The sequence below is a fragment of the Massilia sp. SYSU DXS3249 genome (assembly GCF_053668055.1).
The window spans coordinates 224,455-282,125 of the sequence record NZ_JBSIPX010000003.1 but is presented as its reverse complement, the minus strand read 5'-3'; the positions used below and the strand labels follow the sequence as shown (position 1 = coordinate 282,125).

Annotated in this window: 47 protein-coding genes and 1 tRNA gene (2 of these 48 only partly in view); 25 read left to right on the top strand and 23 right to left on the bottom strand. The window is 65.5% G+C overall.

The features are described from left to right. Positions 1-9: the 3' end of a glycosyltransferase gene (locus ACWCIA_RS05545; RefSeq protein ID WP_454161592.1), read on the top strand. The gene continues 1,230 nt to the left of window position 1, outside the view; the window shows 9 of its 1,239 coding nt (coding positions 1,231-1,239); its start codon lies beyond the left edge, outside the window; its stop codon occupies positions 7-9. After that, positions 6-1,511, top strand: coding sequence for a lipopolysaccharide biosynthesis protein (locus tag ACWCIA_RS05540; protein ID WP_454161591.1), 1,506 nt, complete (start codon positions 6-8; stop codon positions 1,509-1,511). The genes ACWCIA_RS05545 and ACWCIA_RS05540 overlap by 4 nt, the downstream gene beginning before the upstream one ends. 160 nt (positions 1,512-1,671) lie before the next feature. Here ACWCIA_RS05540 and ACWCIA_RS05535 read toward each other — a convergent pair whose 3' ends face one another. The 4 genes from ACWCIA_RS05535 to ACWCIA_RS05520 all read right to left on the bottom strand — a co-directional run bounded on the left by ACWCIA_RS05535 (position 1,672) and on the right by ACWCIA_RS05520 (position 6,946). Further along, positions 1,672-2,736, bottom strand: coding sequence for a polysaccharide deacetylase family protein (locus ACWCIA_RS05535; RefSeq protein ID WP_454161590.1), 1,065 nt, complete (start codon positions 2,734-2,736; stop codon positions 1,672-1,674). A 7-nt stretch (positions 2,737-2,743) separates the two neighbouring features. Next, positions 2,744-3,673 (bottom strand): hypothetical protein, encoded by a 930-nt coding sequence (locus ACWCIA_RS05530; protein ID WP_454161589.1) that lies wholly within the window; start codon positions 3,671-3,673, stop codon positions 2,744-2,746. A gap of 451 nt (positions 3,674-4,124) precedes the next feature. Then, the gene (locus ACWCIA_RS05525) at positions 4,125-5,360 is read right to left on the bottom strand and encodes a pyridoxal-dependent decarboxylase, exosortase A system-associated (RefSeq protein ID WP_454161588.1); all 1,236 of its coding nucleotides are present in this window, start codon (positions 5,358-5,360) and stop codon (positions 4,125-4,127) included. After that, a complete protein-coding gene (locus tag ACWCIA_RS05520) occupies positions 5,357-6,946 on the bottom strand; it encodes an acyl-CoA ligase (AMP-forming), exosortase A system-associated (protein WP_454161715.1) in 1,590 nt (529 codons plus the stop codon). The genes ACWCIA_RS05525 and ACWCIA_RS05520 overlap by 4 nt, the downstream gene beginning before the upstream one ends. 171 nt (positions 6,947-7,117) lie before the next feature. On the opposite strand from ACWCIA_RS05520, the gene ACWCIA_RS05515 reads away from it, so the two are divergent. The 7 genes from ACWCIA_RS05515 to ACWCIA_RS05485 all read left to right on the top strand — a co-directional run bounded on the left by ACWCIA_RS05515 (position 7,118) and on the right by ACWCIA_RS05485 (position 13,049). Then, on the top strand, positions 7,118-8,305 hold the full coding sequence (locus ACWCIA_RS05515) for a DegT/DnrJ/EryC1/StrS family aminotransferase (RefSeq protein WP_454161587.1): 1,188 nt from the start codon (positions 7,118-7,120) through the stop codon (positions 8,303-8,305). Continuing rightward, on the top strand, positions 8,302-9,369 hold the full coding sequence (locus tag ACWCIA_RS05510) for a GNAT family N-acetyltransferase (protein WP_454161586.1): 1,068 nt from the start codon (positions 8,302-8,304) through the stop codon (positions 9,367-9,369). The genes ACWCIA_RS05515 and ACWCIA_RS05510 overlap by 4 nt, the downstream gene beginning before the upstream one ends. Then, a complete protein-coding gene (locus ACWCIA_RS05505; RefSeq protein ID WP_454161585.1) occupies positions 9,366-9,614 on the top strand; it encodes an acyl carrier protein in 249 nt (82 codons plus the stop codon). Before ACWCIA_RS05510 ends, ACWCIA_RS05505 begins: the two co-directional genes overlap by 4 nt. Positions 9,615-9,636: 22 nt before the next feature. After that, positions 9,637-10,479 carry a hydrolase 2, exosortase A system-associated gene (locus ACWCIA_RS05500; protein WP_454161584.1) on the top strand — a complete coding sequence of 281 codons (843 nt, stop codon included), beginning with the start codon at positions 9,637-9,639 and terminating at the stop codon, positions 10,477-10,479. Beyond that, entirely contained in the window at positions 10,472-11,338 is an 867-nt protein-coding gene (locus tag ACWCIA_RS05495) for a hydrolase 1, exosortase A system-associated (RefSeq protein ID WP_454161583.1), read from the top strand. The genes ACWCIA_RS05500 and ACWCIA_RS05495 overlap by 8 nt, the downstream gene beginning before the upstream one ends. Positions 11,339-11,487: 149 nt before the next feature. Further along, entirely contained in the window at positions 11,488-11,766 is a 279-nt protein-coding gene (locus ACWCIA_RS05490; RefSeq protein ID WP_454161582.1) for a helix-turn-helix domain-containing protein, read from the top strand. Next, positions 11,763-13,049 carry a HipA domain-containing protein gene (locus ACWCIA_RS05485; protein ID WP_454161581.1) on the top strand — a complete coding sequence of 429 codons (1,287 nt, stop codon included), beginning with the start codon at positions 11,763-11,765 and terminating at the stop codon, positions 13,047-13,049. Before ACWCIA_RS05490 ends, ACWCIA_RS05485 begins: the two co-directional genes overlap by 4 nt. Before the next feature lie 48 nt (positions 13,050-13,097). On the opposite strand, the gene ACWCIA_RS05480 is transcribed toward ACWCIA_RS05485, so the two are convergent. The 8 genes from ACWCIA_RS05480 to ACWCIA_RS05445 form a co-directional block, all read right to left on the bottom strand. Beyond that, on the bottom strand, positions 13,098-14,513 hold the full coding sequence (locus tag ACWCIA_RS05480) for a right-handed parallel beta-helix repeat-containing protein (RefSeq protein ID WP_454161580.1): 1,416 nt from the start codon (positions 14,511-14,513) through the stop codon (positions 13,098-13,100). Next, positions 14,510-15,871 carry a PEP-CTERM-box response regulator transcription factor gene (prsR, locus tag ACWCIA_RS05475; protein ID WP_454161579.1) on the bottom strand — a complete coding sequence of 454 codons (1,362 nt, stop codon included), beginning with the start codon at positions 15,869-15,871 and terminating at the stop codon, positions 14,510-14,512. The genes ACWCIA_RS05480 and prsR overlap by 4 nt, the downstream gene beginning before the upstream one ends. 13 nt (positions 15,872-15,884) lie before the next feature. After that, positions 15,885-17,978, bottom strand: coding sequence for an XrtA/PEP-CTERM system histidine kinase PrsK (gene prsK / locus ACWCIA_RS05470; RefSeq protein ID WP_454161578.1), 2,094 nt, complete (start codon positions 17,976-17,978; stop codon positions 15,885-15,887). A gap of 73 nt (positions 17,979-18,051) precedes the next feature. After that, complete coding sequence (locus ACWCIA_RS05465) at positions 18,052-19,455, bottom strand: TIGR03013 family XrtA/PEP-CTERM system glycosyltransferase (protein ID WP_454161577.1); 1,404 nt, start codon at positions 19,453-19,455, stop codon at positions 18,052-18,054. A 26-nt stretch (positions 19,456-19,481) separates the two neighbouring features. Further along, complete coding sequence (locus ACWCIA_RS05460) at positions 19,482-20,549, bottom strand: SDR family oxidoreductase (protein WP_454161576.1); 1,068 nt, start codon at positions 20,547-20,549, stop codon at positions 19,482-19,484. Positions 20,550-20,694: 145 nt separating this feature from the next. After that, entirely contained in the window at positions 20,695-21,984 is a 1,290-nt protein-coding gene (locus ACWCIA_RS05455) for a nucleotide sugar dehydrogenase (RefSeq protein WP_454161575.1), read from the bottom strand. Positions 21,985-22,248: 264 nt separating this feature from the next. Then, positions 22,249-23,316, bottom strand: a complete 1,068-nt coding sequence (locus ACWCIA_RS05450) for an acyltransferase family protein (RefSeq protein WP_454161574.1) — start codon at positions 23,314-23,316, stop codon at positions 22,249-22,251. Positions 23,317-23,597: 281 nt separating this feature from the next. Then, a tRNA-Arg gene (locus ACWCIA_RS05445) sits at positions 23,598-23,673 on the bottom strand. Positions 23,674-23,890: 217 nt separating this feature from the next. On the opposite strand from ACWCIA_RS05445, the gene ACWCIA_RS05440 reads away from it, so the two are divergent. Then, positions 23,891-24,841: a c-type cytochrome gene (locus ACWCIA_RS05440; RefSeq protein ID WP_454161573.1), complete on the top strand. Its 951-nt coding sequence runs from the start codon at positions 23,891-23,893 to the stop codon at positions 24,839-24,841. Positions 24,842-24,901: 60 nt separating this feature from the next. On the opposite strand, the gene ACWCIA_RS05435 is transcribed toward ACWCIA_RS05440, so the two are convergent. Beyond that, entirely contained in the window at positions 24,902-25,366 is a 465-nt protein-coding gene (locus ACWCIA_RS05435) for a hypothetical protein (protein ID WP_454161572.1), read from the bottom strand. A 22-nt stretch (positions 25,367-25,388) separates the two neighbouring features. Here ACWCIA_RS05435 and ACWCIA_RS05430 point away from each other — a divergent pair, with 22 nt between their 5' ends. Further along, positions 25,389-27,419, top strand: a complete 2,031-nt coding sequence (locus ACWCIA_RS05430; protein WP_454161571.1) for an RIFT barrel domain-containing protein — start codon at positions 25,389-25,391, stop codon at positions 27,417-27,419. A gap of 332 nt (positions 27,420-27,751) precedes the next feature. After that, positions 27,752-29,872: a hypothetical protein gene (locus ACWCIA_RS05425; RefSeq protein WP_454161570.1), complete on the top strand. Its 2,121-nt coding sequence runs from the start codon at positions 27,752-27,754 to the stop codon at positions 29,870-29,872. Positions 29,873-30,024: 152 nt separating this feature from the next. Here ACWCIA_RS05425 and ACWCIA_RS05420 read toward each other — a convergent pair whose 3' ends face one another. Together ACWCIA_RS05420 and ACWCIA_RS05415 are read right to left on the bottom strand one after the other, a co-directional pair. Then, positions 30,025-32,115 (bottom strand): M13 family metallopeptidase, encoded by a 2,091-nt coding sequence (locus ACWCIA_RS05420; protein WP_454161569.1) that lies wholly within the window; start codon positions 32,113-32,115, stop codon positions 30,025-30,027. Positions 32,116-32,266: 151 nt separating this feature from the next. Next, on the bottom strand, positions 32,267-34,321 hold the full coding sequence (locus tag ACWCIA_RS05415; RefSeq protein WP_454161568.1) for a M13 family metallopeptidase: 2,055 nt from the start codon (positions 34,319-34,321) through the stop codon (positions 32,267-32,269). A gap of 583 nt (positions 34,322-34,904) precedes the next feature. Here ACWCIA_RS05415 and ACWCIA_RS05410 point away from each other — a divergent pair. From ACWCIA_RS05410 to ACWCIA_RS05400, 3 genes are all read left to right on the top strand, one after another. After that, a complete protein-coding gene (locus ACWCIA_RS05410) occupies positions 34,905-36,323 on the top strand; it encodes a S41 family peptidase (RefSeq protein ID WP_454161567.1) in 1,419 nt (472 codons plus the stop codon). Between the two features lie 125 nt (positions 36,324-36,448). After that, positions 36,449-37,570: a beta-ketoacyl-ACP synthase III gene (locus tag ACWCIA_RS05405; protein ID WP_454161566.1), complete on the top strand. Its 1,122-nt coding sequence runs from the start codon at positions 36,449-36,451 to the stop codon at positions 37,568-37,570. A 228-nt stretch (positions 37,571-37,798) separates the two neighbouring features. Beyond that, complete coding sequence (locus tag ACWCIA_RS05400) at positions 37,799-38,563, top strand: hypothetical protein (protein ID WP_454161565.1); 765 nt, start codon at positions 37,799-37,801, stop codon at positions 38,561-38,563. 7 nt (positions 38,564-38,570) lie between these two features. Here ACWCIA_RS05400 and ACWCIA_RS05395 read toward each other — a convergent pair whose 3' ends face one another. From ACWCIA_RS05395 to ACWCIA_RS05360, 8 genes are all read right to left on the bottom strand, one after another. Then, positions 38,571-40,610: an oxidoreductase gene (locus ACWCIA_RS05395; protein ID WP_454161564.1), complete on the bottom strand. Its 2,040-nt coding sequence runs from the start codon at positions 40,608-40,610 to the stop codon at positions 38,571-38,573. Between the two features lie 103 nt (positions 40,611-40,713). Then, complete coding sequence (locus ACWCIA_RS05390) at positions 40,714-41,169, bottom strand: hypothetical protein (protein ID WP_454161563.1); 456 nt, start codon at positions 41,167-41,169, stop codon at positions 40,714-40,716. Positions 41,170-41,189: 20 nt separating this feature from the next. Then, positions 41,190-41,645, bottom strand: a complete 456-nt coding sequence (locus ACWCIA_RS05385) for a DUF2721 domain-containing protein (protein ID WP_454161562.1) — start codon at positions 41,643-41,645, stop codon at positions 41,190-41,192. Positions 41,646-41,713: 68 nt separating this feature from the next. After that, positions 41,714-42,670 (bottom strand): prolyl aminopeptidase, encoded by a 957-nt coding sequence (pip, locus tag ACWCIA_RS05380; RefSeq protein ID WP_454161561.1) that lies wholly within the window; start codon positions 42,668-42,670, stop codon positions 41,714-41,716. Positions 42,671-42,767: 97 nt separating this feature from the next. Then, complete coding sequence (locus ACWCIA_RS05375; RefSeq protein ID WP_454161560.1) at positions 42,768-44,084, bottom strand: amino acid deaminase; 1,317 nt, start codon at positions 44,082-44,084, stop codon at positions 42,768-42,770. Between the two features lie 18 nt (positions 44,085-44,102). Beyond that, positions 44,103-44,504 carry a DUF2750 domain-containing protein gene (locus ACWCIA_RS05370; RefSeq protein ID WP_454161559.1) on the bottom strand — a complete coding sequence of 134 codons (402 nt, stop codon included), beginning with the start codon at positions 44,502-44,504 and terminating at the stop codon, positions 44,103-44,105. A 160-nt stretch (positions 44,505-44,664) separates the two neighbouring features. After that, on the bottom strand, positions 44,665-45,405 hold the full coding sequence (phbB, locus tag ACWCIA_RS05365) for an acetoacetyl-CoA reductase (RefSeq protein ID WP_454161558.1): 741 nt from the start codon (positions 45,403-45,405) through the stop codon (positions 44,665-44,667). Between the two features lie 200 nt (positions 45,406-45,605). Beyond that, positions 45,606-46,784 (bottom strand): acetyl-CoA C-acetyltransferase, encoded by a 1,179-nt coding sequence (locus ACWCIA_RS05360; RefSeq protein ID WP_454161557.1) that lies wholly within the window; start codon positions 46,782-46,784, stop codon positions 45,606-45,608. A 357-nt stretch (positions 46,785-47,141) separates the two neighbouring features. On the opposite strand from ACWCIA_RS05360, the gene minC reads away from it, so the two are divergent. The 10 genes from minC to gshA form a co-directional block, all read left to right on the top strand. Next, positions 47,142-47,951 (top strand): septum site-determining protein MinC, encoded by an 810-nt coding sequence (gene minC, locus ACWCIA_RS05355; RefSeq protein WP_454161556.1) that lies wholly within the window; start codon positions 47,142-47,144, stop codon positions 47,949-47,951. 47 nt (positions 47,952-47,998) lie between these two features. Next, on the top strand, positions 47,999-48,814 hold the full coding sequence (gene minD / locus ACWCIA_RS05350) for a septum site-determining protein MinD (protein ID WP_454161555.1): 816 nt from the start codon (positions 47,999-48,001) through the stop codon (positions 48,812-48,814). A 1-nt stretch (position 48,815) separates the two neighbouring features. Then, the gene (minE, locus tag ACWCIA_RS05345) at positions 48,816-49,067 is read left to right on the top strand and encodes a cell division topological specificity factor MinE (protein WP_056340553.1); all 252 of its coding nucleotides are present in this window, start codon (positions 48,816-48,818) and stop codon (positions 49,065-49,067) included. Between the two features lie 445 nt (positions 49,068-49,512). Next, positions 49,513-50,205 carry a response regulator transcription factor gene (locus ACWCIA_RS05340; RefSeq protein ID WP_454161554.1) on the top strand — a complete coding sequence of 231 codons (693 nt, stop codon included), beginning with the start codon at positions 49,513-49,515 and terminating at the stop codon, positions 50,203-50,205. A gap of 104 nt (positions 50,206-50,309) precedes the next feature. Continuing rightward, positions 50,310-51,593, top strand: a complete 1,284-nt coding sequence (gene hemA / locus ACWCIA_RS05335; protein WP_454161553.1) for a glutamyl-tRNA reductase — start codon at positions 50,310-50,312, stop codon at positions 51,591-51,593. A gap of 84 nt (positions 51,594-51,677) precedes the next feature. After that, on the top strand, positions 51,678-52,754 hold the full coding sequence (gene prfA, locus ACWCIA_RS05330; protein WP_454161552.1) for a peptide chain release factor 1: 1,077 nt from the start codon (positions 51,678-51,680) through the stop codon (positions 52,752-52,754). Between the two features lie 117 nt (positions 52,755-52,871). After that, positions 52,872-53,348, top strand: a complete 477-nt coding sequence (locus tag ACWCIA_RS05325) for a disulfide bond formation protein B (RefSeq protein ID WP_454161551.1) — start codon at positions 52,872-52,874, stop codon at positions 53,346-53,348. After that, the gene (gene prmC, locus ACWCIA_RS05320) at positions 53,345-54,166 is read left to right on the top strand and encodes a peptide chain release factor N(5)-glutamine methyltransferase (RefSeq protein WP_454161550.1); all 822 of its coding nucleotides are present in this window, start codon (positions 53,345-53,347) and stop codon (positions 54,164-54,166) included. The genes ACWCIA_RS05325 and prmC overlap by 4 nt, the downstream gene beginning before the upstream one ends. A 70-nt stretch (positions 54,167-54,236) precedes the next feature. Continuing rightward, on the top strand, positions 54,237-56,336 hold the full coding sequence (locus ACWCIA_RS05315; protein WP_454161549.1) for a DUF885 domain-containing protein: 2,100 nt from the start codon (positions 54,237-54,239) through the stop codon (positions 56,334-56,336). 126 nt (positions 56,337-56,462) lie between these two features. Then, positions 56,463-57,671 carry the 5' portion of a glutamate--cysteine ligase gene (gshA, locus tag ACWCIA_RS05310; RefSeq protein WP_454161548.1) on the top strand. Its footprint extends 393 nt past the window's final position, so 1,209 of the gene's 1,602 nt are visible here — the first part of the coding sequence; it begins with the start codon at positions 56,463-56,465; its stop codon lies off the right edge, out of view.

Here is a 57,671-nt window from a genome sequence, read left to right as displayed (position 1 = left end):
GCGCGGTGAGCACCGACAGCGTCAACAAGCAGATCGCCAAGGGGGCGGCCTGGATGGTCGCCTTCAAGATGCTCGACAACGCCCTGGGCCTGGTCAGTACCCTGGTGCTGGCGCGCATGCTGGCGCCGCAGGACTTCGGCCTGGTCGGCATGAGCATGGTGCTGCTGGCGGCGATGACGCTGCTGATGTCGTTCAGCTTCGACATCCAGCTGATCCAGAATCCGAACGCCGAGCGCAAGCATTACGACACCGCCTGGACCTTCAACGTCCTGTTCGCCACCAGCTGCGGCATCCTGATGGCCCTGCTGGCGCCGGCCACGGCCGCTTTCTACCGCGAGCCGCGGCTGGAAATGATCCTGTACGTGATGGCCGTCGGCTTCGTGCTGCAGGGTTTTTCGAACATCGGCACCGTGAAATTCCGGCGCGAGATGCGCTTCGACCGCGAATTCAAGTTCCTGCTCAGCAAACGCATGTCGAGCCTGTTAGTCACCATTCCGCTGGCCGTCACCATGCGCAACTACTGGGCGCTGGTGATCGGCCAACTGGCCGGCACCATCCTGTCGCTGGTGATGTCGTACGTGGTCAGCAGCTACCGGCCGCGCTTTTCGCTGGCGGCCAAGGGGGAGATGTTCCATGGCTCCGTCTGGCTCATGGTGAACAACTTCATCCAGTTCCTGCACAACCGCGCGCCGACCTTCGTCATCGCGCGCATGCTCGGTGCGGCGCCGGTCGGCACGTACTCGATCGCGGCCGAAATCTCGCTGCTGCCCTCGAACGAACTGGTGGCGCCGATCAACCGCGCGGCCTTCCCCGGCTACGCCAAGGCGGCGCACGACATGGACAAGCTGCGCGACAGCTTCCTGAAGGTGATCGCCTCGATCGCCCTGATCGCCCTGCCCGCCGGCATCGGCATCGTCGCGGTGGCCGAACTGCTGGTGCCGGCGGCGCTCGGCTGGAAGTGGATCGAGGCGATCCCGATCATCCAGCTGCTGGCCGTGTACGGCATCATCAAGGCGCTGCAGACGAACATCTCCTACATCTACCTGGTGCTGGGCATGACCAAGCGGATCACCTTGATTACCTCGATCCAGGTGCTGATCCAGACCGCGGCGCTGATCCCGGGCGTCTACTATTACGGCGTGCAGGGCGCAGCCTGGTCCTACCTCGGCACCTCGATCCTGCTGATCCCGCTGAACCAGTACCTGGTCGCGCAGTGCCTGCAGCTGTCGGCAACCCGCTTCTGCCGCGAGCTGATGCGTCCCCTGATCGCCTCGCTGGCGATGATGGCGGTCGTGGTGGCGATCAAGAGCCAGCTCGTCCTGCGCCACGAAACGCTCGACTACGTGCTGGCGCTGCTGCTGTGCGCGGCCAGCGGCGCCCTGGTGTACGTGACGGTAATGTATGCGCTGTGGCGGTTCGCCGGGCAACCGGCGGGCGCCGAGGAATTCGCCTTCCGCCGCATGCAGGGCGTCCTGGGCAAGGTGGGAATTCGGCTGAAACTGGTGGGATAAGGCAGAAGGGAATTCAGAAGACAAAAATGGCGTCCGCGATGGACGCCATTTTTTTGGGAGAAAACTCAGCGAGCCGCGGCTGCGCAGGGTAGCGAGATCGCTAAATCGTTCGCGAGCGACACATCAACGCCGCCCGCTGCCGGAAACGCCTTATTGCTCCTCAGGCCGTCGCCGGACGCAGCGTGCGGTGCGGCCGGTGCGCGCGGCGCGCGAACCTGCGTAGCAGTTCCAGCACGCCACTCATCTCCGCTTCAAACTCGATCATGGAGACATCCCCGCCATCGAGGAAGCGCGGCAGGTAGTAGCGGGCGTCGGGGTCGCGCGGGTCGACCAGGCCGGGCACGCAGGTGGTGGCGGTCTCGACGCCGGCGGCGCGCATCACCTCGGCCCCGTGCTCGTCGAAGCTGCCGCTCGGGTAGCAATAGTGTTTCGGATAAGGCAGGCCGCAGTCGAGGATGCGTTCCCGGTTGAGCTCGATGTTGTCGCGGTTACGCCCCGGATGGCCCGGCAGGTAGACATGCTCGTGTCCATGCAATTCGATGCGGCAGCCCGCTTCCGACGCACTCAGCAGCTCGTCTTGTGTCATGTAGCTGAAGCGGCGCGATTCCAGGTCCAGCTGGGCTGCGGGAATCCCGAGGGCTGCGGCAAAGCGCTTCAGGCTGCCGGTGATGGAATGCGGATCCTGGTCGGCCAGCCAGCGTTCGGCAGCCACGCACAGGCGCTCGCGCTCGCGTGCATGGGCGAGGTTCCAGCTGCCCTCGACGCCAAAGCCGAATCCATCGAGCACGACTTGCTGCGATCCCGCCTTCCACAGCAGATAGCGCACGGTGACCGGAATGATCGGCACGCCCACGTCATAGGCTTCCGAATGCAGGTAGAGCACCGGCTGGTAGCCGTATTCGGCGAGCGATGGCAGCAGGTCGCGGTAGCTCGAATACCAGCCGTCGTCGAGGGTGACGGCCACCGGAATGCCGGGTTTGCCCGTGCCGCCGGGCTGGGTCACCTCTTCCAGCTCCGCCGGGGTGAAGCCGTGGCTGCGCAGCCAGTCCAGGCGCTGGCGCAGCTGCTCGCGGGTGCAGAACAGCTTCGGGTTGTAATGGCGTTCGTCGCCGATGCTGCCCGCGTGGTAGCACAGGATGCGTGGGCGCTTGCGGGTCGCGGTGCGCACCAGCGCAAACAGCCCCGTGTACTTGGCGGCGTGCAGGATGACGTTCTTGAGCTTCATGGGTTCCTCAGTTCTTGCCGGGGTGGCGTCGTGCCCAGGCGATCTGGGCGCGGCGCGGCCATACCAGTGCGTAGGAGGCCGGACGGTAGCGGCCGGCCTCGACCAGGGCGCGCCGGGTCGCGGACGTGGCCGTTGCATTCGCCACGGCCTGGTCGTTATGGGAGTCGAGCATGCAGCGCGCGCCGCCGGCGACCGGCACCTCGCGCAGGTAGGCCAGGCGCGGGCTGACGCGGGCAATCGCCGGGTCGTAGAACCAGCTGCCGGCAAACATGCCGAGGTTGTCGGGATGCAGGGCGTACAGCTCGGCGCAGCAGCGGTAGCACTCGTTGCGTCCTTCCTCGTTGAATTCGTCGGTGTACAGCTTGTTGACGTGCACCTCGAAATAGGGCTTGAAGCCGCCGGCGCGCAGGAAAAACAGGGCGCGCGCGGGCAGGCGCGCCAGGCCCGCCTTCCACATCAGCGAGCGGCCGACGCCCGAATACGGGTCGATCACGCTGGAGGCGCCCGCATACAGGCGCAGAGTCGCCAGGCCGAACTCCTTCAGGAACACGTCGGCCTCGAGCCGGCAGTGGGGCAGGAAGCGCTCGTCGTGCAAGGCCAGGCGGGCGAACTGGCGCAGCTGGTGAGCGCGTACGCGCGCCGGCAGGCGCGCCAGCCGCTCGCTGGCCATGCTGGCGCGCACGGCGGCCAGCAGGCTGGCCAGCAGGAAGCGGCTCGCGCCTTCCGCGCCGGCGGCGCCCGCCACGGCCGCATGCAGCGCGCGCGCCTGCGAGGTCAGATGTTTAAAGGTCGCGCCGGCAGGCGGCGGGCCGAAGCAGGCGATGAAGGCGTCGATGCGCTGATCGATATCCGGCAGCGCCGCGCGCAGCGGAGCAATGGCCGCTTCGCACGCCGCATCGAGCTGCTCGTCGAAGGTAGTCAAGGTCTGGGCCAGCATCGCGGTCAGTCGTCCAGGCGGGCGGTTGGGGACAAACGGATGAGTACTGGCGCGAACGGCATCATGGCGGACTGTTGGACGGTCGAATTGGGCAGCGGCCGGCAAGGCCGGGCCAGGGATCGTGATCGGTTTATTAATTTACTTACAACACTTAGCTTACCGAAAAATTTACAAATGGCACGCACGATTGAACAGGCACATTTTGAACAGTGCCCGTATTGACGGGCTTTCCTTGAATTTCAGAAATGTTTATTTTGGGTAAAAAAGCAGTCGCGCCGGCATGCACTGGAGCTTTCAATTTAACAATTTAAATTTCCTAGAATGAAGCTATCGTTGAGGAAATAAAAGCTGAACGGAAGCAGCGTCGGGTCCGGTGGACGAGAAGAAACGGGAGGGAGAAAACGAAACGGGCCGCAAAAGCGGCCCGTTGGGGATCAGTGGAGGAAACGGCTTAGACCAGCACTTCGGGCGAGTCCGGATGGCTGAGGAAGCCCTGCGGGCTGGCCGAGCGGCCATAGGCGCCCGACTGGAACACGACGACCAGGTCGCCGATCTCGGCTTGCGGCAAGTCCATGCGTTCGGCCAGCAGATCCAGGGGCGTGCACAGCGGGCCGACCACCGAGGCGGTCTCCGTGGCGCCGCTGGCGCGCATGCGGTTGCCGATCGCGACCGGGTAGTTCTTGCGGATCACCTGGCCGAAGTTGCCCGAAGCGGCAAGGTGATGATGCAGGCCGCCGTCGGTCACCAGGAACACCTGGCCGCGCGAGACCTTGCGGTCGACCACGCGCGCCACGTACACGCCCGCCTCGCCCACCAGGTAGCGTCCCAGCTCGATCGAGACTTGCGCCTGCGGCAGGCGCTCCCTGACCCGCGGCAGGGCGGCACCGAGGGCGGCGCCGATCGGCGCCAGGTCGAGCGCGGCCTCGCCCGGGAAATACGGAATGCCGAAACCGCCGCCGATGTTCAAGATGCGCACCGGGTCGCGCGCCTCCCCCGCCAGCCGTTCGGCCAGCACCAGGGTCTGGGTCTGGGCCTCAATGATGGCCTCGGCCCTCAGGCTTTGCGAGCCGCTGAAGATGTGAAAACCCAGTACGGTCAAACCGAGGCTCGCCGCCAGCGCCAGCAGGCGCGGCGCATCCTCGGCATCGATGCCGAACTGTTTTGCGCCTCCCCCCATGCGCATGCCCGAGCCTTTCAGTTCGAAGTCGGGGTTGATGCGCAGGACCAGCAGGGGCGCGATGCCGAGCTGCTCTCCGATGCGCGCCAGCGCGCGGATTTCGCGCTCGGACTCGGCATGGACGACGGCGCCGGCCGCCACCGCGCGCGCCAGTTCGGCGTCCGACTTGCCGGGGCCGGCAAAGCTGATGCGTTCGGGCGCCATGCCGGTGTCGAGCGCCACTTTCAACTCTCCCGCGGAAGCAACGTCGATGCCGTCCACCAGCGCCGACAGGTGCTGCACCAGCGCCGGCATCGGATTGGCCTTCATCGAGAAGTGCAGTTCGACTTCCGGCGGCAGGTGGGCCCGTACATGCGCCACGCGCTCGCTCAGCAGGCGCCGGTCGTAGGCATAGAAGGGCGTGCTGCCGACGCGTTGCGCCAGGCGAGTGAGCGGAATGCCGCCCACCTGCAGGCAATCGTCGACGACCGGGAACAGGGTCTGCTCGGCGTGGACCGGTTTCGCATTCATGGCTTAGCTTCCTTGCTTTCGTCGAACATCGTCATAAAGGGCTGTTGCAGCAGCTTGCGGTCGATCTTCCCGTTCGGGTTGCGCGGGAAGGAGGCCGCGTGCAGCCCGATGTGGGCCGGCACCATCCAGGCCGGCAGGCGGCGCTGGCATTCCTTCAGCAGCGTGGCGCTCGCCAGGCCGGGCTCCTTCGGCAGCGCCAGCAGCACGATCGCCTGGCCCAGCTGCGGATGCGGCACCCCGAAGGCGACCGCTTCCGCCGCCAGGCCGCTCGCATGCACCACTTCCTCGATTTCGAGCGGGCTGACGCGGTAGCCGGAGACCTTGATCATGTCGTCGGAGCGGCCGATAAAATACAGGAAGCCCTCCTCGTCCATGCGCACCGTGTCGCCCGACCAGACCGCCATCTCGACCAGCGGCAGCGCCGGATCCTGCCCCGGCGCCGGCTTGAAACGCTCCGCGGTTTTCACCGGATCGTTCCAGTAGCCGAGCGAGACGAGCGCGCCGCGGTGCACCAGCTCTCCCGGCTCGTTCGGCGCGCAGGGCGTGCCGTCGGGACGCACCACCATCACCTGCGCGTTCGGGATCGCGCGCCCCATCGAATCCGGACGCCGATCCAGTTCTTCCGGAGGCAGGTAGGTCGAGCGGAAGGCTTCGGTCAGGCCGTACATCAGGAACAGCTCGGCGCCGGGCAGGGCCGCGCGCAGGCTGGCGACCGTGGCGGTCGGCAGCGCGCCGCCGGAATTGGTCAGATAGCGCAGCGTGCAGTCCGCCGGCCAGGCCAGGTTCGCCAGCTGGAACCACAGCGGCGGCACCGCGGCCAGGCCCGTGATGCGCTCGGCCACCACTGCGTTCAGGATGTCTTTGGCGAACAGGTGGTTGATCAGGACCGCCGTGGCGCCGGTCAGGAAAGCGCAGGTCAGCTGGCTCAGGCCGTAGTCGAAACTGAGCGGCAGCACGGACAGGATGCGGTCGCGCGGCGTGAGCGCCAGGTAGCCGGCCACGCTGCGGGCGCCGGCCACCATGTTCCGGTGCGACAGCACCACGCCCTTCGGTTTTCCCGTGCTGCCCGAGGTGTAGAGGATGGCGGCCATGTCGGCGTCGATCGCGCGGCGCGCGGCGGCGACACCCGCTTCGAGTGGGCGTTGAGAGGCCTCCCAGCCGCGCACCGGGAGCGGTGCGTCGGCGGCCGGCGCGCCGGTGACGAACACCGTGCGCAGGTCGGGCAAGGCCGCGAGGACGCCTTGTAACTGCGCCAGCCGTTCGTTCGAGGTCACCAGCACGCGCACGTTGCAGTCGGCCAGGATGTGCGCCACCTGCTCGGGTTTCAGCTGCGGGTTGACCGGCACGAAGACGGCGCCGGCCAGCGCGGCGCCGAACATCGCGGCCACGTTCTCGACGCGCTTTTCCAGGAACACGGCGACGCGCTCGCGCGGCTGCACGCCGGCGTCGACCAGCGCGCCGGCCGCGCCCTCGACGCTGGCCGCCAGCGCGGCATAGTCGAGGCGCGTGCTTCCATGGACGAGCGCCTCCAGGCCGGGGGTGCGGCGGGCGGAATCGAAAACAACATCGTGGATCAGGTCAGCCATGGTCGGATCGAGCAGGTTGGTGCGGGTCGGTGCGGTGCGTGCGGGGAAGCACCCCGCGCAGCCCGCAATCTTAACAGCTTGCAGCTTTTTGGCCGCGTCAGGCACGCCCTTTCGGCGCCAATCGGGGATGTTTCGTGGCAAATTTTTCAACACCCGGTTTATACTGCCCGCATGCTTGCCAACCCGCTTCCCGTCCGGCCCCTGATTCCGCTGGCGCCGATCCTGTCGGCGTCCTCGTTCCGGCGCGCGGCCGGAGTGCGGGCGCGCACGGTGCTCGATGCCGGCAACTACCGCCTGGTGACCAGCGGGCGCGTCGCCATTGCGCTCGCCTTGCGCGAGATCGGCGTGGGACCGGGCGACGAAGTGCTGGTGCCGGCCTACCACAGTCCCTCGATGATCCCGCCCGTGCTGTGGCGCGGCGCGCAGCCCATGTTCTACCGGGTCGGCCCGGACGCCGCGGTCGACCTGGCCGACCTCGCGGCGAAGATCACGCCCGCGACCCGCGCCCTGATGGTCACCCATTACTTCGGCTTCCCGCAGGAGATGGCGCCGATCCGCGCCCTGTGCGACGCGCGCGGCATTGCGCTGATCGAGGATTGCGCCCACTGCTTCATCGGCGAGCATGGCGGGCGCCCGGTCGGCGCCTGGGGAGACTATGCGATCGCCAGCAGCATGAAATTCCTGCCCGTCTACGAAGGCGGCGCGCTGGTATCCAGCCGCCACTCGCTCGAGCGCGTGGCCCTGCACTCGGCCGGCGCCGGCTTCGAGGCCAAGGTGGCCCTCAATTCGCTGGAACGCGGTTTCGCTTACGGCCGGCTATCCGCCGTGCGCGCCGCCATGTGGCTGCCGCTGCGCGCGAAAGGGGCCTTATGGGGACTGGTCAAGCGCCAGCGCAGCAGTCCCGCCGCCGCCCTGGCGCCCGACTCGTCCGACAGCAGCTTCAATTTCGACCCGCGCTGGCTCGATAAACGTTCTTCCCTGTTCGCGCGCACCATGCTGAAACTGGCGTCCCCGGGCCGCATCCAGGCGCTGCGCCGCAGCCATTACGCACGCCTGGAAGAGGCTGTTCTCGGCTTGCCCGGCGTGCGGCCGCTGCACGCGCGCCTGCCCGATGGCGCCTGCCCCTGGGTCTTTCCGCTGCTAGCGACCGACCCGGAGGCTTTGTTCGCGCGTTTAAAAGCGCTCGGCGTGCCGCTGACCCGCTTCGGCAACCCGCCCTGGCCGGGCGTCGACGCCGCCACCTGCCCCAACAGCGCGATGCTGGCACGGCACGTGCTGGCCCTGCCCTGCCACCAGGAGCTGCTCGACACCGAAGTCGACTGGCTGGTGGCGCGCCTGCGGGAAGCGGTGACCCCATGAGCTGGCTACTCGTTCCCGCGCGCGAATTCGCGCAGCATCGCGACGCCTGGTCGCGCCTGCACGCTTCGCTCGGCCCCGGCCATGCCTCGTCTCTGCTGGCCTGCGAATTCGTGGCGCCGCTGGTCGAGCAGTTCGGGCGCGGCGACGAGCTGCTGGCCTGCCTGAAGAATGGCGCGGCCGTGCGCGCGATGGCCATCGTGCGCCCCAGCCGGCGCGGCGCCTGGGCCACCTTCCAGCCAGCGCAAGCCCCGGTCGGCCTGTGGCTGCAGGCTCCCGGCCAGGACACGGCGCAACTGGCGCGCAGCCTGCTCGGGGCCCTGCCCGGCTTCCCGCTGATGCTGGCGCTGACGCAAATGGACCCGATGCTGATGCCGCGTCCGCCGGAAGGCCCCTGCACCCGCAGCCTCGACTACATCGACACGGCGCGCGTGACTGTAGCGGGCAGCTTCGACGACTACTGGAATGCGCGCGGCAAGAATTTACGGGGCAACCTCAAGAAGCAGCGCGCGCGCCTCGAACGCGAAGGCGTCCTCACGCGCATGGTGGTCGACCGCAGTTTCGCCGGCATGGCGCAGGCCGTGGCCGACTACGGGCGCCTCGAAACGTCGGGCTGGAAGGGCGGCGAAGGCACGGCGGTCAGCGCCGACAACGCCCAGGGCCGCTATTACCGGGCCATGCTCGAGGGGATGGCGGCGCGCGGGGCGGCCAGCGTCTACCGCTATTATTTCGGCGAGCAGCTGGTGGCGATGGACCTGTGCGTGGAAGACGGCGACAGCATCGTCGTGCTCAAGACCGCGTACGACGAGAGCGTACCCTCGAACCTGTCGCCGACCTTGCTGATGCGCGAGGAAGCCTGCCGCAGCCTGTTCGAGGATGGACGCTTCCAGCGTCTGGAATTTTACGGGCGCGTGATGGAATGGCATACGCGCTGGACGGAAGAGGTACGCACTATGTACCATGTCAACTATTACCGCTGGCCGGGACTGGCCCGCCTGCACGCGCTGCTCGATGCGCGTCGCGCGGCTACCTCCCGCCCCGCTCACACTACGACGGCTAGCCTATGAAGTACCTTGAAGAAGTCAAGAACCTCCTGATCGACGTGCTCAACCTCGGCCCGGCCGGGCACGCCCTGGACGCGGACTCGCCGCTGCTGGGCAGCCTGCCCGAGCTCGATTCGATGGCCGTGGTCACCCTGATCGGCGCGTTGGAGGAGCATTTCGGCATCGTCGTCGACGACGACGACATCAGCGCCAGCACCTTCGCCACCCTCGGCAGCCTGGCGAATTTTGTCGCCGAACGCGCCGAGTAAGCAGGCGCACCAGCACGCTGCCATGACCGCGCCCTCTCCCGGCCACGCGCCCGCCGACGCCTTCTTCCTCGACACCCCCGGCGGCCCGCGCTTCTGCCTGTACCACGCCCCGCAAGGCGCGTGCCGCGGCGCGCTGGTCTATGTGCACCCGTTCGCCGAGGAGATGAACCGTTCGCGCCGCATGGCGGCGCTCGGCGCACGCGCACTGGCCGCGCAGGGGATCGGCGTGCTGCTGCTCGACCTGCACGGCTGCGGCGACAGCGCCGACGATTTCGGCGACGCCACCTGGGACGGCTGGCTGCAGGACATCGCCTGCGCGCGCGCCTGGATCGAAGAACGCCTGGGCCGCCCCGCCGGCCTGTGGGGCCTGCGCCTGGGCGCGCTGCTGGCCGTCGTGCACGCGCAGCGCGCGCCACATCCTCCAGAACGCCTGCTGCTGTGGCAGCCGGTCACCAACGGCTCGGGCTACCTGAACGGCTTCCTGCGCCTGCGCCTGGCCGGCGAGCTGCTCGCCGGAGGCAGCGACAGCGGCGGCACCGAAGCGCTGCGCGAAGCCCTCGCCGCCGGCGAATCGCTGGAGATCGCCGGCTATACGCTGAACCCGGAACTGGCGAAGGGCATCGACGCGGCCGACGCGCGCGCACTCGGACCGCGCTGCCCGATCGGCTGGTTCGAAGTGACGGCCGCCGCCGGCCGTCCGCTGCCGCCGGCGGCCGTGCGCGTGGCCGACACCTGGCGCCTGCAGGGCAGCCGGGTCGACGTGCACCTGGTGCAGGGCCCGCAATTCTGGACGGCGCCCGAGACCATCGACTGCCCCGAACTGCTGGAAGCGACCCTGGCCAGCCTGGAGACGCCCGATGCCTGACGCAGTGTCCAACAAACGCGCGCTCGCCTTCCCCTGCCAGGGCGCCTGGCTATACGGCGTGCTGGACCTTCCTGAAAGACCGCATCCGCGCGGCGTCCTGATCGTCGTCGGCGGCCCGCAATACCGCGCCGGCAGCCACCGCCAGTTCACCCTGCTCGCACGCGACCTGGCGGCAAGCGGCATCCCGGCCATGCGTTTCGATTACCGCGGCATGGGCGACAGCGAGGGAGAGTTGCAGACCTTCGAGAACGTCGACGCGGACCTGCGCGCCGCCATCGACCGCTTTTTCGTCGAGGTGCCCGGCATGCGGGAAGTGGTCTTGTGGGGGCTGTGCGACGGCGCTTCGGCCGCCAGCCTGTACGCGCCGCAGGACCCGCGCGTGTCGGGCCTGGTGCTATTGAACCCCTGGGTGCGCACCGAGGAAGGACAGGCACGCGCCACCATCAAGCATTATTACAAGGACCGCCTGTTCGACGCCCGCCTGTGGAAGAAGATCGGCAGCGGCCAGTTCGACGTCAGGGAATCGGTGCGCTCGCTGTACCAGAATGTCGGTAAAGCCTTGACTTCGAAACCTGCCGCTTCCGCACAAAATGACGCGGCGCCGGATGCCCCGCTGCCCGAGCGCATGCAGGGCGCCCTGACCCGCTTCGGCGGACGGGTGCTGGTGGTGCTGAGCGGCGCCGACCTGACGGCACAGGAATTCGCCGGCCTCTCGAGCCGCCCCGGCGCCTGGCAGCGCCTGCTGTCGGGAACGCGTTTTACGCGCAAGCAGATCGACAAGGCGGACCACACCTTCTCGCGCCGGCCCTGGCAAGATCAAGTCTCGAACTGGACGCGCGACTGGCTGCGCAGCTGGTAAGCATGGAATGCTGCTCCTTATCGAAAGAATTCTTTCGATAAGGACGTAAATAGGCAGGATTTTGTGATTATCGATAGAAATCTATCGATAAGCGCTATATTGGTCGCGTTTCGCCTATAATCGAAACAAATCTTTCGATAACGGATCGTATGCCCATCGTTAAAAGTCCTGCGCAACTCGGCGCCGTGCTGCGCCAGACACGGGTAGCGCTGCAATTGCCTGCAGCCGATGTCGCTGCCATGTCCGGCACATCGGCTGTCAGCCTGCGCCGTCTGGAATCAGGCAATGCCACCGCCGCGTTGGAACACCTGTTCACGGTGCTGGACGAGCTGGGCATCGAAATGCAGCTGAACGCGCCCCCTGAAGCAGGAACCATCGTCCTGCCCGCTACCTCCGGTAAGCCCAAGCGCATACGAGTGCGCCTATGACACGCAGCCTGGAAGTGTCGATCGACACGGCGGCGGTCGGCACCCTCTTTGAAAACGCGGGTATCTGGTCGTTCCAGTATGCCTCTGCCTGGCTCAAGGACGGCCACGCCCTTGCGCCGAAGCTCCCGCTAGGGAACGACGTCATCGTCGATGCGGGAACCGACCGCCCTGTCCAGTGGTTCTTCGATAATTTGTTGCCCGAAGAGTCAGCCCGCGCCAGCCTGTTCGCTGCACTACCCGAAAAAGGTGGCGATGCCTGGGACTTGCTGGCGCAGTTCGGTGCCGAGTCCGCTGGTGCGCTGACCCTACTGCCTCCCGGCGCCGTACAGGAACCAGGGGGCTTGCAAGCGCTATCCGATGAAGAGTTGTACGCACGAATCCAGGCCATGCCACGCATACCGCTGGCGGCGAAGGCGCCAAAAAAAATGTCCCTGGCCGGCGCCCAGCAAAAGCTGCCCGTTGTCAGGGACGAGCACGGCGCGCTGTTCGACCCTGTGGGCGCCTGGCCATCGACGCATATCCTGAAACCGGATGTGCTGAGCGAGCACTATCCGAGCAGCGCCGTCAACGAATGGTTTTGCGCGCGCGTAGCCCGGGAAATCGGCCTGCCGGTACCGCCGGTACACCTGCGCTACGTCCCCGCCCCCGTCTATCTGATCGAGCGCTTCGACCGTGTTACCCGGGACGGCGTGATTCGTCGCTTGCACACGCTCGACGCCGCCCAGTTGCTATCGCTGTCGGCGGGCGCCAAATATGCGCGCTCGGGCGTCGACGCCTTGCGCGAGGTCGTCGACGCCTGCCGGATCAAGGCCACCGCCCGCCTTGCCCTGCTGCGCTGGACCATGTTCAACGCCCTGATCGGCAATGCGGACGCCCACCTGAAAAACCTCTCGCTGTACGCCGGCAAGCGTGGCTACGCCATCGCACCCCACTACGATCTGGTGAGCACGGCGGCATGGTCGCGCCCCGAACTGCTCGGCGCAGGAGAGGCACCCTGGCCGCAGGTCGAACTTTCCTTCGCCATCGGCGCGGCACGCACTTTCGATGCCCTGACCGTCAAGGACGTGATCGGGTTCGCTGTTGAGCTGGGAGTGCCCGCTAGAGTGGCACAGTCTGAAATGGCGCGCATGACCAAGGCCGTCAAGCCCGCCGCCGACAAGGTATTGGCCGAATACGAGGCCCGTACCGATGTGCCGGCGGTAATGAAGGCAGGCCAAATGAAGATGCTCAGGGCAATCATCTACTTGCCGCTCCAGACCATGAGCGCCCGGCTTACGCCGTGAGGCAGGGCGACAAGGGAAGGAACGCCCGTTCCTGCCCTTGTCTTTGCGCTAGGCGCCGGCGCGCAGGCAGCGTGCGAAGTTGTCGAACGCGCCGTAGCTTGCGCCGCTGCCGCCCGACATCCCGCATAAATCGCTTGCCGCCGCCGGGCCCTCGCGCCGTGGCGGGTCATCGCGCCAGCGCAGGTCCAGCGTGGCCGGGTCCGCAAACAGCGACCGCTGCGGATGGCGCCCGAGGTACAGCCAGACGATGCTTGTGCTCAGGTTGTCGCCCAAGCGCAGCACGCCGCCGTCGCGCGACTGCAGGGGTCCGTCGACCAGGTTGCCTTCGAACGCCGCGCCGCTTTCGGCGTAGCGCACCTGCACCCCGGCCGTGTCGAGCAGGGTGTTCCGTTCGATGCGCGTATTCGCCGCGCTATTCAGATAAATCCCTGCGTCCGAGCAGCCGGACACCAGGTTCGCGCGCATGACGCCCTCGTCGTGTTCGGTGATGCAGCGCCCGTCGCGGCAGTATGGCTTGCCGGTGCCGCCGCCGCCGAACGAAAGGCCGACGCGCTGCCCGGGCTGGCCGGCCAGCAGCCGCTCGCACAGCACCACATTGCGCTCGAAGACCGTGCGCTGCGCGCCGCCCTTGGCAAAGGCGCCATAGCTGACGCGGTCGCCCCAGGCTTTCACGAAGTCGTGGATAAGATTGGCGCGGATGGTCCAGTCGCTGGCCGCCACCAGGTCGATCGGCGTGACCGGATGCGTGGTCTGGCGCGGCCCCGTGTTGCCCAGGGTGTTCGCTTCGATCAGGCCGTGGTCGGGGAAGTGGCCGCGCTCGCCGTTGATTTTGAAGTGGGCGTTGAAGTCGCGGATCGTGTTGTTGCGGGCGACGAAATGATGGGCCTTGCCGACCACGTGGAAGGCGTGGTCGCAGGCGCCGGCGTTGCCGCAGGCGCCCTGGATCGTCAGGTTTTCGAAACGCCAGTAGGGCGCCGAGACCGCAAAGCCCTCGGCGGCAATGAGGCCGATCCGCACCGTGCCGGGGCGCGCCGCGCGCACCACGATCGGCGCCTCGGCGCTGCCGGCCTGGCGCGCGTAGACGGTGCCGCGCAGCGTGTATTCGCCGGGCAGGAAGGTGATGACGTCGCCGGCGACGGCCGTCGCGATCGCCTGGCGCGCTTCCTCGCCGGACGCGACCAGGCGCTCCCTGCCCTGCGGGGCGGGTGCACCGTCCGGCTGGGCGCCCAGCGTCAGCGCCGGCAGCGGCTGGGGAGAGACGGCGCCGCGGTCGAGGTATTGCAGGGTGCCGGCGACCAGCCGTCCGGCGCCGACGATAAGCTCGTTGTGGCCGCTGGTACGCTTGAGGATGTAGGGTGCAAGCGCGCGCGGCGTGACGCCCTGGGATTGCAGGTACAGGAGGCCACCCGCGGCGCCGGCCGCCGCCAGCAGCAGCGGCGCGGCCAGCACCGTCCACAGCTTCATGCGGCGGTCTTGATGTTGTGACGGCTCATCAGGTCGTACATGGTGGGGCGGCTGATGCCGAGGATCTCGGAGGCCTTGACGATGTTGCCGTCGACCCGCGCCAGCGCCTTGATGATGGCCTTGTACTCGGCTTCGTCGCGAACCTGGCGCAGGTTGATCGGCTCTTCTTCCCCGCCCTCGCCCGGCAGGCCGAGGTCGTCGGCAACGATCGTGTTCCCGTCGGCCATGATGACCGCGCGCTTGATGCAGTTTTCCATCTCGCGCACGTTGCCCGGCCACGGGTAGGCTTCGATCGCGGCAATCGCGTCCGGCGCGAAGTGCAGCGCCTGGCGCGATTCCTGGGCGCAGAACTTGTTTTTAAAATGGTGGGCCAGCAGAGCGGCGTCGCCTTCGCGCTCGCGCAGCGGCGGAATCGTCACCACGATCTCGGACAGGCGGTAATACAAGTCTTCGCGGAAGCGGCCGGTCGCGCACAGTTCCTTGAGCTTCTGGTGGGTCGCGCAGACGATGCGCACGTCGACCGGAATTTCTTCGTGGCCGCCGATGCGCTCGATCACGCGCTCCTGCAGGAAGCGCAGCAGCTTGGCCTGCAGCGGCATCGGCAAATCGCCTACCTCGTCGAGGAAGAAGGTGCCGCCGTGCGCGAGTTCGACCTTGCCCTTGGTCTGTTTGGCCGCGCCGGTAAAGGCGCCCTTCTCGTAGCCGAACAGTTCGCTCTCGAGCAGGTTTTCGGGAATCGCGGCGCAGTTGATCGCCATGAAGCGCTCTTTCGCGCGCGGGCTCAATGCGTGCACGGCGCGCGCCAAGACCTCTTTACCGGTACCCGATTCGCCCAGCAGCATCACGGAAGCGGAGGTCGGGGCGACCTTTTCCACGTTGCGGCAGATTTTGAGCATCGACGGCGCGCGCGAAATCACGCCCGACATCGGCGAGTCGGCCTGCTGTTGCTGCATGCGGCGGTTTTCCTGCTGCAGTTCGTGCAGGAAGAAGGCGCGCTGGATCACCAGGTTCAGCACCTCGGGGTCGCACGGCTTTTGATGGAAATCGTAGGCGCCCAGGCCGATTGCTTTCACTGCGTTCGCGTGGTCCTGGTTGCCGGTCAGGACGATGACGCGCGTGTCCGGCGCCAGGGCCAGGATCTGCTGCAGCGTGGCCAGGCCCTCGGTCGAGCCGTCCGGGTCGGGCGGCAGGCCGAGGTCCATGGTGACGACGGCCGGTTCGTGGCGCCGCACTTGCGCCAGCGCCGCTTCGCGGTCGCCCGCGACCACGACCTCATACGCGTCCAGGCTCCATTTGAGCTGCTTTTGCAGGCCCGGGTCGTCTTCGATGATCAGGAGTTTCGGTTTGTTCTGTGTCACGGTAATCCTCGGTTCAGGCTGCCCGTTCGACGAGCAGCGCATCCTGTTTGTACAGTGGCAGGATGACTTTGAAAGTAGTGCCGGAGGACGGCTGGCTTGCGACTTCCAGGCGTCCGCCCAGCTCGTTGATGTATTCGCGGCTTTCGAACACGCCGATGCCCATGCCGGCCGACTTGGTCGACTCGAAGGGCTTGAACAGGCGTTCGCGGATGAAGGCCTCGCTCATGCCTTCTCCGGTATCGGCGATCTCGACCTGCACCGACTCGCCTACCTGCGCGAGGGCGATGGTGACGCTGCCGTCCTTCGGCGTGGCCTCGATCGCATTCTGGATCAGGTGGCCGACGACGCGCTCGAGCCGTTCGCGGTCGGCCAGCACGCGCAGGCCGGTATCGCGCACATCGAGCGTCGGGCGCGGCTCGAAGGCCGCCTTCATGGCCACCGCCTGTTTCACCACCTGGTCCATGGCGAGCGGCACCGGCTTTTCCTCGACGTCGATGCGCGACAGCTTTTGCAGCATCAGGCGCATCTTCTGCACCGACAGCGACACCGTCTCCAGCATGTCGGCCTGGAACTCGGGATTGTGCTTGTGCTTTTCCGCGTTGGTGCTCATCAGGGACAGCTGCGAGACCAGGTTCTTCAGGTCGTGCACCACGAAAGTCGACATGCGGTTGAAGGACTCGAACTGGCGCGCCACCATCAGGCCGTCGGCCGCGTCCTGCTGCGCCAGGTAGCTGGCGGCCTGGCTGCCGGCGATCTCCAGCAGGTCCAGCACTTCCCAGTTCAGCTTTACCTGGCTGCGCGCCGTCTGCAACAGCACGAAGCCGAACAGCCTGGTGCCCAGCATCAGCGGCACCACCAGCCAGCCGCGCGGCCAGGCGAGCAGCCACTCGGGCAGCACCAGGCCGTCGTACTTTTCCGGGTACTCCGCGTATTCGCCCAGGTCGATCACCCACTGGGTCGTCTCCAGGAAGCGCGCCAGCGCCGCATCCCCCGGTTCGACAGCGTCGCTCAGCGGCACCTGCCAGCGCGCCACCGGCACGAAGGCGCTCGCGCCATTGGCCAGTTCCCTGCGCTGCCAGAGCGCCCCGCCCGGGCTCTCGACCAGCGCGGCCACCGCCTGCACGGTGCGCTGGCCCAGGTCCGGCCCCGCTTCGGACAGGGTGCGCGTAAAACGCATCCACTCTTCGCGGTAGTCGTAGCCATAGCTGTAGAAATGCTTGCTGATGAAGACCTTCAGCCAGGCGCGGAAGGTGCCCGAGAACAGGATACCGGCCAGCAGCAGCAGCGCGCCGAACAGGAAAGTCACCTGCATCACCGTGCCCCAGCTGCCGCCGAAGTAGCGCAGGTAATAGCCGGCCGAGCCCATTGCCAGCAGGTAGATCGCGGAGCCGAACAGCGCGGCCGAATGGAACATCGCGCGGCGCGACACGGCCAGCGGCGAGCGCCAGGATTTGGCGCGGCCCATCGACACCGCCAGCAGCGGCACCGTCAGCGCGTTGACGACGCCGCGCGCGATCCAGATGTCCTGGTCGACTTCGCGGAACAGCATCGCGTGGCTGTACAAATAAAAATCGTAGGCGAACATGCCGCCGATGCCGAGGCAGGCGAACTTGATGGCCCAGCGTTCCTGGACCGACTTGTTGCGGTAGGCCTGCTCCACCAGCAGCATGCCGCCGACGGCCTGCACCACGCGCGCCATCACCGGCAGCACGCTGTCGAGCAGGGCCAGGTCCCAGTAGCCGAGCATGGCCGCGCACAGGGCCAGCGCATAGCAGACCGCCGCCACGAACAGCGCCGGGCGCAGGCCCAGGGTCAGGCGGCTGCCGGGCTTGCGCCAGTCGCCCAGCAGCACGACCAGGAACAGCGACCAGGCGGCATTCCTTGCCACCTCGAAGCCGTCGGAGAGGTCGGTCCACATCAGGAGATCGGTGGCGGCCCAGGCCAGGGCCGCGGCCCAGAAGCTCGACGCCAGGCAGGCGGCGACCAGCACCGGACCGTAGGCACGCCCGCGCCAGCTCGTCAGGAGCGGCACGCACAGGCCCAGGAAGCCGATGGCCGCGAGGCCATAGCTGTAGGCGGCGATACTGGTCAGGGAAACACTATCCATGGGCAGGAGCCGGGCTATTCGAGCCCGGCGCAATCGTTATCCGGGCGCTGCCCGGCATGTTCGGCGAAATTCCTTAGCGGCCGCTGCGGAACAATACGACTTTCAGCGTGTTGATCAGGACGAGGAAGTCGAGGAACAGGCTGTTGTTCTTCACGTAATACAGGTCGTACTGCAGCTTTTGCAGCGCGTCCTCGGCCGAGGAGCCGTAGCCGTAGCGCACCTGCGCCCAGCCGGTGATGCCTGGCTTGATGCTGTGGCGCACATTGTAGTACGGGACGACTTCGATCAGCTGTTCCACGAAGTAGGGGCGCTCCGGGCGCGGGCCGACGAAGGACATCTCGCCCTTGAACACGTTCAGGATCTGCGGCAGCTCGTCGATACGGGTCTTGCGCATGAAGTTGCCCACGCGGGTGACGCGCGGATCGTTCTGTGCGGCCCACTGCGGCTTGCCGCCCTTCTCGGCGTCGGCGCGCATGCTGCGGAATTTATGGACGAAGAAGCTTTTGCCGTCGCGGCCGACGCGTTCCTGCGAATAGAAGATCGGGCCGCGGTCTTCGAACCACACCGCCAGCGCCGCCAGCAGCATCAGCGGGAAGGTCAGCGCCAGGATCAGGGTGCTGCACACCAGGTCGAAGGTGCGCTTCATGAACATGCGCACGAAACTCTGGTCGAAGCCGCCGCCGAACACGAGCCAGCTCGGCTGGATCGAATCGACCCGGATCTGGCAGGTTTCGCGCTCGAAGAAGGTGGCGGCATCGGTCACTTTCAGGCCCTGCAGCTTGCAGTCGAGCAGCTCCTTGATCGGGAAGCCGCCGCGGCGGTTCTGCACCGAGACCACGATTTCCGACACGTTGTACTGGCGCGCCAGCTTGACCAGCGAGTCGCCGTCGCGCATCTTCAGCAGGTTGCCCTGGCCCACGCACAGCTCTTCGCCCGGCGCCGGGATGAAACCGGCGATGCTGTAGCGGTGGTAGCGGTTGGCGCGCTCGGCCAGCTCGCTGCATTCCTTGGCCAGCGGGCCGCCGCCGAGGAACATGATGCGCGACTGCAGGAAGCGTGCTTCCGAGGTCTTGAAGAAGATCATGCGCGCGATGAAGATGCCGACTGCCGACAGGCCGAACACCAGCAGCAGGATGCCGCGCCCGAAGGACAGCTCCGGCGCCACGTAGAACACCAGCGTCAGGATCAGGAAGCCCATCGCGAACGAGGGCATCAGCTTCATCAGGAACGGGTGGCGCAGGCCCTCTTCGAAGTCGAGCTGGTACATGCCCATTGCGCTCATGCTGAAGACGATCGCCAGCGCGAATGCGACTGCCGAGGTGAAGAAATGGTCGAGCGACGGCGCGGTCACCGCGGCATCGATGTCCATGAAGCGCAGTGCGGCGCCGGCGTAGGCGGCGCCCAGCAGCACCAGCACTTCGACGACCAGCAGCATGGAAACGATCTTCGATACGTAGTGGTTAGAAATCCTGAACACGTCAGCCTCCTGATGATTCTTTTTACTTACTCGGACACGACGGGCGTGGACGCCCCGGGTGCGCCCTGCGCTTGCAGGTCGCGCACGTACCAATCCATGGCTTGCGCCAGGCCTTCGCCGATGCGGTGCGTCGGCGCGTAGCCCAGCAGCGTAGCGGCCTTGCCGATGTCGGCCTGCGAATGGCGCACGTCGCCGCGGCGGAAGTCGACATACTGCGGCTGGTGCGCGTCCACATGCGGGAAGCGCGTGCGCAGCAGGTCGCGCATCATCGCGTACAGCTGGTTCAGGCTGGTGCGCTCGTTGAGCGCGACGTTGTACACCTGGTTCGCGGCTTCGGCCGGCGCCATGGCGGCCAGCAGGTTCGCCTGCACCACGTTGTCGATGTAGCAGAAATCGCGACTGGTCTCGCCGTCGCCGTTGATGCGCAGCGGCTCGTTGCGGATCAGCGCGGCCACCCACTGCGGGATCACCGCGGCGTAGGCGCCGTGCGGGTCCTGGCGCGGGCCGAACACGTTGAAGTAGCGCAGGCCGATCGATTCCATGCCGTAGGTACGGCCAAACACGTTCGCATACAGCTCGTTGACGTATTTCGTCACGGCGTAGGGCGACAGCGGATTGCCGATCACGTCTTCCACTTTGGGGAGCGCCGGGTGGTCGCCATAGGTCGAGCTCGACGCGGCGTAGACGAAACGGCGTACCTTCGCGTCGCGCGCGGCAACCAGCATGTTGAGGAAGCCGGTGACGTTGGTGGCGTTGGTATTGATGGGATCGTCGATCGAGCGCGACACGGAGCCGAGGGCGGCCTGGTGCAATACGAAGTCGACGCCGGCGCAGGCTTGGGCGCAGTCGGCAGGGTTGCGGATATCGCCTTCGATGAAATTAAATTTCGTCCAGGCCTCTTGCGTGACAGATTCTTTCACCAGCTCCAGATTGCGACGATTCCCGGTTGCAAAGTTGTCGAGCCCGGTCACACGCTGGCCGAGCGCCAGCAGCGCCTCGACCAGGTTCGAGCCGATGAAGCCGGCCGCGCCGGTGACCAGCCAATGATGGCTGTGCTCGCCGAGCTGCTGCCTAACGTCTTGAATCTTATTCACAGTTTTCCGAACACTTTCTTGATAATGAAGGGTGATCCCCGGCGCCGGCCTTGCCGCGCCGCCGCGGATCTCCCGCAGGCCGGCCAGGCCGGATGCGGGGGACAGGGCCAGGGCCCTGCCACTTTGTCGAGCAATTTCCTATCTGTTACAGGCGCCAGACGCAGTAACCGGCCTCGCCGAGGGCGGCCTGGTCGAACTGCGACTTGACGTCGATGAAGCAGCCGCCGTCGTTGAGCTTGGACTGGATATCGGTCAGCGACATGGCCAGCACTTCCTTGTGCGGCACGGCGGCGATCAGGGCGTCGGCCTTCGGCAGGCTGTCCCAGCTTTCCAGCTTGATGCCGTACTCGTGCTCGGCTTCGTCGGCTTCGGCCAGCGGATCCCAGACGTGGACGTCGACGCCGTAGCTTTCCAGTTCATGGACGATGTCGGCCACTTTCGAATTGCGCAGGTCCGGGCAGTTTTCCTTAAAGGTCAGGCCGATGACGTTGACCTTGGCGCCCTTGACCTGGAAGCCCGAGGAAATCATCGATTTCACGGTTTTCTCGGCAACGAATTTCGCCATGCCGTCGTTGATGCGGCGGCCCGCCAGGATCACCTGCGGGTGGTAGCCGACCATCTCGGCCTTGTGGGTCAGGTAGTACGGGTCGACGCCGATGCAGTGGCCGCCGACCAGGCCCGGACGGAACGGCAGGAAGTTCCACTTGGTGCCGGCCGCCTTGAGCACTTCCAGCGTGTCGATGCCGATCTTGTCGAAGATGATCGCCAGTTCGTTCATCAGGGCGATGTTCAGGTCGCGCTGGGTGTTTTCGATGACTTTCGCCGCTTCGGCCACCTTGATGCTCGAAGCGCGGTGCACGCCGGCGGTGATCACGGTCTCGTACAGCTGGGCGACGCGCTCCAGGGTCTCGTCGTCGTCGCCGGACACCACTTTCAGGATGGTCGTCAGGGTGTGTTCCTTGTCGCCCGGATTGATGCGCTCCGGCGAGAAGCCGACGTGGAAGCCTTCCTTCCACTTGGTGCCCGAATGCTTTTCCAGCAGCGGGATGCAGACTTCTTCGGTCGCGCCCGGGTAGACGGTCGACTCGAAGATGACGATCGCGCCTGGCTTGAGGTTCTTGCCGACCGTGGTGCTGGCGCCGATCAGCGGGGTGAAGTCCGGGTTGTGGGCGATGTCGACCGGGGTCGGCACGGCGACCACGACGTAGTCGGCCTGGGCCAGCATGGCCGGGTCGGTGGTGACTTCGAGGCGACCCGCAGCCTGCAGCTGTTCGGTCGACACTTCACCGGTCGGATCGATGAATTTTTTGTAGTTCTCGATTTTCGAGGCCGACAGGTCGAAACCGATCGTCCGTACTTTTTTGCCGAATTCTACTGCGAGCGGTAACCCGACATACCCCAGTCCTACTACCGCGACGACCTGATCTGCTTTCATTATCAGCTTCCGTTATCGAATAAAGTTTTGCTATTGCGCCAACTAGTGTGGCATGGAAAATTGTGGTGCTCCGGTCACGCAGGCATCGACTTGCCTAGGCAGTGTGACCGCGCATGCACGGCGTATCCGGCCATGATGTTTACCTGCATGCCGAAGCGCGAAAACAGCTCGGCAGGCAGCGGATATTGAAATATTAGCATTTTCCAACAAACAAGTTGCGAATTGAAAATGAATCGTGCGCACGGGATTTATATATCCAATGTATTAACTTCCGGCCGGCGCGGCTGCCGTTGCGGCGGCAGCCTTGGGCGCCGGGCGCGCATCCACGTGGGTGCCGAGCACGGCGCCCAGCAGCCCCGGCGTGTAGCGCGCCAGCAGGCGATAGGTCACGACCAACAAAGCCACCACCACGAAGGGGGCCAGCACCCAGTACACGGGATACGGCACCCAGGAGGCGAAGGGTTTGAAGGCGATCCAGGTTGCCAGCAACACCGGCGCATGGGCGACGAACACGAAAAAGCTGTATTTGCTCATTCTCGCCATCCAGCGCCCGAACGCGGTCGGCGCCAGCAGCGAGGCGGCGGGCCAGATCAGGAAAGGGGCGACCAGGCGCAGGTAATTGGTATTGGCGACGCGCATCGCCACGATCCAGACGCAGGCCAGCAGGAAGGCGATCAGCGCCGGCCAGGCGAAGCGGTCGAAGGCGACCAGGTTCCAGCCGCGCACGGCAGCCAGCCCGCCGATATAAAAGATGGGCGCCATCACGTCGCGCAGCAGCAGCGCGCGGTCGAGATTGTTCATGAAGATGCCGAATACGAGCACCAGTCCAACCCAGGGCGCGTGGCGCAGGAAGAAGCCGAACACGGGTGCAAGCAGCATCAGCACCAGCAGGTCGCGCAGGAAGTTCAGCGGGTAATTAATAGGCGAATCGCGGTAGCCGAAGGCAAGGTCGAGCCAGCCGCGCAGGTCGGCCGGCGGAATTCCGCTCGACAGTGCCATGCCGGCGCCATGGTAGAGCACGAGGGCAGCCGCCAGCAGCGACAGGTTGAAAAACAGGAAAGGCACCAGGATGGTCTTGCCTTTCTTTTTTGCAAGCCGCAGCGGATCCTGGTCGATCGCCGAGCGAAACAGTAAGTAGCCGGAAATGACGGTCAGCACCGGCACCGTGCAGCGGAACACGGCCAGTTGCAGGAAGGCCTTGGTCAGGGCGAAGGGTTCGTTGGTGAGTTCGGCAAAGGGAACGAAAGGGGGGACATGCAGGAGGACGACCCCGAAAATCATCAGGAAGCGCAGCATGGCGATGCGGAGTCGCACCTGATCTTCTACTGGCATTTCGACGTTTCCTTGAGTTTCACACAGCGGCAGCCGCGACAGTGACCGGGATGGAGAGTATAACCGATGCCCTATTCAACTTGCATTTTAGACAGGAAAAATCGCGGAAGCTGTTGTTTTTATTGCCAATACTGTTGAGTTTCGTGCAGTGCGGAAGGCGTGCAGGAAGGGGGTTGGCGCCGGACTCGGCGGAAAACAGGACAGAAGGCGGCGCCCAGGCGACGGCATGCCCGCGTATTGGCAGACAAGAAAGGCATCGACGAGGGAAAACGGGAGGGAAATGGTGCGGCTGGCTGGAATCGAACCAGCGACCCTTGGCTTCGGAGGCCAATACTCTATCCACTGAGCTACAGCCGCACGGGGAACAACGAGGTACCCAGGTGAAACTCCTGAGCGATGCGAAGGATACCGTCTTTCGCCGCCCGCGTCCATGGAAAGCTGGAACGGCTACACAATGCATGTGCCATGAGGAATCTTTTGAGACTATAATCGCCTGCTGGCGGCCTTTGCAAAAAAGTCATGCAGGAAGCACAAGCGCCGGGTAGCAGGTTTTTTTAATCGTATTAAGGAAATCATGAGCGACGCACACAATGAACAATCGTTTATCCGGACGCCCAAGCAGCTGATTGGTGTAGTCGCAGGGTTCTTCCTGGTAATCGTTATCGGCATCATCCTGCTCGTCGTCTTCGTCACGAGCGACAAGGTAGAAGGCGCCGGCACCAACAGCTCGGCGCCGGATGCGGTCGCGGCGCGTCTGCGCCCGGTGGCCGAGGAAGGCTTTACGCTGGTCGACGCGAATGCGCCGAAAGTACTGCAGGCGGGCGGTGCGGTCTACACCGCCGTGTGCGCCGCCTGCCACAGCACCGGTGCAGCCGGTGCGCCGAAGACCGGTGCGCCCGCGGACTGGAGCGCGCGCCTGGCGCAGGGCTACGACACCCTGGTGAAACATGCGATCGAAGGCATCCGCGCCATGCCGGCCAAGGGCGGCAACCCGGACCTGGACAACCTCGAAGTCGAACGCGCCGTCGTCTATATGGCGAACCAGAGCGGCGCCAAGTTCAAGGAACCGGCCGCTCACGCCGCAGCGCCTGCCGCCGCTGCCACCGCAGCCGCCGGCACCGAAGCGGCCGCCGCTCCGGTCGCCGTGAATGCCGCCACCGCTTCGCCGGTCGCCGGCACCCCGGCCAGCGCCACCCCGACGGCGCCGGCCAGCGCGGCCACCCCGGCGCCAGCCGCGGCTGCCGCCCCGGCTGCTGCTGCCGCGCCGGCAGTCGCCGACGCCGGCAAGGCCCTGTATAACAGCGCCTGCATGGCCTGCCACGGCGCGGGTGTCGCCGGTGCGCCGAAGCTGGCCGACAAGGCCAACTGGGCGCCGCGCATCAAGCAGGGCAACGCCGTGCTGTACGAACATGCGATCAAGGGTTATCAGGGCAAGTCCGGCGTGATGCCGCCGAAAGGCGGTTCAAGCGCGCCGGATGCCGATGTCAAGGCCGCAGTCGACTTCATGGTGGCCTCCTCGCGTTGAGCGAAGTCATCCGGCAAGCCTGTAAAACCGCCCGCTGGGCGGTTTTTTTATTTGGTCACATCACTCGGCAGTCAGATAAAGAAAAGACAAGAGACTTTCAAAGCAAATAATATTCGTAAAATACTCGACAATATTACGTTGTATTTGGACGAAATATTGAACTGTGCGCCGCATTTTTCTGTTCTGTGATCTTGCTTTGGCGTAATCTTTAGAAAATTCCTTGGGGCAATAATTTATTCCCCACAGTAACTTCTCTGAAGACGCCATGACACTCCCACTCCAGAATTTTGCACTGCGAATTGCCGCAATCGCGGCATTCGGTACCACCCTTGTCGCCTGCGGCGGCGGCGGTGGCGCAGGCTCGAATGCAAGCCTGGCATCGACCAGCTCGGCCAGCCCGACCTCCCCGGCCGCTACGGCCCCGGCCGCCCCAACCGCCCCAGCCGCCCCAGCTCTTACTGCGCCGACCACCGATGGCGCCGCCGTACCGGCCCCGGTATCGCCGCCGACCAGTGCGCCGATCATCGTGTCCGAGCCGGCTACGTCCATGCCTGCCAGTATCGCACCGATCGGTACCTATACCGTGTTCGGCACCGTCACCGACGTGCGTATCGAAAACACCAGCGCCGTTGCCCAGGCCAACCTGCCGGTGACCTTCGGCCAGGTCTTCGGTGAAGGCCACCTGATGCCGGCCGACACCCTGGTCGGCGGTTTCGAGGACGGCACCAGCATCCCCCTGCAGATCGACGTCAAGGCGACCCACCCGGACGGTTCGGTGCGCCACGCGGTGGTGTCGGGCATCGTCCCGAGCCTGGCCGCGGGCCAGGGCCGCGCCATGTCGCTGATGAGGACGAACGCCCCGCAAGACGCCGGACTGGGTCCGCAGACCTTGCTGGCGAACGGCTTCAGCTCGTCCGTGCATGCCACCATCGGCGGCGTGCGCTACTACGCGTCGGCCGACGACCTGATCAAGACCGGCGCGCCTGTCCAGACCTGGTTGTCGGGCAGCGTCGCCAACGAATGGCATGTCTCGACGCCGCTGATGACGGCCGACGGTGTCGTGCACCCGCACCTGAGCGCCCGTTTCGCGATCCGCTGGTACGACGCCATCAAGAAGGCGCGCGTTGACGTCACCATCGAAAACGCCTGGGCCTACGAGCCGAATCCGCAAAATATTACCTATGACGCCGAAGTCATGGTGCGCGGCGCCGTCGTGTATTCGAAGCCGGCCATGACCCATTATCACCACGCCCGCTGGCGCAAAACGTTCTGGTGGGGCGGCGACGCCGGCCAAGCCTACGTGAAACACAACACGGCTTACCTGATCGCCAGCCGCGCCGTGCCGAACTACGACCAGAGCTTCAAGATTGCCGAAACCGAACTGGCTGCTCTCAAGACCAAGTTCAGCGGCACCGTCACCGAGCCGATGAACGTGGGCCTGGCCGTCAAGGCCATGGCCACCACGGGCGGACGCGACGACATCGGCCTGCTGCCGAGCTGGGCCACCAGCTACCTGCTGAGCATGGACAAGCGCGCCAAGGACGCGACCCTCGGTACCGCCGACCTGGCCGGCAGCTGGTCGATGCACTTCCGCGACAAGAACACCGGCAAGCCGATCACCCTGATGGACTATCCGTATATGACGATCCTGGGCAACATCGGCGATACGAAAAACCCTGCCACAGGCAAGTACGAAGCCTTCCCTACCTGCCCGAAGACGGTGTGCACCACCCCGTACTCGCATGACTCCTCGCACCAGGCCAACTTCGCCTACCTGCCCTACCTAGTCACCGGCGACCATTACTACCTGGAAGAGCTGCAGTTCTGGTCGATGTGGAACGTGTTCTCGAGCAATCCAGGCTACCGCAGCAATATCAAGGGCCTGCTGCACAGGAACCAGGTGCGCGGCCAGGCATGGAGCCTGCGCTCGGTGGCCGAAGCGGCCTACATTACGCCGGACAGCGACCGCCTGAAGGGACACTTCAACCAGATCCTGACGAATAACCTCGACTATTACACGAGCCACTTCACGAACGGCGGCGCCGGCGCGAATGCCCTGGGCGTGATCACTACCGGTTCGGCCATCGTCTATAGCAGCGAACTCGGCGTGGCTCCCTGGCAGGACGACTTCTTCACCTCGGCCCTGGGCCATACGGCGGAACTCGGCTTCACGAAGGCACTTCCGCTGCTGCAGTGGAAGGCGACCTTCCCGATCGAGCGCATGATCGGCGACGGTACCTGCTGGGTCGGCAGTGCGATGTACAAGATGAACGTGCGTCCGACCTCGACCAGCCCGCTGTACACGACCATCGCCGAAGCCTTCAAGGCCAGCAGCCCGGACTACGTGACGCTCGCCTGCGGCAGCGCCGAGATGGCCGCCTCGCTCGACATCAAGATCGGCGAGATGAGCGGTTATGCCACCTCGGTCATGGGTTACCCGGCCAACATGCAGCCGGCCCTGGCCTACGCGGCGACCTTCGCCGGCGCCCGCGGCGCCGCCGCCTGGGCCAAATTCGAGGCACGCCCGGTCAAGCCGGACTACTCGAAGGGTGCGCAGTTCGCGATCCGGCCGCGCTAAGCCGCAAACAGCACATGAAAAGCCGGGGCAGCGTCCCCGGCTTTTTTTCGCCGGTACGCCGCCGCCGGGCGTTCAAGCTCTCCCGTGGAGCATCAACAGTGGCTCAGCCCATCAGTTGCACTTTTATATTTCTGTAAACTTAACATAAAATTTCAACGGAAGGGTTTTCCGACAAATAATATTCGTAAAAATTTCTATAACATAGTGTTGTATTTGGGATAGATTTTGAACATTCGGACGATTTTTTGTGTTGTGCGTGCTTTCTTTGGCTTAACCTTCGGAAATTCCAACGGGAAACGATTGTTCCCAAAAGTAACTTTTCGAAGACCGCCATGACCTTTCCACTCCAGACTCTTGCACTACGAACCGCTGTCGTCGCAGCGTTCGCCACTACCCTCCTCGGCACGCCCGCCGCTACCGCGGCCACCGTCAGCAACGCGACCACGACCGTGACGAGCACCGCCGTCGGTGTCGTCACCGACGTGCGCGTCGATAACACGGCCGCCACTGCCCAGACCAATGTGCCGCTGACCTTCGGCCAGGTGTTCGCCGCCGGCCACCTGATGCCGGCCGACTCGCTCGTCGGCCGCTTCGAGGACGGCACCAGCATTCCCCTGCAGATCGACGTCAAGGCAACCCATGCCGACGGTTCGGTGCGCCATGCAGTGGTGTCGGGCATCGTCCCGAGCCTGGCCGCGGGCCAGGGCCGCACCTTGTCGCTGATGAAATCGACGGCCGCCAAGAGCGCCGGCCTGGCGCCAACGGCCCTGTCGGCGAACAAATTCAGCTCGGCCGTGCACGCGACGATCGCGGGCGTGCGCTACAGCGCCTCGGCCGATGACCTGATCAAGGCCGGCGCGGTCCAGACCTGGCTGGCGGGCAGCGTCGCCAACGAATGGCACGTTTCGGCGCCGCTCAAGACGGCCGACGGCCGCGTCCACCCGCACCTGAGCGCGCGTTTCGCCATCCGCTGGTACGACGCCATCAAAAAGGCGCGCGTCGACGTCACCCTCGAAAACGCCTGGGCCTACGAAGCAGCCCCGCAGAACTTCACCTACGATGCCCAGGTCGTGGTGGGCGGCGCCGTCGTGTATGCGAAGCCGGCCATGACCCATTACCACCACGCGCGCTGGCGCAAGGTGTTCTGGTGGGGCGGCGACGCCGGCCAGGTGCACGTGAAGCACAACACGGCCTACCTGCTTGCCAGCCGCGCGCTGCCGAACTACGACCAGCGCGTCAAGATCGCCGAGGCCGAACTGGGCGCCATCAAGACCAAGTTCAGCGGCGTCGTCACCGAACCGATGAAGGTGGGCCTGGCCAGGGCAGTCATGTCCGCGACCGGTGGGCGCGACGACATCGGCCTGTTGCCTAGCTGGGCCACCAGCTACCTGCTGAGCATGGACAAGCGCGCCAAGGACGCGACCCTCGGCACCGCCGACCTCGCCGGCAGCTGGTCGATGCACTTCCGCGACAAGAACACGGGCAAGCCGATCACCCTGATGGACTACCCCTACATGACCATCCACGGCACCCGGATCGACACGAAGAACCCGGCGACGGGAAAGTACGAGATCTTCCCGGATTGCCCGAAGACCGTGTGTACGACGCCTTACAAGCACGACTCCTCGCACCAGGCCAATTTCGCCTACCTGCCCTACCTCGTCACCGGCGACCACTATTACCTGGAAGAGCTGCAGTTCTGGTCGATGTGGAACGTGTTCTCGAGCAATCCTGGCTACCGCGGCAATATCCAGGGCCTGCTGCACAAGAACCAGGTGCGCGGCCAGGCGTGGAGCCTGCGCTCGCTGGCCCAGGCGGCCTACATCACGCCGGACAGCGATCGCCTGAAGGGTCACTTCAACCAGATCCTGACGAACAATCTCAACTGGTACACCACCCACTTCACGAACGGCGGCGCCGGCGCGAACGCCCTGGGCGTGATCACCAGCGGTTCGGCCATCGTGTATAGCAGCGAGCTCGGCGTGGCACCGTGGCAGGACGACTTCTTCACCTCAGCCCTGGGCCATACCGCGGAACTCGGCTTCACCAAGGCACTCCCGCTGCTGCAGTGGAAGGCGACCTACCCGATCGAACGCCTGATCGGCACCGGCACCTGCTGGGTCGGCAGCGCGATGTACAAGATGAACGTGCGTCCGACCGCCACCAGCCCGCTGTACAAGACGATTGCGGAAGCCTTCAAGGCCAGCAGCCCGGACTACGTGACGCTCGCCTGCGGCAGCGCCGCCATGGCCACCTCGCTCGGCATCAAGGTCGGCGAGATGGACGGTTATGCCACCTCCGTGATGGGCTATCCGGCCAACATGCAGCCGGCCGTGGCCTACGCGGCGACCTTCGCCGGCGCCCGTGGCGCCGCCGCCTGGACCAAGTTCGAAGCGCGTCCAGTCAAGCCGAATTACGCGAACGGTGCACAGTTCGCGATCGTGCCGCGCTAAGCCGCACGGACAGCCGTGAAAGTAGAAGCCGGAGGGGAAACCCTCCGGTTTTTTTTTGCTGGCGAAACCTGTCGGAGCAAATAAAAAGCCCCGCCAGTCAGACTGGCAGGGCTTTTACTTGATGCTCCGGTTACGTCCCTACAACGACGTGCTTACCAGATGATCACGCGGTCCTTCGGCGCCAGGTACATCTTGTCGCCTTCCTTGACCTTGAAGGCTTCGTAGAAGCCCGGCTGGTTCTTCAGGGTGCCGTTGGCGCGGTACTGGCCCGGCGAGTGGGGGTCGGTCTTGACTTGCGCAATCTGCGCCGCTTCGCGCATCTTCGAGCGCCAGACCTGCGCCCAGCCCATGTACAGGCGCTGCTCGCCGGTCAGGCCGTTGATCACCGGCGCCTTCTTGCCCTTCAGCGAGATTTTATATGCCTTCGCTGCGATGGCCAGGCCCGAGTTGTCGGCGATGTTTTCGCCCAGGGTCAGTTCGCCGTTGACGTTGTAGCCCGGCAGCGGGCTGTAGGCGCTGTACTGGTCGACCAGCATCTTGGTCTTGGCCTTGAAGTTCTTGTGGTCCGACGGGCTCCACCAGTCGCGCAGGTTGCCGTTGCCGTCGTACTGGGCGCCCTGGTCGTCGAAGCCGTGGCTGATCTCGTGGCCGATCACGGCGCCGATGCCGCCGTAGTTGACCGCGTCGTCCGCGTTCGCGTCGAAGAACGGCGGCTGCAGGATCGATGCCGGGAACACGATCTCGTTCAGTTCCGGGTTGTAGTAGGCGTTCACGGTCTGCGGCGTCATGCCCCACTCGTCGCGGTCGATCGGCTTGCCCAGCTTGTTCAGTTCGCGGTTGTACTCGACCTCGCGCGAGCGCATCACGTTGCCGACCAGGTCGTCACGCTTGACGCTCAATGCCGAATAATCCTTCCACTTGTTCGGGTAGCCGATCTTCGGGGTGAACTTAGCCAGTTTCGCCTGCGCTTCCTTCTTGGTCGCCGCGCTCATCCAGTCGAGGGTGTTGATCGAGTCTTTATAGGCCGCCAGCAGGTTCGCCACCAGCTTTTCCATGCGCGCCTTGCGCTCGGCCGGGAAGTGCTCTTTGACATACTGCTTGCCGACCGCCTCGCCAAGGCCGCGCTCGACTACGCCGACGCCACGCTTCCAGCGCGGTTCGTTCTGCGGTGCGCCCGACAGCGTGGTGCCGTAGAAGGCGAAACGCTGATCGACGAAGGCCTTCGACAGGTAGGCGGCATACGCGTCGATCATGTGCATCTGCAGGTAGGCCTTCCAGGTCTCCAGCGAGGTTTTATTTGCCAGTTCGGCAAAGCCCTTCAGGTAAGTTGGCTGGCTGACGATGACGTACGAGGTCTTGCCGCTGATGCCGGCGCCGTCCATCCACGACTTCCAGTCGAAGCCCGGCGCGACCTCGGCCAGTTTCGACAGTTCCACCTTGTTGTAGGTCTTGACCGGGTCGCGGTTCTCGACCTTGGTCCACTGCGCGCGCGCGATCTCGGTCTCGAAAGCGAGGATGGCCTTCGCGTTGGCGGCGGCGTTCTTGTCGCCGGCCATGCTCAGCATCTTCTCGATGTGCTGGCCATATTTGGCACGGGCGTCGGCCAGCTTGGCGTCGTCCGTTTTCAGGTAGTAGTCGCGGTCCGGCATGCCCAGGCCTGCCTGGTACAGGTCGGCCACGTATTTGGTCGAATCCTTGGCGTCCTGGTGGATGTAGAACACGACCGGCACGTCCAGGCCCAGCTTCACGTAGCGCGCCAGCAGGGCCGGCAGCTCGGATTTATCCTTGATGGCGGCGATCTTCGCCAGTTCCGCGTTCAGGGGCGAGATGCCCAGTTGCTCGAGACGCGCTTCGTCCATGTAGCTGGCGTAGAAGTCGCCGATCTTCTGGGTTTCGCTGCCGGCGGCGGCGTTCTTGTCGGCGGCTGCGCGCTCGATGATGGTGCGCAGTTGCGGCAGGGTGTCGTCGCGCAGCTTGGCAAACGAGCCCCAGCTCGATTTGTCGGCCGGGATTTCGACGGTTTTCAGCCACTTGCCGTTCAGGTATTCGAAGAAGTCGTCTTGCGGACGCACGCCCGGCTCGATGTATTCCATCGCGATGCCGGCCGACAGGACCGGAGCCTTGCTCGTTTTTGCGTTATTTGGTGCAGCCACACCTGCCGCGGTTTCCGCCGCAGGTGCTGCCTGGGCCACGCTGGCGACCAGCGCCAGCGTCAATGCGCTCATCAGATATTGTTTTTTCATGTCTCTCTCTTGTCCGTGATGTGGGTACGACCGGATGAAAAACCGGCGCTCGTGGCGCCGGTTCGATGACGGTTGCCGCGATCGGCCGGGATATATGCATGGCATGCATACGTCTGCATGCCCATGCCGTTGACCCGGCCGGTCGATGACTTTACCAGATCTTGACGCGATTCTCAGGCGCCAGATACATCTTGTCGCCTTCTTTCACGCCGAACGCTTCGTAGAAGGCCGGGTGGTTCATCACGGTGCCGTTGGCGCGGAACTGGCCCGGCGAGTGCGGGTCGGTTTTCACTTGCACGATCTGCTGCGCTTCGCGCATTTTGCTGCGCCATACCTGGCCGAAGCCCATGAAGAAGCGCTGGTCGCCGGTCAGGCCGTCGATGACCGGTGCAGGCTTGCCGCCCAGCGAGATCTTGTAGGCTTTATAGGCAATGGCCAGGCCCGACAGGTCGCCGATGTTCTCGCCCAGGGTCAGTTCGCCGTTGACGTTGTAGCCAGGCAGCGGGCTGTAGCCGTTGTACTGCTTGACCAGCATGTCGGCGCGCTTCTGGAAGGCGTCGCGGTCTTCTTTCGTCCACCAGTTGCGCAGGTTGCCGTCGCCGTCGGACTGGCTGCCCTTGTCGTCGAAGCCGTGGCCGATTTCGTGGCCGATGACGGCGCCGATCGCGCCGTAATTGACGGCGTCGTCGGCGCGCATGTCGAAGAACGGCGGCTGCAGGATCGCGGCCGGGAACACGATTTCGTTCATCGAGCTGCTGTAATAGGCGTTCACCGTCTGCGGCGTCATGCCCCACTCTTCGCGGTCGATCGGCTTACCGAGCTTGGCGATGTTGCGGTTGTAGCTGAACTCGGAAGCGCGCTTGACGTTGCCGACCAGGTCGTCCTTGCGGATGGCCAGCTTCGAGTAGTCGCGCCACTTGTTCGGGTAGCCGACCTTCGGCACGAACTTGGCCAGTTTCGCTTGCGCTTCGACCTTGGTGGTCGGGGTCATCCAGTCGAGTTCGTCGATGCTCTGCTTGTAGGCGGCGGTGACGTTCTTCACCAGCTCTTCCATGCGTGCCTTGCGCTCGGCCGGGAAGTGCTTGGCCACGTACTGGCGGCCGGCGGCTTCGCCCAGTGCGCCTTCGACCAGCGAGACGCCGATCTTCCAGCGTGGACGGTTCTCGGCCGCGCCGGTCAGCGTGGTGCCGTAGAAGGCGAAGTTGGCGTCGACAAAATCCTTCGACAGGTAAGGCGAGTATTCGCGCAGCAGGTGCCACTCGAAATACGACTTCAGGGTCGCCAGGTCGGTCTTGGCCAGCACCTCGTTGAAGCCGGTCAGGTAGCTCGGCTGGGCAACGATGATGTAGTCGAGCTTGTTGCCGACGCCGCTTGCCGCCAGCGCCGCATTCCAGTCGTAGCCCGGGGTCAGTGCGCCCAGTTCGGCCACGCTCATCTTGTTGTAGCGCTTGACCGGGTCGCGGTTCTCGACCTTGGTCCACTGCACCTTGGCCAGCTCGGTCTCGAAGTCGACGATGGCTTTGGCCTGGGCGGCGGCGTTCTTTTCGCCGGCCAGCGTCAGGACCTTGGCCACGTGCGCTTCGTACTTGGCGCGGGTGTCGGCCATGCGCTTGTCGTCGAGCTTCAGGTAGTAGTCGCGGTCGGGCATGCCGAGGCCGCCCTGGCCGACGTAGGTGGCGTACTTGGTGGACGCGCGCGCATCCTGGCCGACGCGGATGCCGTATGGGGTGGCGACGCCGATCTTCGACAGGTGGGCCACCAGCTGCGGCACGCCCTTCTTGTCCTTCAGGGTGCGGATGCGCTGCAGTTCGCCCGCCAGCGGTTTTACGCCGAGGGTTTCCAGGCGCGCTTCATCCATGAAGCTGGCGTACAGGTCGCCGATCTTCTGGACGTCGGTGCCGGCCTTCTTCGACGGATCCTTTTGCGCCGCCTCGACGATGGCGCGTACCTGCATCTGGCTGTCGTCGCGCAGCTGCATGAAGGTGCCGTGGCTCGACTTGTCGGCCGGGATCTCGGTGGCCTTCAGCCACTTGCCGTTCAGGTGGGTGAAGAAGTCGTCCTGCGGGCGCACCGACGGGTCGATGTACTGGGTGTCGATGCCGGAAATCGGTGCTGCCGGCTTGGCGGCGTGCTGCGCGGTATCGGCCGCATGGGCGAAGCTCGCTACTGCGGACAGGATCAGGGTGCTCAGAAGGGTACGTTTCAAGGGAATTCCTCGTTTGCCGATAGAAAACGTGCACAGAGCCGCGACCTCTGCCCATGCGCACCAACAGGATTGTTACAGTCGCCCAAACCGCGTCAACACTTGTCATTACAGGACGGATCGTGTAAGGCACGGCGTGCAGGCATCCTGCAAGCATGCACGATCCGGCCTCATCCGTCGAGAGGGTATGTTGCAAAAATCAGTCGGCGGCGGCGCGGTAAAAAAAGGCCCGCGGAGGGGGCCGCGGGCGAAACCACTGCTGAGGAGTGGAGAGAGAAAACCTGGAATCGACTATAGGGTCGGCCCCGCGCCGCCGTACCGACTCTTACAATTACTTACGGGAAGCACAAACCGCTTTACACCTGTAGAGCGTCTAAGAAAACCTTCAGGCAAGGCGCAGCGTCGAAGACAGTACACATGTACGGCAAGACGCTGCAACGCAGGCATGGAGGTTTTGTTAGGCGCTCTTGCAATCTCGCGCCGGTTTGCGGCAGCGCCGGCACGAGCCTGCCCGATTCGGGTTTATACTGGACGCGCGCTATCTCATGCGTGCCCAGGCGGCTCCCCCCGCCGCGATTCGAACTCTATGGCCTCCACTCTCAAGAATACCGGCCTGCTTGCCGTCGGCGTCGTCGCCGGCGTCGCCGTCACCATGCAGTTTTCCGCGCTCGCCTACAAACCGGTCGAGCCGAGCATGCCCCTCGACCAGTTGCAGCAACTGGCGAAGGTGGTCGACATCATCCAGTCCGACTACGTCGAGCCGGTCGAAGGCGGCAAGCTCCTGACCGACGCCATCAGCGGCATGGTCGACTCGCTCGACCCGCACTCGGCCTACCTCGACCCGGCCGCCTACCGCGAGCTGCGCGAGGGCACCGAAGGCAAATTCGTGGGACTCGGCATCGAGATCGGGGAGAGCGACGAGGGCTACGTGGAAATCGTCACGCCGATGGAAGATTCGCCGGCCGAACGCGCCGGCATCCAGGCGGGCGACCTGATCACCCGCATCGACGGGCTCGACGTGCGCGGGCTCGGCCTCGAGGAAGCGGTCAAGCGCATGCGCGGCCTGCCCGGCACCCGCGTCACGCTCACCATCGCGCGCGCAAATGCGCCGCAGCCGCTGGTGCTGACCGTCGAGCGCCAGGAAATCGTCCAGAAAAGCGTCAAGGCCAGGATCGTCGAACCCGGCTACGGCTGGCTGCGCATCGCCCAGTTCCAGGAGCCGACCGTGGACGACATGGCCAATAAACTGGCCGAACTGGCGCGCAAGGAACCGCATTTGAAAGGGCTCGTGCTCGACCTGCGCAACGACCCCGGCGGATTGCTGCAGGGCGCGATCGGCGTCGCCGCCGCCTTCCTGCCCGAGGGCGTGGAAATCGTTTCCACCAATGGCCAGCTGCCCGAGATGCGCGGGCGCTACTACGGCCGGCCCGAGCACTACATGCTGCGCAGCGGGCCCGATCCGCTGCTGGCCGTGCCGCCCCTGTTCAAGTCGCTGCCGCTGGTGGTGCTGGTCAATACCGGTTCGGCTTCGGCCTCGGAAATCGTCGCCGGCGCGCTGCAGGACCACCGGCGCGCGGTCGTTGTCGGCAGCCAGACCTTTGGTAAAGGCTCGGTGCAGACGATCCGCCCGATCGGGCGCGACGCCGCCGTCAAGCTCACCACCGCGCGCTATTACACCCCGAAGGGCCGTTCGATCCAGGCGCGCGGCATCGTGCCCGATTTCGCGGTCGACGAGAACGCCGAGAACGACGGCCTGAACGCCCTGCGCCTGCGCGAGGCCGACCTGCAGCACCATTTATTGGGCGACGACGCCCAGGAAAAGAAGACGCGGCCGGACGACATCGAAGAGCAAATGGCCCTGCTCGACGCGGCACGCGACAGCAAGCCGCTCGACTACGGCAGCGCAGGCGACTTTCAACTGGCGCAGGCGCTCAGGCACCTGAAGGGCGAACCGATCCAGCTGTCGAAGCGTCAAACCGACGAGAAGCTGGCGCGCCGCCAATAAGATCAAAACCTGGAAACGCGGGGCTGGGAATGGTCTCCCCGACAATTCCCAGGCTCCAACCGATTGTGTAGAATCGCCGTCATTCACCGGGAAATCCCCCGTCATCTCCTTTGAAAGTCCCCAACATGAAACCTGTCGTCATCAGCGGCACCGGCCTGTTTACGCCTCCGTATTCCATCTCGAACGACGAGCTGGTGACGGCGTTCAATGCCTATGTCGAGCTGCATAACGCCGAGCACGCCGAGGCGATCGCCGCGGGCACCGTCACCGCCCTCGAGCCGTCGAGCAGCGCCTTTATCGAAAAAGCCTCCGGCATCAAGTCGCGCTACGTGATGGAAAAGGAAGGCATCCTCGATCCGGCCCGCATGACCTCGCGCATCGCCGAGCGCCGCGACGACGAGCTGTCGCTGCAGGCGGAGATGTGCGTCGCCGCTGCGAAGGACGCGCTGGCGCGCGCCGGCCGCGTCGTCGCCGACATCGACATGGTGCTGGTGGCGGCTTCGAACATGCAGCGCCCCTACCCGGCGATGGCGGTCGAGGTGCAGGACGCGCTCGGCATCGACGGCTACGGTTTCGACATGAACGTGGCCTGCTCCTCGGCCACCTTCGGCATCCAGACCGCGATGGCGGCGGTGCAGACCGGCCAGGCGCGCGCCGTGCTGGTGCTGAATCCGGAAATCACCAGCGCCCACCTGAACTTCCGCGACCGCGACAGCCATTTCATCTTCGGCGACGCCTGCACGGCGATGGTCATCGAAGCGGCCGACACCGCCGTCGGCGAGCACCAGTTCGAGATCCTCGAATCGAAACTGAAGACCAGCTTCTCGAACAACATCCGCAACAACTTCGGCTTCATGAACCGCTTCGACGAGTCGGGCGTGGGCAAGGAAGACAAGCTGTTCCGCCAGCAGGGCCGTAAGGTATTCAAGGAAGTGTGCCCGATGGCCGCCGAGATGATCCGCACGACCGTGGAACGCGCCGGGCTGCAGATCCCGCAGGTGTCGCGCTACTGGCTGCACCAGGCCAACCTGAACATGAACCTGCTGATCGCGCGCACCCTGCTCGGGCGCGACGCCGAGCCGAACGAAGCGCCGGTGATCCTCGACAGCTATGCCAATACCTCGTCGGCCGGCTCGATCATCGCCTTCCACAGCTACCAGGACGACCTGCCGCCAGGCGCACACGGCGTCATCTGCTCCTTCGGCGCCGGTTACTCGATCGGCTGCGTCGTTGTACGGAAGAAGTAACATTTCTGTTATAAAACTTTTCGCAGCAAATTCGTGAGCGGTTATTTTTTCCGGCGTTCATCCTATGATGTACGCCGGAAATTTTTTTTAGAAGTACACAATGCTCCGATATTTGTGTCCTGTAAATTTTTGATGATTTAACACACTGTTGCGTAAAAGTTAAAATAATATAAACAGTTCCTGATAATATCCCGTTCAATATCAACAATATTTTGAGGGGACATTGTCATGGCGGAGATCATGGAAAACCAGGCGCTGCGTGCCGAAACACGTCAGCTCGTCGTCGGTCCGGCGGACATGTTCCGCATTCACCGCAAACTCGTCAAACTTGCCCTGCTGCTGGTGCTGGCCCATTGCGGTGCCATGGCATTGAAATACTATGCGGGCAACGATATCGCCTTCGGGCTGGTGCCGCTCTTCGATTTCTACGAAGAGCACAATGCCCCCACCTATTTTTCGTCGCTCAACCTGCTGCTGACCTCGGTTTTGCTGTTCACGATTGCGCGGCTGGCGGGCGAAAACAGCCAGGGCAAGAGCCAGGGCCATGCCTGGCGCATCCTGGCGGCGGGTTTCCTGTTCATGTCCGTCGACGAGTTCGCCGACCTGCGCCATATCCTGGCCACTGCCGTCAAGGCCGTGTCGGGCTCCGGCTTCGAAGCGGTGCCGCTGCTGTCGGTGGCCTGGACCGTACCGGTGGCGGCGATCCTGGTCGTGCTGGCCGTGTATTTCGTGCCCTTCCTGCTGCGCCTGAAGAAGGTATATACGATCAATTTCGCACTGGCAGGCGCAGCCTTCGTGCTGGCCGCCATGGGCTTCGAGACGGTCCAGGGCTACCACGTGGCGCAGACCAATGGCGTGCGCGACTTCACCTTCATGGTGCTGGTCACCGTCGAGGAAACCCTGGAAATCTTCTCGATCCTGTATTTCCAGTATTTCCTGCTGCGCTACATTAACGAGTACCACCGCAACATCTTCGTACGCCTGAATTACTGATCAGGTTTTACAGACGCGCCGCCAGCTCGGCGCCCTCCCTGATCGCGCGCTTGGCGTCCAGCTCGGCGGCCAGCACGGCGCCGCCGATTTTATGGAAAGCCGGGCCGCCCGTTTCCCCGGTCGCCGCGGCGATCGTCAGCTCGTCCAGGCTTTCCTGCCCGGCGCAGACCACGACGTTGTCCACCTCCAGTACCCGCGCCTCGCCGCCGACCGTGATGTGCAGGCCTGCGTCGTCGATGCGCTCGTACTGCACGCCCGCCATCATCTGCACGCCGCCGCGCATCAAGGCTGCGCGGTGCACCCAGCCCGAGGTTTTACCGAGACCGGCGCCCGGCCGGGTGGTCTTTCTCTGCAACAGGTAGAGCTGGCGGTAGGGCTGGATTGCTGCCGGCTTGACCAGCCCGCCCTCGACCGTCGCGGCCAGGTCGACGCCCCACTCCGCCGTCCAGGTCGATACCGGCTGCGGCAGCGGGTGTTCGGGATCGTGCAATAAGAACTCGCCGGTATCGAAGCCGATGCCGCCGGCGCCGATGATCGCCACCCGCTTGCCGACCGGCGCCTTGTCGCGCAGGACGTCGAGATAGGACAGCACCTTCGGATGCGCGATGCCGGGAATGGAAGGCATGCGCACCTGCACGCCGGTGGCGACGATGACGTCGTCGAAGCCGCCGGCCAGCAATTCCTCGCGCGTGACGCGCCGGTTCAGCTGCACGTCGACCCCGGTCGTTTCCAGCTTGCGCGCGAAATACCGGATGGTCTCGGCGAATTCCTCCTTGCCCGGGATTTGCATGGCGACCTTGAACTGGCCGCCGACCTGGTTTGACGCTTCGAACAGCGTCACCGCATGGCCCCGTTCGGCGGCGACGGTGGCGGCCGACAGCCCGGCGGGACCGGCGCCGACCACGGCGATGCGGCGCGGCTTGTGTGTCTTCCGGTAGACCAGTTCGGTCTCGTGGCAGGCGCGCGGGTTGACCAGGCAGCTGGCGCGCTTGTTGGCGAAGGTGTGGTCGAGGCAGGCCTGGTTGCAGCCGATGCAGGTGTTGATTTCGTCGGCCCGCCCGCTGGCGGCCTTGGCCACGAAAGCCGGGTCGGCGAGGAAGGGGCGCGCCATCGACACCAGGTCGGCGTCGCCGCGCGCGAGCACGGTTTCCGCATCGAGCGGCATGTTGATGCGGTTCGAAGCCACCACCGGAATCCCGACTTCGCGCCTGAGCCGCCCGGCCACGCTGGTAAAGGCCGCGCGCGGCACGGAGGTGACGATGGTCGGCACGCGCGCCTCGTGCCAGCCGTAGCCCGTGTTCAGGATGGTCACGCCGGCCGCTTCCAGGGCGCGCGCCACGGCCACCACTTCGTCCCAGGTATTGCCGCCTTCGACGAGGTCGAGCACGGAATGGCGGTACATGATGATGAAGTCCCGGCCGACGGCCGCGCGGATGCGGCGCACCACCTCGATGGCGAGGCGCATGCGGTTCTCGATCGTGCCGCCCCAGCGGTCGGTGCGCTTGTTGACGCGCGCGCACAGGAACTGGTTCAGCAGGTAACCCTCGCTGCCCATCACCTCGACGCCGTCGTAGCCGGCCAGCTTCGCCAGCTTCGCGCAGCGCACGTAGGCACGGATGGTCGACTCGATACCGCGTTCGTCGAGCGCCTTCGGCTTGAATTTGGAGATCGGCGATTTCACGGCGGACGCCGAGACGACGAAGGGCTGATAGCCGTAGCGGCCCGCATGCAGGATCTGCATCAGGATCTTGCCGCCCTCCTCGTGCACCGCGCGCGTGACGCGGCGGTGGTTCGGCACGTCGCCCAGCATGTTCAGGGTGCCCCCCAGCGGCAGCAGCCAGCCCTGCCGGTTCGGGGAAATGCCGCCGGTGACGATCAGCCCGACGCCGCCGGCCGCGCGCTCACGGTAGAAGGCGGCCAGCTTGCCGTAGTTATAAAAGCGGTCTTCGAGCCCGGTGTGCATCGAACCCATGATCACACGGTTTTTCAGCGTCGTGAAACCCAGGTCGAGGGGGGCCAGCAGGTGGGGGTAGGCGGTGGTGGTCATCACGGCATTATGGTGGAAATACGCCGTGAATCGGTGGAGCAGTGGTTCTAAAAGTGGAAGTGACGCGTAGGGTGGGCACCCCGTGCCCACCCTACGCGTCCGCTTACACCAAATGGCTTTCCGGTGCGCGCAACTCCGCGAACTGCTCGATGCTGCCGATGCGCACGGTCACCGGATTGAGGCTGGCGCCTGGCGACATCGAGCGCCAGGCGAAGCGCCACTCCTGTTCCTGGGCCTGGGCGCCGGTTTGGGTAAAGGCGGCGCCCAGCGGCGAGCGGCGGCCGTATTCGACGGCGCCGTCGATGCCGGCCCAGTTCGGCAGCGCGCGCTGCACGGCGCGGTGCAGGCGCTCGCCGAACAATTCGGTGTTGTGGATCACGAGGCAGCAGTCGGCAGGTCCCAGCACGTCGAACAGGTTCTTGCTCCAGGCGCTAGAGAACGAGAGGGTGAGGAAACCGTTGCTGGGAGTGAGCCGGAACTGCCCGGCGGTCAGCGCCTGTTCGAGCTCGTCGCGCATGCCGTACAGGTGCAGGGTGGGAGGGCGCTGGTAGTCTTGCATGGGATAGCCGGTTTCTGTAGTTAATTGCGGCGCTCGCCCGGCGCCAGGCTGGCGTCGTGGCGGATGCGCATGAAGCGCGAGGAGATGAAAATCTCGCGCAGGAAAAAGACGAAGCTGAAGATCAGGCCGAACATCGCCAGCACGAAGGAGGCGGCGATGTACTGGTCGAGCTTGATGTTGGCGCTGTCGCCCAGGAACAGCATCGCGATCACCAGGCAGACCAGGAAGCCGCAGGCGGTGCTCGAGGTGATGGCGTAGTTGATCAGGTGCGAGCGGGTGTACAGCACTTCGAGTTCGTCGGTGTACTCGTCGTTGGCGGCGATGCGCAGGCGGTCTTCCAGCACGCGGGTGCGGTCGATGATGCGCGCCAGGCGATTGGTCAGCACCGTCAGCTTGGTCGCCACGCCCGTGAGCAGGAACACGGGGGCGATCGCCAGCTGGATCATGTGGCCGATGTCGCTAATCTGGATATTCATGAAAACACGTGGTTGGGCGTTGTAGAGGTGTCAGGCGTAGTTTAGCAGCCCGGTCTTCCTGCGTAGCCTCAATCGAAACGGCGATGGCGTTTAAAACTTTCCGTCGCGCCGACCAGCGCGCGTGCGATGCCCAGTTCGAGCGCGCCATGGCCGGCGTCCGGCACCATGCGCATCTTCGCTCCCGGCCAAGCCGCGTGCAGGCGGTGCGCGGACAGGGGCGGGCAGATCACGTCGTAGCGGCCCTGCACGATGACGGCGGGCAGGTGCGCGATGCGCCCGATGTTGCGCACCAGCTGGTCGTCGGACAGGAAGGCGCCGTTCGCCATGTAGTGGGCTTCGAGCCGGCCCACGCCCAGGTCGAGCGTGTCGGACGGCTGCTCCTCGTCCTGCGGCAGCAGGAATACGCGGCGGCCCTCGAAGCGGCTCCAGGCGCGCGCCGCCGGCCAGAACACGTCGGGATCGTCGCACAGCAGGCGGCGGGTGTAGGCCTGCAGCAGGTCGCCGCGTTCGGCATGAGGAATGGGGGCGATGAATTCCTCGTACAGTTCGGGATAGAACCACTGGACGCCGTGCAGGAACCAGTCGACTTCGGCCGGCGTGCACAGGAATATCCCGCGCAGCACGAAGCCGAGGCAGCGTTCGGGGTGGGCCTGGCCGTAGGCCAGCGCCAGCGTCGAGCCCCAGGAGCCGCCGAACACGAGCCAGCGCTCGATGTCGAACATCGTGCGCAGGCGTTCGATGTCCTCGATCAGGAGCTGGGTCGTGTTGTTGCGCCACTCGCCGAGCGGGGTCGACTTGCCGGCGCCGCGCTGGTCGAACAGGATGATGCGGTAGGCCTGCGGGTCGAAGAAGCGCCGGTGCTGGGGCGACAGGCCGGCGCCCGGCCCGCCGTGCAGGAACACCACCGGGATGCCGTTCGGGTTGCCCACTTCCTCCCAGTAGATCGTGTGCAGCTCGTCGACGGCGAGCATGCCGTGGCGGATGGGCTGAATCGGCGGGAACAGCGACGGCGGAGTGGCAGGCATGGCGGCTCTCTTGCTCTTTTTGAAGATCGAGCAAGGATTGTAGCCTACCGCCCCGCGCTTTCAGAAGCCGGCGTCAAGGCAGGCCTGCAAGCCCGTTTCAGAAGCAGGTGTTGAGCGCCCCGCGCACGTGGTAGTCGTCGTCCACCGCCAGCAGCAGCGGCCACTTGTCGAAGGTGGTGCACGGATGGGAGATGCCGCAGCCGACCAGGTCGCCCACGGCCAGTTCGCTGCACAGGGGGTGCCCGTCGGGCAGGCGCAGGTAGGCGTGCTGGTCGTTCAGCTTGACGATCTCGCAGCCGGGCGGCAGCCGGTGCGGCACGCCGGGACCGGGCCGGTGGTACAGCAGCGGCAGCGGCAGGTCGGCGTCGTAGGAGGCGTCGCGCTTGCCCATGGTCAGGATCGCCAGCGTCGGCTCCGGGCGCGACTGCACCATCGCCCAGACTTCCAGTGCCGGGCGCAATCCATCGTCCTCGCCTTCGCGGTCGTCGAGTTCGCCGATCAGGCGGTGGTAGGTGCCGTGGTCGCTGGTCAGATAGCAGCCGCTGCGCAGCACCGCCCGCACCGGGCGCGACAATCCCGCGACCTGGCCCAGGCCGCGCGCCACCAGGTCGAAATACGAGGAGCCGCCGGCCGACAGCAGGATCTCGGCACCCGTGAACAGGCCTTCGTCGTCGGCGCTGCGCACCAGCGCCACCAGTTGTGCAAGAAAGGCGTCGACCGCCGCCAGGTCGGCGGCGCGGTCGTTTGACACCAGCAGCCCCTCGTAACCTTCGAAGCCGGCCAGCAGCAGGCCCGGCGCCCCGGCGATGGCGCGCGCCACCGTGATCGCCTCCTCCGGCGTGCGGCAGCCGGCGCGCTTGCCGGCCAGGCCGAGCTCGACCAGCACCGGCAGCGGCCGCGCCAGAGGGAATAAGGCGACGGCGTGCGCCAGGCGCGCCACCCCGGCCAGCGAATCGGCCAGCACGACGCATTCGAAATCGGGGTCGCCGCGCAGCAGCGCCAGCACGGCCCTGATGTCGGCGGGAGCGATCAACTGGTTCGCCAGCAGCACGCGGCGCACGCCGACCCGGTGCGCGACCTGCACTTGCGTTGCGGTGGCCAGCGTGATGCCCCAGGCGCCCGAGGCCAGCTGGGCGCCGAAAAGCTGCGGGCTCATCGTGGTCTTGCCGTGCGGCGCCAGCGTGACGTGATAGCGCTCGCAAAAGCGCCGCATCCAGTCGAGGTTGTGCAGCAGGCTGGAGGTTTTCAGTACCGCGACCGGGAAGCTGGTGTCGGCGTGCAGCACGTTCCACCCCTGCACGCCGATCGCGCCCTGGCGCAGCGGTTCCGTGATCGGCAAGCCCTTGACGCCGGGCTGCAGGATCTGTTCATCGAGGAAGGCCAGGGACAGGCCGTCGTGCGGGAGGGTATGCATGGGTCGTCGGTGCTCCGCTCAGTATTGGGTGCCTGCGCCCGCCTGCGCCAGGCGTGCCCGGACATCGGCGCGCAGCTGCTCGTGCGAGGGCGTGAGGCCGTATTCGTCCGGGGTATAGGTAATGCCGGGCAGGATGCCGTCGCTCTCCAGCTGCCCCAGCAGTTCGCCGAGCAGCTCGTCGAGCGCGAAGGCCAGCGGTTCGTACCCCGTCCATTCGAGCACCGCGCACTGCTGCGCCAGCTCGGCGCTCGGCCACATCGGGAAGACCAGGGCGCCGTCATCGGTCTTGCCGATGGCCCAGCCGTCGCGGTACAGGCCCCAAACCTCGCGGGTGGCGGCCACGCGCCGCACGAAATGCTCGTAGCGCAATTGCTTGGGAAGGGAAATGACTGCGGTGTCGTTCGGGGAGTCGGTCGTCATGATCAAGGCAAGCCAGTGCACGGGAAATCAGGATACAAAAAAACGCCGCAAGGGGTAGCGCAACACTCCTCTTCCATTCGCGTGCGCCGAGGCTGGCGATGCGGCGCGAAAAAAAAAGCACTGCCGAGGCAGTGCTTTCCGGTCGCGTTTGGGCGATCAATCAGGACATGTGCTGGCCGCCGTTGATGGCGATGTTGGCGCCGGTCACGAAGGCTGCCTCGTCCGAGGACAGGTAGGCGACCAGGCCGGCGACTTCTTCCGGCTTGCCGAGGCGGCCCATCGGGATTTGCGGGATGATCTTGCTTTCCAACACTTCGCTCGGGATGTCCATCACCATCTTGGTGCCGATGTAGCCCGGCGAGATGGTGTTCACGGTCACGCCCTTGCGCGCCACTTCCAGCGCCAGCGCTTTCGTGAAACCGTGCATGCCGGCCTTCGCCGCCGAGTAGTTGGTCTGGCCGAAGGCGCCCTTCTGGCCGTTGACGGACGAGATGTTGATGATGCGGCCCCAGCCGCGCTCGACCATGCCGTCGCAGACGGGTTTCGTCATGTTGAAGACCGAATCCAGGTTGGTCTTGATGACCGCGTCCCAGTTGACCTTGTCCATCTTCTTGAACGTCATGTCGCGCGTGATGCCGGCGTTGTTCACCAGCACGTCGACCGGGCCGACTTCCTGCTCGACCTGTTTGACGCAGGCCTGCGCCGAATCGTAGTCGGCCACGTCGCACGGATACGCCTTGAAATTGAAACCCTGTTCGCGCATCGAGGCCAGCCAGCCCTCGGCCTTGGTGTTGCCCGGCGAGTGGGTGGTGACGACGGTGTATCCGAGTGCCGCCAGCTTGATGCAAACCGCTTCGCCCAGGCCGCCCATGCCGCCCGTCACTAATGCTACTCGTGCCATTGTCTTCTCCTGTTTTTGTGGTGGGGCCTTGATAAACCTACTGCGCGTCGGATTGCCGGCCTGCATCGCCAAGGCGATAGCTCGCTATACGGATGTACAGCGAGCATGCCCCCTTGGGGATTCGGCCAGCACTCCTTCCGCTCGCTACGGTTTCTCAAGGCCCTGAAACGTACGTAGAAAGAGCTTTTATGTAACTGCTTTTAATCGCGTTCGACCGCCAGCGCCACGCCCATGCCGCCGCCGATGCACAGGCTGGCGAGGCCGCGCTTGGCGTCCCGGCGTTTCATTTCGTGCAGCAGGGTCACCAGCACGCGGGCGCCGGAGGCGCCGATCGGGTGGCCGAGGGCGATCGCGCCGCCGTTGACGTTGATCTTCGAGGTATCCCAGCCCATTTCCTTGTTGACGGCCACGGCCTGGGCGGCGAATGCCTCGTTAATTTCCATCAGGTCGACCTGGTCGTGGGTCCAGCCGGCCTTTTGCAGGCACAGGCGCGAAGCCGAAACCGGGCCCATGCCCATGATGGTCGGGTCCAGGCCCGAGGAGGCGTAGGCCTTGATGCGCGCCAGCGGGGTCAGGCCCAGTTCGCGTGCCTTCGAGGCGCTCATCATGATTACGGCGGCGGCGCCGTCGTTCAGGCCGGAGGCGTTACCCGCGGTGACGCTGCCTTCCTTGTTGAAGGCGGGACGCAGGCTGGCCAGCGCTTCGATGGTGCTGCCCAGCTTCGGGTATTCGTCGGTATCGAACACGACCGTGCCCTTTTTCGAGGCGATCTCGACCGGGATGATCTCGTCCTTGAACCGGCCTTCCTTCACGGCAGCCTCGGCCTTCAGTTGCGACTGCAGCGCGAACTCGTCCTGCTCGGCGCGCGAGATGTCGTACTTGCGGGCGACGTTCTCGGCGGTGACGCCCATGTGGTACTGGTTGTACACGTCCCACAGGCCGTCGACGATCATGGTGTCGACCAGCTTGGTGTCGCCCATGCGGAAACCGTCGCGCGAATTCGGCAGCACGTGCGGCGAGGCACTCATGTTTTCCTGGCCGCCGGCGATGACGATGCTGGCGTCGCCGCAACGGATCGCCTGGGTGGCGAGGTGGGTGGCCTTCAGGCCGCTGCCGCAGACCTTGTTGATGGTATACGCGGGCACCATTTCGGGCAGCCCGGCCTTGATGACGGCCTGGCGCGCCGGGTTTTGGCCGGCGCCGGCGGTGAGCACCTGGCCCATGATGACTTCGCTGACGGTGGCTGGGTCGATGCCGGTTTGCGCGAGCAGCTGGCGGATCACTTGCGCGCCGAGCTCGGCGGCAGGAACCTTGGCGAGCGACCCGCCGAATTTGCCGACCGCGGTGCGGCCTGCGGCTACGATGACGACGTCTTCCATTCTTCTCTCCGGTATCTGGCTGAGCCAGGATTGAGGGCAACAATACTGCTCGTACGCGCAATGGCGATAGAAGTGTGCACCTGGGTAAGGCGCAGGCTGCCGATTCGGCCTGGCGGAAACCTCGAATGTTAGGTTTCGCGCCTACGTTTACGTTTGAGCGAAGTCAATCTTATCAGCTTATTCACAGAAAACAACCCGTATCTCCACGGGGTTGACGAAGGGTTTTCAAACAGCCAATGACGGGCAAAATACGGAACGAAACCGGCCTGTTATTGCCCTTAGGAATGATTGGGAACTGCTGCCCATTTCAGCAAATTTCACAGTAGAATGCACGGGCTAATCCAACCTGAACCGTTTATGTCGAAAAGCCCGTCTTCGTTACCCATCGAAATCAAGATCTCCACGGTCGTCGCCATCTCGGCAATCCTGCATTCCAGCGACCCGATCGCGATCGATGCGGCGCTCAAGCAGATGACCGGCGGCACCTCGGACTTTTTCGAAGATGAATTCGCGGTGATCGATGTCGGCGCCATCGCCGCCGACACCGCCTATATCGACTGGCGCGCGCTGGTCGACCTGCTCAAGAAATATCGCCTGAACGCGGTCGCCGTGCGCGGCGCGACGCCGGAGATGGCCGATGCGGTGAAAGCCCTCGGCCTGGCGCTCGACGACGGCGCCGCTGGCGCCGAGCGCGCCCGCGAAGACGTGGCGGCAGCCACCGCTGCCAGCGCGGCGGTGACGATCGCCCCAGCGGCGGCACCTGCACCTGCAGCGGCACCGGCCGCGCCCCCGCCGGCGCCGGCCGCGTCCGCCCCGGTTCCGGCCCTGATCGTCGACACCCCGGTGCGCGCCGGCCAGCGCGTGTATGCGCGCGGCTGCGACCTGATCATCACGGCGGTCGTGAACAATGGCGCCGAGATCATTGCCGACGGCAGCATCCACGTGTATGCGCCGATGCACGGGCGCGCGCTGGCGGGCGCCTCGGGCAATGCCGAGTCGCGCATTTTCGGCCTGTCGCTGCAGCCCGAACTGGTGTCGATCGCCGGCGTCTACCGCACCTTCGACGACGGCTTCCCGGCCGAGCTGGCACGCCAGCCGGCACAAATTCGCCTGGTTGGCGACCGGATCGATATATCATCGCTGACTTCGGTTCCGACCCGCGTGTGATGAGGCACTGAGCCAGCTACTCACCAGATACTGTAAAGGACATTTTTGTGGCAAGAATTATTGTTGTGACGTCCGGCAAGGGCGGCGTGGGCAAAACCACCTCGAGCGCGAGCTTCTCCACCGGCCTGGCCCTGCGCGGCCACAAGACCGCCGTGCTGGACTTCGACGTCGGCCTGCGTAACCTCGACCTGATCATGGGCTGCGAACGCCGCGTGGTGTACGACCTCGTCAACGTGATCAATGGCGAAGCGACGCTGAACCAGGCCCTGATCAAGGACAAGCACTGCGACAACCTGTTCATCCTGCCGGCCTCGCAGACGCGCGACAAGGATGCGCTGTCGGAAGACGGCGTCGAGCGCGTGCTCAACGAGCTGGTCAAGATGGGCTTCGAGTTCATCATCTGCGACTCCCCGGCCGGCATCGAGCACGGCGCCCTGATGGCGCTGACCTTCGCCGACGAAGCGCTGATCGTGACCAACCCGGAAGTGTCCTCGGTGCGCGATTCCGACCGCATCCTCGGCATCATCCAGGCAAAGTCGCGCCGCGCCCAGAGCGGCGGCGAGCCGGTCAAGGAACACCTGCTGATCACCCGTTATTCTCCGAAGCGCGTCGAAAACGACGAAATGCTGTCGTACCAGGACGTGCAGGAAATCCTGCGCATCCCGCTGATCGGCATCATTCCGGAATCGGAATCGGTGCTGCACGCCTCGAACCAGGGCAACCCGGCGATCCATTTCAAGGGGACCGACGTGGCCGAAGCCTACGAGGACGTGGTCGCCCGCTTCCTCGGCGAAGAGCGTCCGCTGCGCTTCACCAGCTACGAGAAGCCGGGCTTATTGAAGCGCATTTTCGGGAACAAGTGATATGGCCCTGCTCTCATTCCTGTTCCCCGAAAAGAAGAAGAGCGCGAACGCGGCCAAGGAACGGCTGCAGATCATCATCGCCCGCGAGCGCACCAACCGTACCGGCCCCGACTTCCTGCCTGCGCTGCACCGCGAACTGATCGAAGTGATCTCGAAGTACACCAAGGTCAACGCGGACGACATCAAGATTTCGCTCGACCGCCAGGGCAACCTGGAAGTGCTCGACGTCAACGTGGTGCTGCCGGACGCCTGATCCGGCGCCTGCCCCCGCAGGCATCCTCTACAACGGCAGTGCTGGGCACTGCCGTTGTCATTTTCGCTGTCCTCAGCTGTACCCCTTCTCCGCTTTTTCTCTCCCGCAGGCGCCGTCGGCGCATCTCCCGGCTGTCCATCGCTGCCCTGCAGCAGGCACGGCCCGACCCAATACGCATATTCGTTATCAAATAATGTTGTTTTTTTGTCGTGAATGTTGCATTTCAGCCGCATTGGCGCAAGCTCCATTCCTACAAGATGAACTGTCGAAATTGAGCAATTGCAGGGCTAGGCGATATCAAAAACTTTTGGAACCCGCCGCAGGCGCGCACTTTCGATCAAAAACAGAAGTTTACGAGTAGCATTATTTTGTGAAAGTCTGTTATAGTCGGTTTAACGTTGTAGGAGCACTCCTACAGTGAGACTTTAACAATTGCGTGCCCTCCATGAGAATAGCCGTCCTCGATAACGACCGTAGTCAAGCAGAACTGATCTGCCAGGTACTCAGTGCGGCTGGCCACAGCTGCCAATTCTTCGATAACGGGAAGGAAATGCTGGCGCAGATGCGCAAGGACAGCACCGATCTCCTGATCATGGACTGGCCCGCAGGCGACCTCGAGGCCGCCGACATCCTGCGCCGCGCGAAGGAAAAGATGGCGCCCGACGCGCCGGCGATGTTCCTCGTCGGCGGCTCGGCCGAGGATGACATCGTGGCCGGCATGCTGGCCGGCGCCGACGACTACGTCGTCAAGCCGCTGCGCCGCGGCGAGCTGGTGGCGCGCGTCTCGGCCCTGCTGCGCCGCGCCTATCCGACCCAGGCCGGCACCGAACAGCTGCAGTTCGGCCCCTACGTCTTCGAGACGCGCCCGGGCCGCCTGCTGAAGGACGGCAGCGTCATCGACGTCACCCAGAAAGAGTTTTACCTGGCCCTGCTGTTCTTCCGGAACATCGGCCGCCCGCTGTCGCGCGCCTATATCCACGAGGCGGTCTGGGTACGCGAAACGGCCGTCCCCTCGCGCACCATGGACACCCACGTCTCGCGCGTGCGCAACAAGCTCAGCCTGCGTCCGGAAAACGGCTTCCGCCTGGTGCCGGTGTACAGCTACGGCTACCGCCTGGAAAAGCTGGGCGCGATGTAACAAGAAGGGTTGGCAGCCCCTCGTTGGGGGCACCCCGTGCCCCCAACGCCCTGCACACATGAGGGTATAATGGGTGCATACGCCGCCCTCCTGTTCCCCCAAGAATGCAACTGCTTGCCGTTGGCCTGAACCACACGACCGCACCGGTCTCGCTGCGCGAGCAGCTGGCGCTCGGCCCCGAGCAGCTCGGGCGCGCGGTGGGCTCGGCGCGCGAATGGTTCGGCCGTTTCGGCGGCCGCGACTACCGCGCCAACGACGAAGCGGCCATCCTCTCCACCTGCAACCGCACCGAACTGTATGCCGCGAGCAGCGTGCCCGAGCCGCTCGACGCCTCGGCCCAGTTCCTGGCCCACTACCACGCCCTTAATTTCGCCGAACTGCGCCCGCACCTGTACATGCTGCCGCAGGGCGATGCCGTGCGCCATGCCTTCCGCGTCGCTTCCGGCCTCGATTCGATGGTGCTGGGCGAGCCGCAGATCCTCGGGCAAATGAAGGACGCGGTGCGCACCGCCGAACAGGCTGGCGGCCTCGGCACCTATTTGCACCAGCTGTTCCAGCGCAGCTTCGCCGTCGCCAAGGAAGTGCGCAGCACCACGGCGATCGGCGCCAACAGCGTCTCGATGGCCGCCGCCGCGGTGCGCCTGTCGCAGCGCATTTTCGACCGCATCGCCGACCAGCACGTGCTCTTCATCGGCGCCGGCGAAATGATCGAACTGTGCGCGGCCCACTTCGCGGCGCACAATCCGAAATCGATCACCATCGCCAACCGCACCATGGAGCGCGGCGAATCGCTCGCCGCGCGCCTGAACGGCCGCGCGATGCGCCTGGCCGACCTGCCCGCGCAGCTGGCAAATTTCGACATCGTCGTCTCCTGCACGGCCTCCACCCTGCCGCTGATCGGCCTCGGGCTGGTCGAACGCGCCATCAAGGCGCGCCGCCACCGCCCGATCTTCATGGCCGATCTTGCCGTGCCGCGCGACATCGAACCCGAAGTCGGCCGCCTCGACGACGTCTTCCTGTACACCGTCGACGACCTGGCGCAGGTGGTGCAGACCGGCATGGAGAGCCGCCAGGCCGCCGTGGCCCAGGCCGAAGCCATCATCGACAACCGCGTCCAGTCCTTCATGGACTGGATCGGCGACCGCGCCGTGGTGCCGGTGATCCAGGAGCTGCACGAGTCGAGCGAGGCCTTGCGCCTGGCCGAACTCGAGCGCGCACGGCGCCTGCTGGCCCGGGGAGAGGATGCCGAGGCGGTGCTGGAGGCGCTGTCGAAGGGTCTGACCGCGAAATTCCTGCACGGCCCGCAGCAGGCGCTGCACCGCGCCCAGGGCGACGAGCGCGCGCGCCTGGCCAGCCTCCTGCCGCAGCTGTTCCGCGGCCGCCGTTAGCGTTTTTTATCCTGCATTGCGCCGCTCCATGCCGGCGCGTCCCGGCGCCCCCGCGCCTTCCTGATCACTTGATTGCCTGAGCCTATGAAACCATCGATGCTGGCCAAGCTGGACCAACTGGCGAACCGCCTGGTCGAACTCGACGAACTGCTGACCCATGAAGGCGCCACCGCCAACATGGACCAGTACCGCAAGATGACGCGCGAGCATGCGGAACTGAGCCCATTGGTGGCGCTGTACCGCCAGTACCAGGACGCGAACGGCGACATCGCCGCCGCCCAGGAGATGCTGGCCGACCCGGACATGAAGGAGTTCGCCCAGGACGAGATCGAATCGGCCAAGGCGCGCCTGGCCGCGCTCGACCTCGACCTGCAGAAGATGCTGCTCCCGAAAGACGAAAACGACGAGCGCAACATTTTCCTCGAGATCCGCGCCGGCACCGGCGGCGACGAATCGGCCCTGTTCGCGGGCGATCTGCTGCGCATGTACACGCGCTTCGCCGAGCGCAACCGCTGGCAGGTGGAGATGGTGTCCGAGTCCGCCTCCGACCTGGGCGGCTACCGCGAAGTCATCGTGCGCGTGATCGGCAACGGCGTGTATTCGAAACTGAAGTTCGAGTCGGGCGGGCACCGCGTGCAGCGCGTGCCGGCCACCGAAACGCAAGGCCGCATCCACACCTCGGCCTGCACGGTTGCCGTGATGCCCGAGGCCGACGAGGTCGAGGACGTCGACATCAACCCGGCCGACCTGCGCATCGACACCTACCGGGCCTCGGGCGCCGGCGGGCAGCACATCAACAAGACCGATTCGGCCGTGCGCCTCACCCACCTGCCGACCGGGATCGTGGTCGAATGCCAGGACGACCGCAGCCAGCACAAGAACAAGGCGCAGGCGATGAAGGTGCTGGCCGCGCGCATCAAGGACGTGCAGCTGCGCGAGCAGCAGTCGAAAGAAGCGGCCACCCGCAAGAGTTTAATTGGCTCGGGCGACCGCAGCGAGCGCATCCGCACCTACAACTTCCCGCAGGGGCGCCTGACCGACCACCGCATCAACCTGACGCTGTATAAACTCGATTTCATCATGGACGGCGATTTGACCGACCTGACGAATGCGCTGGCGGCCGAGCACCAGGCGGAATTGCTGGCAGCACTGGGCGATTAAGGCCGCGCTAAGCTTGCGATAAGTTGCCAATGTGAAAATAGCGAAGTGCGTTTCAGGGCGGTATGCGAGAATCGCCCTTTGTTCCTTTGCCTTCCCGACCACGAAAGCCCCACCGAGATGCCACGTTCCCGTTCCGCCCTTCTCGCCATTTCCTTCATCAGCTTCGCCCTGATCGGCGCGGCGCTGTACCTGCAGCATGCGAAAGACATGCTGCCCTGCCCGCTGTGCGTGATCCAGCGCTACCTGTTCCTGGCCATCGGTATTGCCGCCCTCGGCGGCGCGCTTTCGAACAGGCTGCGCGCCGGCGCACTTGTCGCGCTGCTGGCGGGGCTGGGCGGGCTGGGCGTGGTCGGCAAGCATTTGTATGTGCTGGCCAACCCCGGCTTTTCCTGCGGTATCGATCCGATGGAAACGACCCTGAACAAGATCCCGACGGCCGAACTGATGCCGTGGATGTTCCGCGCCGAAGGCCTGTGCGAAAGCGCGGGCGACACGGTGCTCGGCCTGTCGGTGCCGCAATGGTCGGCCGTCTGGTTCGTGCTGCTGACGCTGGCGCTCGTCTGGGTGCTGGTTACGGGACGCCGCGCGCGATGAAGATTGCCGCCGGCGCCACGGTCGGCGCGCTGCAGGCCGGCCTGCCGCTCGAGCCGCTGGAAAACCGCATCCTGCTCTGCCATGTGCTGGGCCTGTCCCGGGTCGGCCTGATCACGGGCGCCGAGCGCCAGCTGAGCGCGGAGGAAGCGGCGCGCCTGGCGGCCCTGGTCGAACGGCGCCTGCAGGGCGAACCGATCGCCTACATCGTCGGCCAGCGCGAATTCTTCGGCCTGCCCTTCCAGGTCGGCCCGGCGGTGCTGATCCCGCGCCCCGATACCGAATTGATCGTCGAACTGGCGCTGGAACGCCTTGCCCCACGCGGACGCCTGCTCGACATGGGCACCGGCAGCGGCGCCATCGCCGTGTCCATCGCCCACACGCGGCCCGATGCCCAGGTGACGGCGCTCGACGTCAGCGATGCCGCGCTCGCCATGGCGCGCGCGAATGCGGCCGCCAACCATGCCGCCGTGCGCTTCCTGCGCAGCGACTGGTTTACTGCGCTGGAAAATGAAGAATTCGACCTGATCGCCTCCAACCCGCCGTATATCGCGGCCGGCGACGCCCACCTGGCGCAGGGCGATCTGCGCTTCGAGCCGGCCGGGGCGCTGACCGACCACGCCGACGGCCTGTCGGCACTGCGCACCATCGTCGCCGGCGCGCCACAGCACCTGGTGGCAGGCGGCTGGCTGCTGCTCGAACATGGATACGACCAGGCGCCCGCCGTGCGGACACTGTTGTCCGCTGCCGGTTATACGGAGGTGCAAAGCTGGCGCGATCTGGGCGGGATCGAGCGGGTGAGCGGCGGCCGGCGCGCTTGATTGTCCGCCACGGTGCGCGGCCTTCCGGCCTGCATTGCTACAATGCCCATTCGCCCACCTCCCCTTTCCGATGCGACGCCTACTCGCCTTCCTCGTCCTCGCCACCGCCCTCTCGCACGGCCACGCCCGCGGTGTGCCCAGCCAGGCGGCGGCCCTGTTCGAGCGCGACTGGCAATGGCAGCTGCAGACCGACCCCGAATACGCCACCACGCTCGGCGACCGGCGCCATAACGCCCGCCTGTCGGACGTTTCTCCCGCCGCCGGCCGTGCCGCGCGCCTGCGCGCAAAATCCATGCTGGCCGAAGCGCGCGCCGTCGACCGCGAGGCCCTGGAGCCGCAGGAGCGGCTCTCGCTCGACCTGTTCATCTTCGACAAGGAGCGCGAGCTCGCCCTGCTTGCCTTCCACCCCTTCGACCCGCAGCCGCTGACGGCCTGGGACGGCCTGCACGTGCGCCTGCCGCGGCTGGTGGCGCAGATGCCCTTCGCCACCGAGGAAGACTACCGCAACTACATCGCGCGCCTGCAGGCGCTGCCGGCCCACGTCGACGGCCTGATCGAGACCATGCGCGAAGGCATGCGCACCGGCTGGACGGCGCCGAAGGCGAGCGTACGTACCGTTCCCGAGCTGCTGCGCGCGCTGCGCAAAGGCCTGCCCGAGGGCCCGCTGGCGGCGCCGCTGCGGCGCATGCCTGCCACGCTGGAAGAGAAATTGCGCGAGGAACTGGTCAAGGCCGGCGAGACCGCCTTGGCGCAGGAAGTCGCGCCGGCCCTGCGCAAGCTCGAAGAGTTTGTCCGCACAGAGTACCTGCCGGCGGCGCGCGAAGCCCCGGGTGCATCCGGCCTGCCGGGCGGTGCCGGCTACTACGCTTTCCTCGCTCGCAACGCCACCGGCACCGAGCTGACGCCCGCCGAACTGCACGCGCTCGGCTTGCGGGAAGTGGCGCGCATCCGCGCCGCGATGACGGCGGCCATCCGGCGCACGGGCTTCCGGGGCACGCTGCCGCAATTTCTCGCCTTTGCGCGCAGCGACCCGCGCCTGTTCCCGCGCGACGCCGAGTCGCTGCTGGCCCGCTACCGCCGCGTCATCGAACGCGCCAGCCTGCGCCTGCCGGAGTTGTTCGGCACCATCCCGGTCGAGGAGATCGGCGTCAAGCGGCTCGGCCAGGCGGGCGCGGCCGGCCAGGTGGCCGCCTATTACGAAGCCGGTACGCCCCAGCGCAGCGCCGCGCTGGTCGTCAATACCGAGCGCCTCGACACCCAGCCCCTGTGGGAAGTCGAAACGCTGGCCCTGCACGAAGCCCTGCCCGGGCACCACTTGCAAGTGGCGCGCGCCAAGGCGCTGCGCGAGCTGCCGGCGTTTCGCCGCCACTACTGGAACGACGCCTTTGGCGAAGGCTGGGCCACCTATGCCGAGAGCCTGGGACCGGAACTGGGCTTGTTCCGCGATCCGTTTTCGCGCTTCGGCTACCTGAACGACGACATGTTCCGCGCCGCGCGGCTGGTGGTCGACACCGGCATCCACGCGCTCGGCTGGTCGCGCGCCCAGGCGATCGACTACCTGAACGCGCACACCGCCAACGCCCCGCTCGACAACGAGATCGAGGTCGACCGCTACATTGCCCAGCCGGCGCAGGCGCTGAGCTACAAGGCCGGCCAATTGCGCCTGCAGGCGCTGCGCGAGCGGGCGCAGAACGCGCTCGGCGCGCGCTTCGACCCCCGCCGCTTCCACGATGCGCTGCTGGGCAACGGCGCGCTGCCGCTGCCGCTGCTCGAGCGCGAAATGGCGCGCTGGCTGGCGGCGCAACTGGCGCCGCCGCCTACCGACAAAAACGGCACGCCCGCCGAGCCGGCGCCAGCCGGGACGGTCAACGGCGCGCCCGGCAAACCGGCCGTTGTTCCTGCCATCCCGGCGGACAAGGCGCCGGCCAGGGAGGCGGCCCCTGTCCCTTCCGCAGCGCCCGCCAAGCCATCCGCGCCGGTACCGGCCAAGCCGCCTGCTGCGGCACCAGTGGCACCGGCAGCGACGCGAGCTCCGTCCCCGGCCGCGACGCCGGCCAGTCCCGCAGGCAAGCCGCCCGCCGCCGGCAAGGTGCCGGGCGAAGGCGGTATCGCGCTGCCGCCCGCGCCCGTCCTCCACGTTGCCGAGCCCCTTTCCCCGGCGCTCGACTGAGGCCGGGTCCGGCGTCCCGGGCGGCCTGGGCGAACCCGGCGGAAATTGACCGGCCGCCGACGCGCCGCCGCATTTTCGGTTACTCTCTGCACCAATTGATAGAGCAGTATAAGAAAGGAAACACCCGTGTCGAACCAACTGACCCGCCGCCTCGCCCTGCTGGACGACGACGCGCACCGCGGCCTGCTCGGCCAGGGCCTGCGCGGCATCGAACGCGAAACCCTGCGCATCGACCGCCAGGGACGGCTCGCGCGCACGCCTCATCCGGTCCAGCTCGGCTCGGCGCTGACCCATCCGCAAATCACGACCGACTACGCCGAGGCGCTGCTCGAATTCATCACGCCGGCCGAGCACGACATCGGCCTGGCCCTGCACCGCCTCGATGCGATCCACCGCTTCGCCTATGCCAAGCTGGGCGACGAGATGCTGTGGAGCGAATCGATGCCGGGCGAATTGCCGCCGGAAGAGGACATCGAGATCGCCTGGTACGGCAAATCGAACATCGGCATGCTCAAGCACGTGTACCGCCGCGGCCTGGCCCTGCGCTACGGCAAGGCGATGCAGTGCATCGCCGGCATCCACTACAACTATTCGCTGCCAGAACAGCTGTGGCAGGTATTACGCGAGCACGAAGGCGTGCCCGAAGAGCGCCGCAATGCGCTGCGCGACTTCCAGTCCGAGAGTTATATCGCCGCGATCCGCAACTTCCGCCGCTACAGCTGGCTGCTGATGTACCTGTTCGGCGCCTCCCCGGCGCTGACCACCAGCTTCCTGCGCGGCCGCCCGCACCAGCTCGAAACCTTGTCCGAGGACACCCTGTACCTGCCGTATGCGACCAGCCTGCGCATGAGCGACCTGGGCTACCAGAACGACGCCCAGTCGGGCCTGCGCCCGCACGAGAACAGCCTGGAAAGCTATGTAACGAGCCTGATGGACGCCGTCAACCGCCCTTACGAGCCGTATGCCGCGATCGGCACCAAGAAGGACGGCGAATGGATCCAGCTGTCGACCAACGTGCTGCAGATCGAGAACGAATACTATTCGACGATCCGCCCGAAGCGCGTCATCCGTACCGGCGAGCGCCCGGTGCAGGCGCTGTGCAACCGCGGCGTCCAGTACATCGAGGTGCGCTGCCTCGACGTCGACCCGTTCGAGCCGATCGGCATCGCCATCGAGACCGGCCGCTTCCTCGACGCCTTTTTACTGTTCTGCGCGCTCGACGAGAGCCCGCTGCTGAGTGCGGCCGAAGGGCAGATCCACGCCCGCAATTTCGCGCGCACCGTAAAGGAAGGCCGCCGTCCGGGCCTGACGCTGACCCGCGACGGCGAGGAAGTC

Excerpts from the sequence above, each read along its gene's own strand:
- minC (WP_454161556.1), top strand. The coding sequence starts at position 47,142 with ATGTCGAAAAGCCCGTCTTCGTTACCCATCGAAATCAAGATCTCCACG.
- ACWCIA_RS05430 (WP_454161571.1), top strand. The coding sequence starts at position 25,389 with ATGCCTGCCAGTATCGCACCGATCGGTACCTATACCGTGTTCGGCACC.
- ACWCIA_RS05495 (WP_454161583.1), top strand. The coding sequence starts at position 10,472 with ATGCCTGACGCAGTGTCCAACAAACGCGCGCTCGCCTTCCCCTGCCAG.
- ACWCIA_RS05425 (WP_454161570.1), top strand. The coding sequence starts at position 27,752 with ATGACCTTTCCACTCCAGACTCTTGCACTACGAACCGCTGTCGTCGCA.
- ACWCIA_RS05360 (WP_454161557.1), bottom strand. The coding sequence starts at position 46,784 with ATGGAAGACGTCGTCATCGTAGCCGCAGGCCGCACCGCGGTCGGCAAA.
- ACWCIA_RS05375 (WP_454161560.1), bottom strand. The coding sequence starts at position 44,084 with ATGCATACCCTCCCGCACGACGGCCTGTCCCTGGCCTTCCTCGATGAA.
- ACWCIA_RS05485 (WP_454161581.1), top strand. The coding sequence starts at position 11,763 with ATGACACGCAGCCTGGAAGTGTCGATCGACACGGCGGCGGTCGGCACC.
- ACWCIA_RS05325 (WP_454161551.1), top strand. The coding sequence starts at position 52,872 with ATGCCACGTTCCCGTTCCGCCCTTCTCGCCATTTCCTTCATCAGCTTC.
- ACWCIA_RS05395 (WP_454161564.1), bottom strand. The coding sequence starts at position 40,610 with ATGACCACCACCGCCTACCCCCACCTGCTGGCCCCCCTCGACCTGGGT.
- ACWCIA_RS05440 (WP_454161573.1), top strand. The coding sequence starts at position 23,891 with ATGAGCGACGCACACAATGAACAATCGTTTATCCGGACGCCCAAGCAG.
- minE (WP_056340553.1), top strand. The coding sequence starts at position 48,816 with ATGGCCCTGCTCTCATTCCTGTTCCCCGAAAAGAAGAAGAGCGCGAAC.
- ACWCIA_RS05505 (WP_454161585.1), top strand. The coding sequence starts at position 9,366 with ATGAAGTACCTTGAAGAAGTCAAGAACCTCCTGATCGACGTGCTCAAC.
- ACWCIA_RS05515 (WP_454161587.1), top strand. The coding sequence starts at position 7,118 with ATGCTTGCCAACCCGCTTCCCGTCCGGCCCCTGATTCCGCTGGCGCCG.
- ACWCIA_RS05455 (WP_454161575.1), bottom strand. The coding sequence starts at position 21,984 with ATGAAAGCAGATCAGGTCGTCGCGGTAGTAGGACTGGGGTATGTCGGG.
- prmC (WP_454161550.1), top strand. The coding sequence starts at position 53,345 with ATGAAGATTGCCGCCGGCGCCACGGTCGGCGCGCTGCAGGCCGGCCTG.
- ACWCIA_RS05520 (WP_454161715.1), bottom strand. The coding sequence starts at position 6,946 with ATGGCTGACCTGATCCACGATGTTGTTTTCGATTCCGCCCGCCGCACC.
- phbB (WP_454161558.1), bottom strand. The coding sequence starts at position 45,405 with ATGGCACGAGTAGCATTAGTGACGGGCGGCATGGGCGGCCTGGGCGAA.
- ACWCIA_RS05400 (WP_454161565.1), top strand. The coding sequence starts at position 37,799 with ATGGCGGAGATCATGGAAAACCAGGCGCTGCGTGCCGAAACACGTCAG.
- ACWCIA_RS05500 (WP_454161584.1), top strand. The coding sequence starts at position 9,637 with ATGACCGCGCCCTCTCCCGGCCACGCGCCCGCCGACGCCTTCTTCCTC.
- ACWCIA_RS05390 (WP_454161563.1), bottom strand. The coding sequence starts at position 41,169 with ATGCAAGACTACCAGCGCCCTCCCACCCTGCACCTGTACGGCATGCGC.
- ACWCIA_RS05510 (WP_454161586.1), top strand. The coding sequence starts at position 8,302 with ATGAGCTGGCTACTCGTTCCCGCGCGCGAATTCGCGCAGCATCGCGAC.
- ACWCIA_RS05420 (WP_454161569.1), bottom strand. The coding sequence starts at position 32,115 with ATGAAAAAACAATATCTGATGAGCGCATTGACGCTGGCGCTGGTCGCC.
- ACWCIA_RS05315 (WP_454161549.1), top strand. The coding sequence starts at position 54,237 with ATGCGACGCCTACTCGCCTTCCTCGTCCTCGCCACCGCCCTCTCGCAC.
- prfA (WP_454161552.1), top strand. The coding sequence starts at position 51,678 with ATGAAACCATCGATGCTGGCCAAGCTGGACCAACTGGCGAACCGCCTG.
- ACWCIA_RS05525 (WP_454161588.1), bottom strand. The coding sequence starts at position 5,360 with ATGAATGCGAAACCGGTCCACGCCGAGCAGACCCTGTTCCCGGTCGTC.
- hemA (WP_454161553.1), top strand. The coding sequence starts at position 50,310 with ATGCAACTGCTTGCCGTTGGCCTGAACCACACGACCGCACCGGTCTCG.
- ACWCIA_RS05435 (WP_454161572.1), bottom strand. The coding sequence starts at position 25,366 with ATGATCGGCGCACTGGTCGGCGGCGATACCGGGGCCGGTACGGCGGCG.
- ACWCIA_RS05405 (WP_454161566.1), top strand. The coding sequence starts at position 36,449 with ATGAAACCTGTCGTCATCAGCGGCACCGGCCTGTTTACGCCTCCGTAT.
- ACWCIA_RS05410 (WP_454161567.1), top strand. The coding sequence starts at position 34,905 with ATGGCCTCCACTCTCAAGAATACCGGCCTGCTTGCCGTCGGCGTCGTC.
- ACWCIA_RS05340 (WP_454161554.1), top strand. The coding sequence starts at position 49,513 with ATGAGAATAGCCGTCCTCGATAACGACCGTAGTCAAGCAGAACTGATC.
- prsK (WP_454161578.1), bottom strand. The coding sequence starts at position 17,978 with ATGGATAGTGTTTCCCTGACCAGTATCGCCGCCTACAGCTATGGCCTC.
- ACWCIA_RS05490 (WP_454161582.1), top strand. The coding sequence starts at position 11,488 with ATGCCCATCGTTAAAAGTCCTGCGCAACTCGGCGCCGTGCTGCGCCAG.
- ACWCIA_RS05530 (WP_454161589.1), bottom strand. The coding sequence starts at position 3,673 with ATGCTGGCCCAGACCTTGACTACCTTCGACGAGCAGCTCGATGCGGCG.
- ACWCIA_RS05480 (WP_454161580.1), bottom strand. The coding sequence starts at position 14,513 with ATGAAGCTGTGGACGGTGCTGGCCGCGCCGCTGCTGCTGGCGGCGGCC.
- ACWCIA_RS05370 (WP_454161559.1), bottom strand. The coding sequence starts at position 44,504 with ATGACGACCGACTCCCCGAACGACACCGCAGTCATTTCCCTTCCCAAG.
- ACWCIA_RS05385 (WP_454161562.1), bottom strand. The coding sequence starts at position 41,645 with ATGAATATCCAGATTAGCGACATCGGCCACATGATCCAGCTGGCGATC.
- ACWCIA_RS05450 (WP_454161574.1), bottom strand. The coding sequence starts at position 23,316 with ATGCCAGTAGAAGATCAGGTGCGACTCCGCATCGCCATGCTGCGCTTC.
- pip (WP_454161561.1), bottom strand. The coding sequence starts at position 42,670 with ATGCCTGCCACTCCGCCGTCGCTGTTCCCGCCGATTCAGCCCATCCGC.
- ACWCIA_RS05535 (WP_454161590.1), bottom strand. The coding sequence starts at position 2,736 with ATGAAGCTCAAGAACGTCATCCTGCACGCCGCCAAGTACACGGGGCTG.